At 62.1% G+C, this 56,231-nt stretch carries 56 protein-coding genes (2 of these 56 running past the window's edge); 41 read left to right on the top strand and 15 right to left on the bottom strand.

From position 1 onward, the window contains the following. A protein-coding gene (locus KI611_RS07380) for a DMT family transporter (protein ID WP_226419176.1) crosses the window boundary here: on the bottom strand, positions 1-770 show its 5' portion. The gene continues 136 nt to the left of window position 1, outside the view; 770 of the gene's 906 nt are visible here — the first part of the coding sequence; it begins with the start codon at positions 768-770; the stop codon falls past the left edge of the window. A gap of 352 nt (positions 771-1,122) precedes the next feature. Between KI611_RS07380 and KI611_RS07375 the strand changes: the two genes are divergently transcribed. Further along, complete coding sequence (locus tag KI611_RS07375; RefSeq protein ID WP_226419175.1) at positions 1,123-1,896, top strand: hypothetical protein; 774 nt, start codon at positions 1,123-1,125, stop codon at positions 1,894-1,896. A 148-nt stretch (positions 1,897-2,044) separates the two neighbouring features. After that, positions 2,045-2,716, top strand: coding sequence for a pyridoxamine 5'-phosphate oxidase family protein (locus KI611_RS07370; RefSeq protein ID WP_226419174.1), 672 nt, complete (start codon positions 2,045-2,047; stop codon positions 2,714-2,716). Positions 2,717-2,755: 39 nt separating this feature from the next. Here the strand turns inward: KI611_RS07370 and KI611_RS07365 are convergent, their stop codons facing one another. From KI611_RS07365 to KI611_RS07355, 3 genes are all read right to left on the bottom strand, one after another. Continuing rightward, the gene (locus KI611_RS07365; RefSeq protein ID WP_226419173.1) at positions 2,756-4,354 is read right to left on the bottom strand and encodes an ArnT family glycosyltransferase; all 1,599 of its coding nucleotides are present in this window, start codon (positions 4,352-4,354) and stop codon (positions 2,756-2,758) included. 38 nt (positions 4,355-4,392) lie between these two features. Continuing rightward, on the bottom strand, positions 4,393-5,214 hold the full coding sequence (locus tag KI611_RS07360; protein WP_226419172.1) for a phosphatase PAP2 family protein: 822 nt from the start codon (positions 5,212-5,214) through the stop codon (positions 4,393-4,395). Between the two features lie 215 nt (positions 5,215-5,429). Then, positions 5,430-6,716, bottom strand: coding sequence for an Hsp70 family protein (locus KI611_RS07355; RefSeq protein ID WP_226419171.1), 1,287 nt, complete (start codon positions 6,714-6,716; stop codon positions 5,430-5,432). A 267-nt stretch (positions 6,717-6,983) separates the two neighbouring features. Here KI611_RS07355 and KI611_RS07350 point away from each other — a divergent pair, with 267 nt between their 5' ends. Both KI611_RS07350 and KI611_RS07345 read left to right on the top strand, forming a co-directional pair. After that, positions 6,984-7,748, top strand: coding sequence for a hypothetical protein (locus KI611_RS07350; RefSeq protein WP_226419170.1), 765 nt, complete (start codon positions 6,984-6,986; stop codon positions 7,746-7,748). Between the two features lie 58 nt (positions 7,749-7,806). After that, complete coding sequence (locus tag KI611_RS07345) at positions 7,807-8,409, top strand: hypothetical protein (RefSeq protein WP_226419169.1); 603 nt, start codon at positions 7,807-7,809, stop codon at positions 8,407-8,409. Between the two features lie 130 nt (positions 8,410-8,539). Here KI611_RS07345 and KI611_RS07340 read toward each other — a convergent pair whose 3' ends face one another. From KI611_RS07340 to KI611_RS07330, 3 genes are all read right to left on the bottom strand, one after another. Continuing rightward, positions 8,540-8,980: a cupin domain-containing protein gene (locus KI611_RS07340; protein ID WP_226419168.1), complete on the bottom strand. Its 441-nt coding sequence runs from the start codon at positions 8,978-8,980 to the stop codon at positions 8,540-8,542. 101 nt (positions 8,981-9,081) lie between these two features. Then, on the bottom strand, positions 9,082-9,231 hold the full coding sequence (locus KI611_RS07335) for a hypothetical protein (protein WP_226419167.1): 150 nt from the start codon (positions 9,229-9,231) through the stop codon (positions 9,082-9,084). A gap of 150 nt (positions 9,232-9,381) precedes the next feature. Next, the gene (locus KI611_RS07330; RefSeq protein ID WP_226419166.1) at positions 9,382-10,266 is read right to left on the bottom strand and encodes a LysR family transcriptional regulator; all 885 of its coding nucleotides are present in this window, start codon (positions 10,264-10,266) and stop codon (positions 9,382-9,384) included. A 95-nt stretch (positions 10,267-10,361) separates the two neighbouring features. Here KI611_RS07330 and KI611_RS07325 point away from each other — a divergent pair, with 95 nt between their 5' ends. From KI611_RS07325 to KI611_RS07310, 4 genes are read left to right on the top strand one after another with little or no spacing between them, the layout of a single operon-like run. Continuing rightward, positions 10,362-11,171 carry a DODA-type extradiol aromatic ring-opening family dioxygenase gene (locus tag KI611_RS07325; RefSeq protein ID WP_226419165.1) on the top strand — a complete coding sequence of 270 codons (810 nt, stop codon included), beginning with the start codon at positions 10,362-10,364 and terminating at the stop codon, positions 11,169-11,171. Further along, positions 11,168-11,710: a cytochrome b gene (locus KI611_RS07320; RefSeq protein WP_226419164.1), complete on the top strand. Its 543-nt coding sequence runs from the start codon at positions 11,168-11,170 to the stop codon at positions 11,708-11,710. The genes KI611_RS07325 and KI611_RS07320 overlap by 4 nt, the downstream gene beginning before the upstream one ends. Position 11,711: 1 nt before the next feature. Beyond that, the gene (locus tag KI611_RS07315) at positions 11,712-12,263 is read left to right on the top strand and encodes a YceI family protein (RefSeq protein WP_226419163.1); all 552 of its coding nucleotides are present in this window, start codon (positions 11,712-11,714) and stop codon (positions 12,261-12,263) included. Positions 12,264-12,291: 28 nt separating this feature from the next. Next, a complete protein-coding gene (locus KI611_RS07310; protein ID WP_226419162.1) occupies positions 12,292-12,870 on the top strand; it encodes a YceI family protein in 579 nt (192 codons plus the stop codon). A 68-nt stretch (positions 12,871-12,938) separates the two neighbouring features. Here the strand turns inward: KI611_RS07310 and KI611_RS07305 are convergent, their stop codons facing one another. Next, the gene (locus KI611_RS07305) at positions 12,939-14,198 is read right to left on the bottom strand and encodes an HD-GYP domain-containing protein (protein ID WP_226419161.1); all 1,260 of its coding nucleotides are present in this window, start codon (positions 14,196-14,198) and stop codon (positions 12,939-12,941) included. A 197-nt stretch (positions 14,199-14,395) separates the two neighbouring features. Here KI611_RS07305 and KI611_RS07300 point away from each other — a divergent pair, with 197 nt between their 5' ends. Beyond that, positions 14,396-15,253: an HDOD domain-containing protein gene (locus KI611_RS07300; RefSeq protein ID WP_226419160.1), complete on the top strand. Its 858-nt coding sequence runs from the start codon at positions 14,396-14,398 to the stop codon at positions 15,251-15,253. A 38-nt stretch (positions 15,254-15,291) separates the two neighbouring features. Here KI611_RS07300 and KI611_RS07295 read toward each other — a convergent pair whose 3' ends face one another. Continuing rightward, complete coding sequence (locus KI611_RS07295; protein ID WP_226419159.1) at positions 15,292-16,566, bottom strand: AGE family epimerase/isomerase; 1,275 nt, start codon at positions 16,564-16,566, stop codon at positions 15,292-15,294. 197 nt (positions 16,567-16,763) lie between these two features. Between KI611_RS07295 and KI611_RS07290 the strand changes: the two genes are divergently transcribed. Next, on the top strand, positions 16,764-17,147 hold the full coding sequence (locus KI611_RS07290; protein WP_226419158.1) for a hypothetical protein: 384 nt from the start codon (positions 16,764-16,766) through the stop codon (positions 17,145-17,147). Positions 17,148-17,166: 19 nt separating this feature from the next. On the opposite strand, the gene KI611_RS22170 is transcribed toward KI611_RS07290, so the two are convergent. After that, a complete protein-coding gene (locus tag KI611_RS22170) occupies positions 17,167-17,601 on the bottom strand; it encodes a DUF4124 domain-containing protein (protein WP_226419157.1) in 435 nt (144 codons plus the stop codon). 208 nt (positions 17,602-17,809) lie between these two features. Between KI611_RS22170 and KI611_RS07280 the strand changes: the two genes are divergently transcribed. Then, complete coding sequence (locus KI611_RS07280; protein WP_226419156.1) at positions 17,810-18,574, top strand: hypothetical protein; 765 nt, start codon at positions 17,810-17,812, stop codon at positions 18,572-18,574. Between the two features lie 24 nt (positions 18,575-18,598). Here KI611_RS07280 and ccoG read toward each other — a convergent pair whose 3' ends face one another. Further along, complete coding sequence (gene ccoG / locus KI611_RS07275; RefSeq protein WP_226419155.1) at positions 18,599-19,990, bottom strand: cytochrome c oxidase accessory protein CcoG; 1,392 nt, start codon at positions 19,988-19,990, stop codon at positions 18,599-18,601. A 198-nt stretch (positions 19,991-20,188) separates the two neighbouring features. On the opposite strand from ccoG, the gene KI611_RS07270 reads away from it, so the two are divergent. Together KI611_RS07270 and KI611_RS07265 are read left to right on the top strand one after the other, a co-directional pair. Then, positions 20,189-20,794 carry a cytochrome c oxidase subunit 3 family protein gene (locus tag KI611_RS07270; protein ID WP_226419154.1) on the top strand — a complete coding sequence of 202 codons (606 nt, stop codon included), beginning with the start codon at positions 20,189-20,191 and terminating at the stop codon, positions 20,792-20,794. A gap of 3 nt (positions 20,795-20,797) precedes the next feature. Continuing rightward, on the top strand, positions 20,798-21,106 hold the full coding sequence (locus KI611_RS07265) for a hypothetical protein (RefSeq protein WP_226419153.1): 309 nt from the start codon (positions 20,798-20,800) through the stop codon (positions 21,104-21,106). Here the strand turns inward: KI611_RS07265 and KI611_RS07260 are convergent. Beyond that, positions 21,101-22,513 carry a PLP-dependent aminotransferase family protein gene (locus tag KI611_RS07260; protein WP_226419152.1) on the bottom strand — a complete coding sequence of 471 codons (1,413 nt, stop codon included), beginning with the start codon at positions 22,511-22,513 and terminating at the stop codon, positions 21,101-21,103. The genes KI611_RS07265 and KI611_RS07260 overlap by 6 nt on opposite strands. Positions 22,514-23,216: 703 nt before the next feature. On the opposite strand from KI611_RS07260, the gene KI611_RS07255 reads away from it, so the two are divergent. From KI611_RS07255 to KI611_RS07230, 6 genes are all read left to right on the top strand, one after another. Next, complete coding sequence (locus KI611_RS07255) at positions 23,217-24,107, top strand: methyl-accepting chemotaxis protein (RefSeq protein WP_264180091.1); 891 nt, start codon at positions 23,217-23,219, stop codon at positions 24,105-24,107. A gap of 12 nt (positions 24,108-24,119) precedes the next feature. Next, positions 24,120-24,488 carry a response regulator gene (locus KI611_RS07250; RefSeq protein WP_226419151.1) on the top strand — a complete coding sequence of 123 codons (369 nt, stop codon included), beginning with the start codon at positions 24,120-24,122 and terminating at the stop codon, positions 24,486-24,488. 11 nt (positions 24,489-24,499) lie between these two features. Then, the gene (locus tag KI611_RS07245) at positions 24,500-24,820 is read left to right on the top strand and encodes a lipid asymmetry maintenance protein MlaB (protein WP_226419150.1); all 321 of its coding nucleotides are present in this window, start codon (positions 24,500-24,502) and stop codon (positions 24,818-24,820) included. Between the two features lie 10 nt (positions 24,821-24,830). Further along, complete coding sequence (locus KI611_RS07240; RefSeq protein ID WP_226419149.1) at positions 24,831-27,128, top strand: chemotaxis protein CheA; 2,298 nt, start codon at positions 24,831-24,833, stop codon at positions 27,126-27,128. Between the two features lie 138 nt (positions 27,129-27,266). After that, complete coding sequence (locus tag KI611_RS07235) at positions 27,267-29,186, top strand: methyl-accepting chemotaxis protein (RefSeq protein ID WP_226419148.1); 1,920 nt, start codon at positions 27,267-27,269, stop codon at positions 29,184-29,186. Between the two features lie 19 nt (positions 29,187-29,205). Continuing rightward, positions 29,206-29,778, top strand: a complete 573-nt coding sequence (locus KI611_RS07230; RefSeq protein ID WP_226419147.1) for a chemotaxis protein CheW — start codon at positions 29,206-29,208, stop codon at positions 29,776-29,778. Between the two features lie 49 nt (positions 29,779-29,827). Here KI611_RS07230 and KI611_RS07225 read toward each other — a convergent pair whose 3' ends face one another. Continuing rightward, the gene (locus KI611_RS07225; RefSeq protein WP_226419146.1) at positions 29,828-30,046 is read right to left on the bottom strand and encodes a hypothetical protein; all 219 of its coding nucleotides are present in this window, start codon (positions 30,044-30,046) and stop codon (positions 29,828-29,830) included. A gap of 41 nt (positions 30,047-30,087) precedes the next feature. Here KI611_RS07225 and KI611_RS07220 point away from each other — a divergent pair, with 41 nt between their 5' ends. The 9 genes from KI611_RS07220 to KI611_RS07180 all read left to right on the top strand — a co-directional run bounded on the left by KI611_RS07220 (position 30,088) and on the right by KI611_RS07180 (position 39,826). Further along, a complete protein-coding gene (locus KI611_RS07220; RefSeq protein WP_226419145.1) occupies positions 30,088-31,728 on the top strand; it encodes a methyl-accepting chemotaxis protein in 1,641 nt (546 codons plus the stop codon). 19 nt (positions 31,729-31,747) lie between these two features. Next, complete coding sequence (locus tag KI611_RS07215) at positions 31,748-32,356, top strand: chemotaxis protein CheW (protein WP_226419144.1); 609 nt, start codon at positions 31,748-31,750, stop codon at positions 32,354-32,356. Beyond that, positions 32,356-32,580 (top strand): hypothetical protein, encoded by a 225-nt coding sequence (locus KI611_RS07210; protein WP_226419143.1) that lies wholly within the window; start codon positions 32,356-32,358, stop codon positions 32,578-32,580. The genes KI611_RS07215 and KI611_RS07210 overlap by 1 nt, the downstream gene beginning before the upstream one ends. Beyond that, positions 32,577-35,108 (top strand): GGDEF and EAL domain-containing protein, encoded by a 2,532-nt coding sequence (locus KI611_RS07205; RefSeq protein ID WP_226419142.1) that lies wholly within the window; start codon positions 32,577-32,579, stop codon positions 35,106-35,108. The genes KI611_RS07210 and KI611_RS07205 overlap by 4 nt, the downstream gene beginning before the upstream one ends. Before the next feature lie 29 nt (positions 35,109-35,137). Continuing rightward, a complete protein-coding gene (locus KI611_RS07200; RefSeq protein WP_226419141.1) occupies positions 35,138-35,968 on the top strand; it encodes a CheR family methyltransferase in 831 nt (276 codons plus the stop codon). Continuing rightward, positions 35,965-36,471 (top strand): chemotaxis protein CheD, encoded by a 507-nt coding sequence (locus tag KI611_RS07195; protein WP_226419140.1) that lies wholly within the window; start codon positions 35,965-35,967, stop codon positions 36,469-36,471. Before KI611_RS07200 ends, KI611_RS07195 begins: the two co-directional genes overlap by 4 nt. Next, on the top strand, positions 36,468-37,553 hold the full coding sequence (locus tag KI611_RS07190; RefSeq protein ID WP_226419139.1) for a protein-glutamate methylesterase/protein-glutamine glutaminase: 1,086 nt from the start codon (positions 36,468-36,470) through the stop codon (positions 37,551-37,553). Before KI611_RS07195 ends, KI611_RS07190 begins: the two co-directional genes overlap by 4 nt. A gap of 105 nt (positions 37,554-37,658) precedes the next feature. Continuing rightward, on the top strand, positions 37,659-39,212 hold the full coding sequence (locus KI611_RS07185) for a histidine kinase (RefSeq protein WP_226419138.1): 1,554 nt from the start codon (positions 37,659-37,661) through the stop codon (positions 39,210-39,212). Then, on the top strand, positions 39,197-39,826 hold the full coding sequence (locus tag KI611_RS07180; protein WP_226419137.1) for a response regulator transcription factor: 630 nt from the start codon (positions 39,197-39,199) through the stop codon (positions 39,824-39,826). The genes KI611_RS07185 and KI611_RS07180 overlap by 16 nt, the downstream gene beginning before the upstream one ends. A gap of 21 nt (positions 39,827-39,847) precedes the next feature. Here KI611_RS07180 and KI611_RS07175 read toward each other — a convergent pair whose 3' ends face one another. Together KI611_RS07175 and KI611_RS07170 are read right to left on the bottom strand one after the other, a co-directional pair. Further along, positions 39,848-40,165, bottom strand: a complete 318-nt coding sequence (locus KI611_RS07175) for a chaperone modulator CbpM (RefSeq protein WP_226419136.1) — start codon at positions 40,163-40,165, stop codon at positions 39,848-39,850. A gap of 6 nt (positions 40,166-40,171) precedes the next feature. Continuing rightward, on the bottom strand, positions 40,172-41,110 hold the full coding sequence (locus tag KI611_RS07170) for a DnaJ C-terminal domain-containing protein (RefSeq protein ID WP_226419135.1): 939 nt from the start codon (positions 41,108-41,110) through the stop codon (positions 40,172-40,174). Between the two features lie 123 nt (positions 41,111-41,233). Between KI611_RS07170 and KI611_RS07165 the strand changes: the two genes are divergently transcribed. From KI611_RS07165 to KI611_RS07100, 13 genes are all read left to right on the top strand, one after another. Then, a complete protein-coding gene (locus KI611_RS07165) occupies positions 41,234-42,340 on the top strand; it encodes an ADP-ribosylglycohydrolase family protein (protein WP_226419134.1) in 1,107 nt (368 codons plus the stop codon). A gap of 154 nt (positions 42,341-42,494) precedes the next feature. Next, positions 42,495-45,500, top strand: a complete 3,006-nt coding sequence (locus tag KI611_RS07160; RefSeq protein ID WP_226419133.1) for a transglycosylase domain-containing protein — start codon at positions 42,495-42,497, stop codon at positions 45,498-45,500. Positions 45,501-45,553: 53 nt separating this feature from the next. After that, positions 45,554-46,381 (top strand): mechanosensitive ion channel family protein, encoded by an 828-nt coding sequence (locus KI611_RS07155; protein ID WP_226419132.1) that lies wholly within the window; start codon positions 45,554-45,556, stop codon positions 46,379-46,381. Between the two features lie 16 nt (positions 46,382-46,397). Continuing rightward, positions 46,398-47,576 (top strand): hypothetical protein, encoded by a 1,179-nt coding sequence (locus tag KI611_RS07150; RefSeq protein ID WP_226419131.1) that lies wholly within the window; start codon positions 46,398-46,400, stop codon positions 47,574-47,576. A gap of 315 nt (positions 47,577-47,891) precedes the next feature. Beyond that, a complete protein-coding gene (locus KI611_RS07145) occupies positions 47,892-48,719 on the top strand; it encodes a methionine ABC transporter ATP-binding protein (RefSeq protein WP_226419130.1) in 828 nt (275 codons plus the stop codon). Then, positions 48,712-49,389 (top strand): methionine ABC transporter permease, encoded by a 678-nt coding sequence (locus KI611_RS07140; RefSeq protein WP_226419129.1) that lies wholly within the window; start codon positions 48,712-48,714, stop codon positions 49,387-49,389. The genes KI611_RS07145 and KI611_RS07140 overlap by 8 nt, the downstream gene beginning before the upstream one ends. 34 nt (positions 49,390-49,423) lie before the next feature. Next, positions 49,424-50,224 (top strand): MetQ/NlpA family ABC transporter substrate-binding protein, encoded by an 801-nt coding sequence (locus tag KI611_RS07135; RefSeq protein ID WP_226419128.1) that lies wholly within the window; start codon positions 49,424-49,426, stop codon positions 50,222-50,224. 213 nt (positions 50,225-50,437) lie between these two features. Next, positions 50,438-50,998 carry a cupin domain-containing protein gene (locus KI611_RS07130; RefSeq protein ID WP_226419127.1) on the top strand — a complete coding sequence of 187 codons (561 nt, stop codon included), beginning with the start codon at positions 50,438-50,440 and terminating at the stop codon, positions 50,996-50,998. Between the two features lie 53 nt (positions 50,999-51,051). After that, positions 51,052-51,861 (top strand): MetQ/NlpA family ABC transporter substrate-binding protein, encoded by an 810-nt coding sequence (locus KI611_RS07125; protein ID WP_226419126.1) that lies wholly within the window; start codon positions 51,052-51,054, stop codon positions 51,859-51,861. Between the two features lie 201 nt (positions 51,862-52,062). Beyond that, a complete protein-coding gene (locus KI611_RS22145; RefSeq protein WP_319002331.1) occupies positions 52,063-53,172 on the top strand; it encodes a methyl-accepting chemotaxis protein in 1,110 nt (369 codons plus the stop codon). Between the two features lie 56 nt (positions 53,173-53,228). Continuing rightward, complete coding sequence (locus KI611_RS07110) at positions 53,229-53,438, top strand: DUF3079 domain-containing protein (protein WP_226419125.1); 210 nt, start codon at positions 53,229-53,231, stop codon at positions 53,436-53,438. Between the two features lie 177 nt (positions 53,439-53,615). Then, positions 53,616-54,692: an efflux RND transporter periplasmic adaptor subunit gene (locus KI611_RS07105; RefSeq protein WP_226419124.1), complete on the top strand. Its 1,077-nt coding sequence runs from the start codon at positions 53,616-53,618 to the stop codon at positions 54,690-54,692. Then, on the top strand, positions 54,692-56,231 hold the beginning of the coding sequence (locus tag KI611_RS07100) for an efflux RND transporter permease subunit (protein WP_226419123.1). The gene runs 1,547 nt beyond the window's last position; 1,540 of the gene's 3,087 nt are visible here — the first part of the coding sequence; its start codon is at positions 54,692-54,694; its stop codon lies off the right edge, out of view. Before KI611_RS07105 ends, KI611_RS07100 begins: the two co-directional genes overlap by 1 nt.

The raw sequence follows: 56,231 nt of genomic DNA, 5'->3' as shown, positions 1-56,231 counted from the left end.
TGACCGAGCAGCAGCGCCAGCACCGGCGTGATCAGCGTGATCAAGGCCACTTTCGAAGCCTCGAGGTGCTGGATGACGTAATAGTAGAGCGCAAAGCCGATCACTGAGCCGAAAACGCCGAGATAGACGATGGCCCCCGCCGAGCGCAGCGGTACCAAGGCCGGCAACTGTCCGTCGGTGGCGGCCCAGAGCAGCGTAAACAACGGCAGGGAAACGAGCAGCGTACCGACCGTGGTGGCCAGCGGTGGGCTGTCGTCGCCGATCCGCTTCAGCCAGACCAGACTGCCCGAGTAAATGAAGACGGCCAGCAACAGCACGAGCAGTCCGGCCAGCGCGTATTCGCCGCCCAGGCTGTCGCCATGGATGAAAATGACCGCCAGGCCGAGCGCCCCGAGCAGCATGCCGACCAGCTTGAGTGGCGTCAGCGCCCGTTCGCCCAGGCACAGGGCGGCCAGCCCCCCGGCCATCAACGGCGACAGACCGAAGAGCACCGAAACCAACCCGGAGTGCACGTAACGCGCCGCCCAGTAGGTCAAGGCCATCGAGCCGAACAGTCCGAGGCCGCCCACCAGATAGGCCCGACGCGCCCGCGCATGCAGCGGCAGGCCGATGCGCCAGGCGGCGACCAACAGTGCGGCGACAACGACACCGATCAGCATGCGGGCCAGCACGGCGAAGGCAAAGCCGGCCCCTTGCGTACTCCACTGGATGGCCAGCGGCGTAGTGGACCAGATCAGGACGATGGCGAGATAGGCGACGGGAACAGGCATCGAACGCTCCTCTTATGGTGAGTAAAAAACAAAAAGGCCGCGGGGTTGAATCCGCGGCCTCTGGTGAATTCGGTATGAAACAGCTACCCCACTCCCGGCCCCGGATCGACGACAACGCGCCACGCACGCAGAACGCGGCGGCTAAGCGAAATCAGGGCGAAAGGACGATAGCTCATAGATTCATTGTGCGGGCATTTTGTGCAGTGCGTCAATAGCCGCAGCGAGCATCGCCGTTCATGCCGTTGGCACGTCACCTGCTTAGTCAACGGAACAATGCCCTGCCCGACCGAAAAGCGGCAAGAAAACGGACGGCATTCCCGAAAAACGGCAAAACTTACCGAAAGGAAACAGCATGGATGTCAGAAATGTCGGAGCGCCAATCACCACCTCCCAGCGTCTGGGCTACCGCGAAACGCCGGACAGCGGCTTCTACGCGGCCTATCAAGCCGCCTTCGCGGCGCAAAGCACGCCGACGCAAAACAGTAGCGGCAGCAGCGAGACCAACAGCCGGTCGCTCGCCGACATTCTCGGCAGTACGCATAGCGAACTCGCGGCCCGGCGCGGCGTCAGCACCGAAAACCAGGCCCTCTATGCCGAGGTGCTGAACAAGGCCTACAGCTCGGGAGGGATCGAAAACGCCCGCGCCTTTCTCGGCACGCTGTCGGCCAAGGAGCTTGATGCCGTGCGCCAGAACCACTGCCTGGCCGAGCGCATCGACACCGGCTCACTGAGCGATGAAGGGGCGCAAAACCTGCTGCTGCCGGAAGGCTACAGCGTCGACCTGAACCATGACGGAATCGACGAGGTGGGCGCCGCCCGGACCATGTCCTTCCCGCCCAAGGATGCGCCGGATGCCTTCAAGGAAGCCTGGTTCCAGGCGACCGCCGGGATGGGCATGGGCGAGATGATGACCTACCAGTTGAGCATGCATATCGCCATCTACGGCCTGGAGGTTGACGGCAAGACTATGGGAACGCAGTACCCTCCCGACAAAATCGACAGCTACCGCCAGGCCGTCGACAACCTGCTGGCCACACTGGAAGCCAATAAGGGGCAGCTCGCCGATGGGCAATACGAACGCGACAAGACTTTCTACAGCAAGCTGCAAAGCCTGCTCGCCGCCTGAACCGCAGCAAAATCGGCCGGCCACGGACGGCGAGCGGGGAAATAAACGTGGCCGGATTTCATCTGGTTCCCGCCAATGCACAGTTGCCGACTCTTTTGAGCGCGCCAAAGATTGGCTATGCTGGTCGCCCAGCCCACCGGAACCAACCATGTCTGCCACCGCTCCCAGCCGTCGTACCGAGATCAAGCGCAAAGCGCAGCGCGCCCATTACGAAACGCCGACCATCGCCGCCATCATCGATGCCGCTTTCCTCTGCCACATCGCCTTTACGGCGGAGGGCAGCGTCCATTGCCTGCCGACCGCCTGCTGGCGGAGCGGCGAACACCTCTACATCCACGGCGCCAACAATTCGCGGCTGATCAACGCCCTGCTCGCCAGCGAATGTTCGGTCTGCATCAGCCACCTCGACGGGCTGGTGCTCGCCCGTTCGGCCTTTCACCATTCGATGAATTACCGCTCGGTGGTGATCTACGGGCAGTTTGCCGCGGTAGATGAAGCATCGGACAAGGCAGCGGCAATGGCCGCCTTTCTCGAACACGTCAGCCCCGGCCGCAACGCCCATGTCCGGGCGGCCAGCCCGGGCGAACTGGCCGGCACGCGCATTCTCCGCCTGGCACTCAGCGAAGCGGTGGCCAAGGTCCGCAACTGGGGTGCCGAAGACAGCGCCGAGGATATGAACATCCCCGTCTGGGCCGGGGTGATTCCGCTAGCCAGTCAGGCCGGCGCATTGCAACCGGAAGCGGGCAGCGGACATTTCCCGCCACCGGAACTGCCTTTGGCGCAGGCTGCGCAGCCAGCGCCGGCCGATGACGGTCTCTGACGGGACCAGGCAAGCCGTTTCCCGGGCGCCGGCCCGGGACTACTTTCTCAGCGCACGCCACTGCCCGGCTGCCCCGGCGCCGATCAGCGCGACGCCGCCCGAGAGATAGGGCCGGGAAAAATCGGCATCGAGCTTGGCGAGATCGGCAGGATCTTTCAGATACACGATGGCCCGGCTTTCCGGATGCTCGGCAAACCAAACCGCGAGTTCGTCGCGGCTTATCTGCGACAGCGGGCGTTCCAGTCGGCCATAGAAACGGTATTGATCGTTATAGGCGCTGACATGAACAAGCTCGACGCCTTGTTTCTCGAGCTGACTCAACTCGGCCGCCAGCGGCGTCATGTCGAAGGCCGGACTGAAGGGGCGAACCACCAGCAACAGCAATACGCTGGTGACGGCCATCGCGAATAGCGCAAGAGTCGCCGGGAGTGCCTCCCGGCGCAACCGGCTGACGACAGCCAGGACGAGAGCCAGAACGACCAGCAAGCCACCGCCGATCGACCAACTCGGCCCGGCGTAGGCGGCGAACCAGTGTTTTCCCACCCATAACGGGAAGGCCAGCAGCGCGCCGCCCAGGCCGGCGACGACGACCGGCAGCAGCCACAAGCCGCCACGCCGCGCCGCGCCCTGCTCCCACCCGGCAGCCAGAAGCAGGGCGACGGCTGGCCATAGTGGAAGAACGTAATGAAACTGTTTGCCACCAGCGAGCGACAGCGCAATGAAGGCAGGAACGCTCCAGCAGGCGAGAAAGCGCGTGCCACTGTCGGCTCGCTGGCGCCCCTGCCCGATGGCGGCCCGCCAGGCCTGCCGGCTGAGCACAAGCGGGAAGACCAGGACAAGTCCGGCGGCGAAATAGAACCAGATCGGCTGACGGTGCGCCAGCTCGCCGGAGACCCGGCCGGCCACCTGGCCCCACAAGATGGCGTTGCGAAACTCTTCACCGCCAAAAATGGCGGCCGGGATGACCCACAGCAAGGCGATTGCCGCGCCCAGCCCACCGGCCGCCAGCACGCCGCGCCACCAGGCCTTGCCACTGGCCCGTTCGCCCCCCCACCACGGGCCGGCTACCGCGACCGGCAGCACGAACAGCAACACGAAAGGGCCTTTGGTCAGCACGCCCAGACCGAGTCCGATACCGCACCACAGCCAGCCTCGCCAGCCGCCGCGCCGCCAGACATCGAGCACCCCGCGCAGGGCGAGCAAGGTGAAGGCGGTCAGCAGCACGTCGAACATCACCGAGGTACTGAACAGTAGCCAGTAAATGCCGGTCAGCAACAGCCAGCCGGCGGCCGCCGGCACCTTGTGGCGATCCGGCCAGAGCCGGGCGGCGATCTGCGCCGTGAGCAGCACGCAGGCCAGCGAGGCGAGCGCCGAAATGCTGCGCGGCCACCAGTCATTGACCCCGAACACCGACCAGCCCAAGCCGATCAGCCAGAACAGCAGTGGCGGCTTGTGATGATAGGGCTGGCCGTTCATGTGCATGATCAGCCAGTCGCCGCCCTGCCATGCTTCCCAGGCAACGCTCAGATAACGGGTTTCGTCGATCGGGATGTCCGGTCGCCCGAACAGCGAGGCGAGCAGCACGACGGCCAGGGACAACCCCCAAAGTGCCGGGTTGGCACGTTTAGATGAAAGCATGCGGACTACCGGATGACTGCTTTTTATTCAAAACTTCTTCAACCAAATCTGCTCCATCGACGCACCGGCTGCCGGCTCCACTGTTGCAGCAATGGCCGGAGGTAATGCCGCCAGAAGCCGGCCAGTCCAAAACCGCACAAGGCACAGCGAAAGAGCAGCGACTCAGGATAACCCATGGCGTCGAAAGGCAAGCTGCAGACGGCCAACGCGGCAAGACAGACGAGCCCCCACTGCACTTTCGGGCGCAAGCCCCAGCTCAGGCGAGGAGCCAGAACCAGCCCGGCCCAGGCCGCCAGCGAACCGACCAGGGCGCCGGCCAGGACATCAATCGGCCAATGCGCCCCGACGGCAACGCGGGAAAAACTTGCCAGCGCGCCCAGCCCCAGTATCGGCAAGCCCCGTCGCCAGCCCAACTGGGCCACCCAGACGGCGGCAAAGGCAAAAATCGTTGCAGCATGACTGGACGGAAAGCCATGCCCCGTCCGGCGCGCGCCAATCACGGTGATCTGGGCGGCATCGAGCACTTCGGCCGGTCGTGGCATGGGAACCGCCAGCTTCAACCCGCGAACAAGCAGCGCAGCGAGCAGCGAGGCAATGACGATAGCCCAGAACACGCGCGGAAAACGCAGAGAGAACGGCAGCAGCAGAGCCAGCAGCATGCGCTCGTCGCCGAGCGTCGTCAGCGCCCCCCAAAACCAGGGCGGCAGCACACCGCTCACCGACTGGGCGGTGAAGAATCCGGCATACCAACCATCGCCCCAAACCAGGATGCCCATAGCCACCGCAAGCAGCAGGCACCAAGCCGGGAGAAAGTCCTGGAACTGCGGACTTTGATTAGCAATGGATGGACTCTCGATCATGTTCAGTCTCCCGGTCAAAACATGCCTGCGTTTAACAAATAACATAGTGCACACGCCAAATAAATTCCAGCGTAATGCATTGCATTATTTTAAAAACAGGTGATGACACGGGCGTGACAGCCGAGTGAAAACTCCATGACAAGCGGAGGGCCAGCCGGGCTGACTGCTGAACTGCTTTGTCCTATCGGGATCCCGGCCAGCGCGGGAGGCGCTGCTTAGCCGCGCGGATTTTTCACGGTGCCATAGCGGCGTGCCGCATCCACCGCCAGGCCGGCGCCGATGCTGCCGAACAGGTCGCCTTCGATGACGCGCGCCTGCGGCAGCAGCGCCGCGATGCGTCGGCGCAGCAGCGGGATGCCGCTTGAGCCGCCGGTGAAGAAGATGGTGTCGATGCCGCTCGCGGCCAGGCCGGCTTCGGGCAGCAGGCGGGCGACGGCGGCTTCGATGTTGTCGACGAGCATTCCGGTCGCCAGATCAAACTCGGTGCGCGTCAGCAGTTTCTGCTCGCCCGGCGCAAAGCGCTCGAGCTGAAGAGTGGCCGTATCCTTGTCGGAGAGCGCGATCTTGGCCTCCTCGACCTGATGCGCCAGCCAATGGCCGGCGCGCTCGCGGATCAGCGCCAGCAGACGATTCAGGCGTTCCGGCTCGATGGCATCGAGAAGCAGGCGCTGCTGTTCGGTCCAGGTCTGGCGGGCATAGGCAAAATTGATGGTGTGCCAGGTGGCGAGGTTGAAATAGATGCTCGACGGCATTTCGCGCCCGCCCTTGAGCTGGCTGCGGTAACCGAGCAGCGGCATGACCGTGGCCAGGCTGAGCTGCCGGTCGAAATCGGTACCGCCAATATGGACGCCGCCATTGGCCAGCACATCGCTCCAGCGCTCGGCGGCGCGGGCCCGTTCCGGCGAAAGGCGGACAATCGAGAAATCGGAAGTACCGCCGCCGATGTCGGCGACCAGCACGACTTCCTCGTGAGCCAGCGTGGTTTCATAGTAAAAGGCGGCGGCGATCGGTTCGTACTGGAAACTCACCTCGGACAAACCGATGGCCCGGGCGATATCGGCCAACGTCTCTTCGGCGATGCGGTCAGCCGCCGGGTCGTCATCGACAAAAAACACCGGGCGCCCGAGAACCGCCTGCTCGAAGGCGCGTCCGCCTTGCTCCTCGGCACGCGCCTTCAAGGTGGCGATGAACTGGGTGAGCAGATCGCGAAAAGCGACGATGCTGCCCTGCACATCGGTGCGCCCATCGATCAGGCTGCTGCCCAGCAGGCTCTTCAGCGAACGCATCAGCCGGCCCTCGTAACCGTCGAGATACTCCCGCAGCCCGGCCCGGCCAAAGCTGACCGAACCTTCCTCGGCGTTGAAGAAAACGACCGAGGGCAAGGTCGGCTTGCCATCCTCCAGCGCCAGCAGGGTAGGCTGACCCGGCCGCAGCCAGCCGACAGTGGAGTTGGACGTGCCGAAATCGATACCGCAGGCGCGGGCGCAGGAAGAATAGGACATTGGAGAGCAGAGCGGGAGGGGCGGCGATGCTACGCGGCGCCAGCCGAGCTGTCCAGCGGGAATTCAGGCCTATCGACTGGGGCGCCCAGTAGCAAGGCTTGGCGAATATCGCCGCCGGCCTGCGCAGCGAGCGCCGGGCGAAACAACGCACAGAAGGCGACGTGTCGCGCGCCACCATCAGTGCCGAGGAACGCGCAGCATTCGTGCGGGGCAATGCGAATAACGGGCCGCCCCAACCCATCGGCCCGATAGCTCAACCACGAAACCATGCACCCACTCGACATGAGAACGCTCAGTCCTTATGCTGCAGTGCTTATAGCGAATCACTTCACTACGTTAGCCGCACCTATGAGTATTGATGTCTACGGTTTTCTCGGCTCTGATACCCAAGACCTAGAGTTAAAGGTTATTCAGACTTATAAAAGCCTCGGATTTACTGTTGCTATTCATCCAGAGATGAATTGTCTTGAATCAAATCCTAGTGCTTCCCTCTATATTTCATTCACTGAAACACCACCTCAAATCGGTCGCGTTTGTCAGGGCGTTCCATTGCTATTGGGATTTGGATACAGCGTTGGAAAGAGGGGGGCTAGAAGCGCGGGATGGCCACCAAAGAAAGTAAAGCAGTATGCGTATGAAGTCTGTACACGTACATCGGCAGGACGCTCGATTGCCGATTATTTTGCGCAGGCGCTCACCGTAGCAATTCTTGCAAAAGAAACCAACGGGTACTTTTACATCAACGGTGACGATGTAGCGGTTCCCGGAGATTTAGGCCTAGAGCGCATTCTAGGGGAGCTAAATCGAACAACTGGCTGCGAATTCGATTCGGGGGCATATCCTTTCAAAGCCTGGCCCCCTATTGCTCCCAATGAATCATTTGCATGGCCAGAACCGATAGCCTCCGTACAACATCAGCGAACAGAAGTAGCAGGCAGTTCTCGGGGAAAGCGCTTTAAACTTTCAGTGATTGAGGGTTTAGGGTGGGCGCTGGTCCTCTACTTTTTGATTGTCACCATCGCATATTCATAAAACATGTCCAACGATTAGAGCCGATACTTGGCCTTATTTCGACGCATAAAAGGAAAGCATGCCACGCGCACTCCTAATCTTTGCCATCACCCTAAGTCTTGCGGGTTGCACATTAAATCCCCGCCGCCCCGAAGCCCTTCCGCTGCCGCCTCTGCCAATAAATATGGGAAGCTATTCGGTTTCCCCTCCTAACGAACCGGGCTGGCTCAGAGCGCCATCAGCGCCTACCAAGCTAGTGCTTGGAAGATATGGCTCCGCCACAGATGAGACCTTTGTCATTGAGGGAAATCTCTTCGACCTGCAACCCTTCAACACTATTGACGGATTTACTACACAAGCCAACGAAATAAATGCGGCACGACTTCCCCCTCATCGATTCAAGACCACCAAGTATGAAGCCGTACTGGAGAATGGTCGAAACACCGAGTGTGTACGAGCACACATTGTGAGTGACGACACCGCAGCAGTGAAACGAACAACCAATACCATGGGAACAATGACCTTGGAGATAATGACACTCACTTGCGTCCTGCCTAGCAACAAGAAAATGGCAGTAAGTGTTGCCTACTCACATCGTTATATGCCCAAGAACGCTGATCCAGAATTTGCAACAAAGGCCGCTGCAATCCTGGGAAGTGTTGCGTTTTCGTCCGCCCAATGATGCCCAACCCGGTGTGGTCGGACAACCGCTGACGCCCCCCCGGCAGTCAGCGGAACTGCGAGAAAAGCCGCGCAGGGCGCTCACTTTCACGTTGGTCATAGCAAATAACACTGCCAGGACCAGCCAGCCCTTACGGTAGCCGGAACTCCGGATGCGGAATGGTCAGTTTCTTGCCGACGGCCCCTGTGTAGAAGACCACCAGTTTCACCGGCTGGTCATTCAGGGCCCGGCCGTTATGGAAGGTGTTCACCACTTCGGCCAGCGCCTCGCCCGGTTTCAGCCGCTTGACCGAACCGTCGCGCCGGGTGACTTCGAGCTCGCCTTCCAGGATGTAGGCGAAGGAAGGGACCGGGTGCTCGTGCCAGCCTGTCTCGCCGTTGGCTGCCAATTCGATGATGAAGGCGGTGACCTCACCCTGCCCCTCCGGGTAGACGATCGGCTGGCCATCCCAAGTGCTGGTGGTTTTGAGCAGCGGCGTCACGGTGACGGCGCTGGTAGCGTCCAGCGCATGAACCGGCAGCACAAGCAGCAAGATCGTGGTGGCAAAGACGGTACGGAATGTTTTCGGCATGGGTTCGGGCTATCGAAATGAGGCAGGAGGACCGCTGCAAGCGGTCAATTTACCGCCTTCGACGCCCCCTGTCGCCTAGCTTGATAAAGCCTGGCCGAGCGTCAGGCCGGGTGCTTGCCGGCCTTGCGCAGTACCGCGAGAAACTCGGCAAAGGAGATTTCGCTGACTTTCATGTCGTCCAGCGCATTGCGCAGATCGAAATTGGACAGATCCTTTTCGCCGGACGCGGTCGCCCTGCCGTTAGCCGGCATGCGGCTGCGGGGTGGAGCGCTGGTTTTGGGATTAAGAAATGCCACGATGTACAACCTGTCGTAATAAGCTTCAACGACTTCATGATGCCCGTCCGGTCGCCGGGTGTCTGTGAATGAATTCACGGCCCGCGGCATTCCCTTTTTTCCCGTCTAGGCGGCCAGGCCGGCGGCCAGTGCGTCCATCAGCACGCGCACCCGGTGCGGCACATGACGATTGCTCGGCAGCATGGCGTAGATGCCGAGTTCGGGCACCAGAAACTCGGCCAGAACGGCCTCGATGCGGCCGGCCGCGAGAAAACCGTCGATGATGAAATCGGGCTGCAGCGTAATGCCCAATCCCTGCGCCGCCGCTTCGGTCAGCACATCGCCATTGTTGGCGTGAATGCGGCTGCGTACCGGGAAACTCGCCAGTTGGCCATCGACCATGAACTGCCAGCTTTGCCCGGTGCCGCCCACCGTGTAGCCGAGGCATTCGTGATGCGCCAGTTCCGCCGGATGCTGCGGTCGGCCGTGGCGGGCCAGATAATCCGGCGAGGCGACGGCCAGCATGCGGGCGGTACCGATGCGTCGGGCGATATCGCTGCCTTCCAGCCGGCGGGTGATGCGAATCGACAGATCGATGCCCTCCTCGATCAGATTGACCCGCCGGTCGCTGTAATCCATGTCCAGCCCGACCTCCGGGTAGCGTCGGGAAAACTCGAGGAGCAGCGGCGCCAGCCGTTTCAGGCCGAAGCTGAGCGGCAGACTGATGCGGATGTTGCCGCGCGGATTGACGCGCTCTTCCGCGACATCGGTTTCGGCCGTTTCGACCAGATTCAGGATGACCCGGCATTTTTCCAGATAGGCCGTACCGGCTGACGTCAGCGACAGGCGGCGGGTACTGCGCGCCATCAGCTTGACGCCGAGGTGCGCTTCGAGCGCGGCGATCTGCCGCGTCACCACCGAACGGGCCAGCCCCAGTTGCTGCGCCACGGCGGCAAAGCTGCCGAGTTCGGCGACCCGGACAAAAAGATGCATTGCGTCAAGTCGGTCCATTGTTGCAATTCCGGCAATAAACATTTGCCGATTGTCGGCTATTTCGCTGCAAAAAGGAGGACTACAGTACGGTCATCGCATCAGGAGTAACCGCAATGAACCCGACCCCATCCGCTCTCTTCGTCCCCCACGGCGCGCCGACCTTTGCGCTGCGCCCGGGCGCCGCCGGGGCGGCGCTGGTCAGGCTGGCCGGATCGCTGGCCCTGCCCCGCGCCATCGTCATCGTCAGCGCCCATTGGGATACCGCCGTACCGACCGTCGGTTTCGCCGAGCGCCCGGAAACCATCCACGACTTCTCCGGCTTCCCGGACGAATTGTATGCCTTGCGCTACCCCGCCACCGGCTGCCGCGAAGCGGCCAGCGAAGTGGTCGCGGCGATCCGCGCTGCCGGCCTGCCGGTCGTCGAGGATGCCCAGCGCGGCCTCGACCATGGCGCCTGGGTGCCGTTGCGCCTGATGTTCCCGGAGGCCGACGTGCCGGTCATTCCGCTCTCCATCCAGAGCCGCGGCGGGCCGCAGCAGGCTTACCGGCTGGGTCAGGCGCTGGCGCCGCTGGCCGCCCGCGGCTTTCTGCTGATTGCCTCCGGCAACGTCACGCACAACCTGCGCGATTACCAGCTGGCCTGGCGCAACGGCGGTCAGACCCCGGATTATGTGCGGCCGTTTACCGACTGGCTGGCCGATCGCCTGCAAGCTCGCGATATCGACGCACTGCTCGATTACCGCCGGCAGGCCCCGGACGCCGTCCAGGCCCACCCGAGCGATGAACATTTGCTGCCCCTCTTTGTCGCACTCGGAGCGGGTGGCGACACCGCCCGGGCCGAACGCTTCCACGCCGGGATCGATGATTACGTCATCGCCATGGATGCCTACACGTTTTCGCCGCAACAAGGAGATCGACCGTGACCAACCGCTACACCGCCACCGCCAAAGGTCTGCACTGGCTGATGGCCATCCTGCTTTTCGGCCTGATCGGGCTGGGTTTCTACATGCATGACCTGCCGCTCTCGCCGACCAAGCTGCAACTTTACTCATGGCACAAATGGGCCGGCGTGACGGCATTCCTGCTCGTCTGGCTGCGCCTGTTCTGGCGCGTCACGCACCGCCCGCCGGAACTGCCGGCGAGCATGCCGAAACTGATGCAGCTGGCCGCCCACGCCGGGCACCTGATGCTCTACCTGCTGATGCTCGCCATCCCGCTGTCCGGCTGGCTGATGAGTTCGGCCAAGGGATTCCAGACGGTCTGGTTCGGCGTCTTGCCGATTCCCGACCTGCTGGCCAAAAACAAGGAACTCGGCGACCTGCTGCAGACCGTCCATATGAGCCTCAACCTGCTGTTCGTCGCGGTCATTGCCGGGCATATCGGGGCCGCCCTGAAACATCACTTCATCGACAAGGACGACATCCTGACCCGGATGCTGCCCAAGCACTCCAAGGAGAACTGACATGAAAAGAATTGCACTCGCATTGGCCCTGGCCGCCACTTTTTCGGCCCACGCCGTCGAATACACCCAGGTCCAGCCCGAGAAGAGCGCCATCAACTTCGTCTACAAACAGATGGGCGTGGCGGTGGACGGCAAGTTCAAGCGCTTTGCCAGCCAGCTCAATTTCGACCCGGCCAAGCCGGCGGCCGCCAAGGCGACCTTCGATGTCGAGCTGGCCAGCGTCGACACCGGTGCGCCGGAAGGCGACGATGAAGTCGCCGGCAAGCCATGGTTCAACACCAAGGCTTTCCCGACCGCCCGTTTCGTCTCCGGCAGCGTCAAGCCGCTCGGCGGCAACCGCTACGAGGTGGCCGGCCAGTTGACCATCAAGGGCAAGACGCAGGATGTCGTCGTCCCGGCCACCTTCACGGCCCAGGGCAAAACCGGCGTCTTCGACGGCGCCTTCACCATCCGCCGCGCCGATTTCTCGATCGGCGAAGGCACCTGGGCCAAGTTCGACATCGTCGCCAACGACGTCCAGATCAAGTTCCGCATCACCGCTTCAGCCAAGTAACCCCCCGACCCACAACAGGAGAATCACCATGCAAAAATTCAACAAGCTCACTGCCGCCCTCATCCTCGCCGCTGCCGCTGCAGCCCCGGCGATCGCCGCGCCGGAAACCTACGTTGCCGACAGCACCCACACTTTCTCGCGTTTCTCGTACAGCCACTTCGGCTACTCGACCCAGCTCTCGCGCTTCAACAAGAACAGCGGCAAGGTCGTTTTCGACAAGGTCGCCAAGACCGGCGCGGTCGACATCGTGATCGACACCAAATCCGTCGATACCGGCTACGACACTTTCAACGAACACATCCAGGGTGAAGACTTCCTCGACACCGCCAAGTACCCGACCGCCACCTTCAAGTCGACCAAGGTCGTCTTCGAAGGCGACAAGCCGGCCAGCATCGAAGGCAACCTGACGATCAAGGGCGTCACCAAGCCGGTGACCCTGACCGTCACCTCCTTCCAGGCCATGCCGCACCCGATGCTGAAGAAGGACGCGATCGGCGCCAACGCCTTTGCCGTCATCAAACGCTCCGAGTTCAACGCCGGCAAGTACGCGCCTTACGTCGGCGACGACGTGCGCATCGACGTCGCCATCGAAGCGATCAAGGAATAAGCGGCCCTAGCCTACGAAAAACGCCGCCCCGGAATCGGGCGGCGTTTTTTTTTTGCTGGCTCGCCGGCCTACAGCGCGAAATGCTGGCGGACGCGGTCTTCCAGCAAGAGGCGAACAGTATCCTCGTCGCACTCGGCCAGACGGTCGAAAATCTCCCGCGCCATCGGCTGGAAGACGGCCATCACCGCCGGATCGAAATGGCTGCCGGTATCCTTTTCGAGAATCCGCATCGCCGCATCGAAGCCCATCGGATCCTTGTAGGGGCGCCGCGAACAGAGGGCATCGAAGACATCGGCGACGGCAAAGATACGGGCCGCCAGCGGAATTTCCTTGCCTTTGCTGCGCCGCGGATAGCCGCTGCCATCCCACTTTTCGTGATGTCCGGCGACCACCGCATTGGCGCCGTCCAGCCAGCCCATGCCGGTGACGATCTCCTCACCCTGGCTGACATGCGTGCGCATGATCGCAAACTCCTCGTCGTCGAGCTTTCCCGGCTTGAGCAAGATGCCGTCCGGAATACCGATCTTCCCGACATCGTGCAGGAAGCTGCCGGCGATCAAGGCCTGCATCGCCGAATCGCGGATGCCCATTTTTTCGGCAATATTGGCCGCCACCCAGGCCACCCGATAATTGTGCGCGCCGGTATCGGAATCGCGCTTGGCGATGGCGCGGCCGAGCGCGTCCATCATCGAAATATGCGAATCGAGAACTTCCCTCGCCTTACGCTTGTTGTCGGCCGACAGGCGAACCACCACCGGATAGATCGCCGCTCCGCACAGCAAGGCGGCCAGCCCGGCCATCAAGGCGGCGGACAGCGCGCTGCCGAGCATTTGCTGGCGTTGCCAGTCGGGAACTACGCGAACCCCCTCGAAATAACCGTCGATCGGCGACTGGCTGCCGTCCGCCATGCGCAGCGGGATAAAGACGCGCATCACCCAGCGCCCGTCGGGCAGCTTCAGACTTTCATAAGACGCGGCGCTATAGGCCGGCTTGGCGTGATGGGGAATAATGCCCTCAACCAGCGTGCCATCGGCAGTCATCGCTTCGGCCAGCTTTTCGCCCTTGCCGTCGTAGATTTCGGCAATATCGAACAGGCCGCCGGCAATCGTCCCGGCCGCCCGGGTCGCATGCGCCTCGGCATCGGGCTGGCGCATCGAGAACACGTCGAAATGCCGCACCAGGCGCTGCGACTCCTCCATCGCCAGCAGAACCGTGCTTTCCTCGGCATTTTCCCGGGCCACGAACCAGGCCACCGGACTGGCCACCGCCGCCAGCAGCAGGCTGACCGTGGCAATACGCACGGCGGTAAGTCGATTAAATGAGTTCATCCTGTCCACTAACTTGCGCTATTCGAGCAGCCATTATCGGCGCCCAAGCTTAAGCAAGCCTGACCGGCCCAAAACAATGCCCGGCTTGCCGGCTCACCGCGCAAAAGCCCGGCAAATACCCGACGTCGCCAAGCCAACAGGTGCCGCCTTCGCGTATCCTGTTCGGTGTTCCAGAGCATCGCTATCGGGAGTAGGAAATGCAGCCACATCAGTGGGATTGGGGGATCAATCAGTGGGTCGAATATCTCAAGGACAAGGACACTCCCGTCCTGCCGAGAACGCGGGCGATCCTGGCGGCCCTCCAGGCGGAAGGCGAAGAAGCGCGCGAACGCATGTCGGCGCTGGATCTGGTCAACATCGTTTACGCCGACCCCTATCTCGCCCTGAAGATCCTGCGCCGGGCGGAAGAGCGCCGCTCCCGGCAACTCGGCCACGACACCACGACCCCGCTGGCCGCCATCCTGCAGACCGGCCATGACGAGTTGCAGGCCATCGTCGCAGCCAGCCCGGCTTTCGACGATGTCCTGCCCGGTTGCAATACCTGTGAATTCCGATCGGTACTGGCCGCCGCCATCGCCCGCGCCTGGGCCAACTGCCGTTCCGACATTTCGCCGGACGAGGTGTCGATGGCCGCCCTGCTGGTCGAAATCGGCGAATTGCTGCTCTGGCATTTCGCCCCCGAGATGACCGACAAGGAAACCCAGGTCAGGGAATGGAACGAACGTTACTGGGCGCTGATGCAGCGCCCCTCGGAAATCGAATTCACCTTCCGCCAACTGACCATGGCGCTGGCCCAGGCCTGGGAGCTTCCCGGCCTGATCGTCATCCTGATCAAGGGCACCGATACGCCGCGCGCCAACATCGCCCGCCTGGCCGCCGATGCCGCCAAATTGATCACGATGGATCTCGAACTGCCGGCCCTGCTGAGCCTGCTTCAGGAAGTCCACAAAGTCGTTCCCGGAGCCAACCTCGTCGAACTGGCCGAACCCTTGCCATTGCCCGACGAAATTCGGGCCGAGCTGCTGAAAGCCATCGAATCGGGAGAGGCAGTGTAAGCGTCGGTACTCGGCCCATCAACCGCCAGGTTTCAGGATCAGCGGAGCGGCTTTGACAGTTCCAAGGCCGCGGAATGCATCGCGACCATGTGATACGGCTCCGGCTGTTCGGCACCACAGCGACCGGATTCGCAGGTCCGCTTGGCGGCAAGTTTCCAACCACCATTCATTTCGTCAATGAATTGTTCCTTGACCAGTTCCAGGGTTTGTTCATACCTGCGCCAGAGATCGCGGCGCTGGCTGCGCGAAGCGGCAACCAGCAGCGCATGCAACCCCTCGGCCTGTTGCCACCAGTATTTGTTACGGTCAATCGAGCCATCCGGGTAGAGACGATTGAATACCCCACCTTCGATGTCGTCGTAGCCGAGCTTGATCCCATAGCTCAGCAATCGATCCGCGGCGGCCCCATAAAGGGCGGGCAGCCCCCTGCTCTCCGATGTAGCGAGCAGGTGGCTCCATTCGAATTGGTGACCGAGGTCGATATAGCCGCCTTTATCCTTGGTCGGCAGCGCTTTCCAATGCTCGTCGTACCATTCGGGAATGCAGGCACCGCCGTCAGGCTGCCCTTCAAGCAGTTTGTAGAGAACGAAATTGCCGACGCTTTGCGCACCAGCCAGCGCCCGCGGGTCACCTGTCGCGTCAATGAGGGCAAGCAGAGCCTCAAACATGTGCATGACGGGATTCTGGTTGCGCAAGCTGCTCGATGGACCGAAATCACGAGGTGCGTCCGGGCGAAACCCACCAGACGAATCCCGCAAATGGCTGTTTATGTCACCCCAGGCGCTTAGCGCAGCCGCCCGAAATTTTTCGTCCTTGGTCACCCGGGCGACATGCGCCAGGGCCAACAGTGCGAAGGCATGCCCGTAAGTATTCTTGCCGGCATTGACGACCTTGCCATCGCCTTCGACTCTGGAGAAGAAGCCACCGTATTGAGGGTCGTGGAAACGATCCAGCAGAAATTCCGCGCCGCGAACAGCGACCTCGAGATAGCGCTTGTCGCCGCTATGCTCGTAACCCTTTACCATCGTAAAAATCAGACGACTGTGCGTAGTCAGATCGCCGCCCTGGGTCGGAACCGCCTGCCACCGGCGATCGAAACTGCCCAACATCAGGCCGGATGGCGTTGGCGCAACCGCAAGCCAGCGGGCCAGATGAGCTTCGAGATCCTGTTTGTGCCATTGCTCAACAATGAACCGATTGTCGTTAGTCGACACCTCGCAACCGCTCAGCAAAAACGAAGCACCTATCAGGCCACCAAAACAAAACAGGCCGGCGCAGATCAGGCGGACGAGAGGGTTTGGCTTCTTGAACATGGAATATGTGGTTGGCGATTTCGCTACCGTGATCTTGCGATTGCCAAAGTCTAGCTTATATATGCAGCTTCTACCCTTCGGCCAAACGCCGCCCAACCAAGCCAGGCGATCAATGAATCCAGCGCTGCCCGCCGGTGCAAGCCGCGGTATGATCCACTGGGTCGTGTCATCGGGAGACGCAAATCAAGGAGCCAGCAATGCCTAATTCCTCACTTGACCAGGTTAGTCATGATGAGAAGCTCGCTTTGATCAATACGTATCTGGCAATACAGAAACGCCTCGACGCCGAGTATCTGGTCAAACTGCGAGCCTCATGGCCGGCCAAGGCGAAACAGCCCGACATGAGGCTGAAGAACTCACCGGTGCACGCTGCGGAATATCGCCGTTTGATGATGGTCGTTTTGTCCGAAGCCGGGAAAATCGACTGGGACGGTCTGACCGAGAAGGAACGGCAAGCCGTGGCGCGATGTACCTGGCAGCTCGTTTCGCATCCCTTGCACCGGCGCCTGATCGCCGAGAAGGGCCTTGACTACGTCTGGGCGACAGTCAGGCAAGGCCCGAAACTCTACGGTCTCGATTAAAGCAACCGCCGAAAAAGGATCATTTGCGCGACGGCGCCGATGGCACGCCGCGCGGTACGCCGCCGGTCGATCCGCCGCGCGGTACTCCATCTGACGAATCAGAAGCAGAACCGCCGCCCGATCCGGAACCTGACCCGGGGAAGCTTAACCCGGAAGGTGAAGCCGGTGGCGGGCTGGACTCGTCCGGCAAGCTCGAGGCACCGGCTTTACTTCGCCGCGCGGCTTCGTTTTCTGCCGCCAAGCGCTCGGCATAGGCCTTCTGTTTATCCAATGCCCGGCGCGCCGCCTCGCTGTCCTGGGTAGACTCACTCGGACGTATTTTGCTGAACCGCTCCCCATCGTCACACGGCGTGTCGGAAAAAACGACCTCGCCGCCTGACCCGACACATCGGAAAGCCTCCGCGCTGACGGTCGAAACACAGAGAAGCAGCAACACCCCCACTAAATAGCGCATGACAAGCTCCTTTTTGTTTCTTTCAATCTAGACCTGCATGCGCGACTCGGCAACAAAAAAACACCGGGAGAGAGTCGCCAGGTCATCGCTGCATCGGCCGTCGTGAAGTGGATCACGCTACCTGCAGCAGGCGGCGACGCTCGACAACCTCGATGTGCCGCCAAGCTTGGTTAAAATGCACACCCCGTCAATACCTCCGACAAACTCGATGAGCACTACGCCCAACCCCATCGTCGATGCGCTTTCCGCCCTGGCCGACGCCGCCAGCCAGCAGGCCACAGCACGCCTGGCGCAAGATATTTTTGGCGAAGTGTTTCGCCAGGCCCTGACGCCGGATGCCGAGCAACTCGGCAAGGCACTGCGCGAACTTGAAACGCGCTGCATCGAATGGTGCGAGGCCGGAGACAGCGGCGACCGACAGTTGTTGCGTCTGGCCATGCTGATCAACGGCCTGGACCAATGGGGGCTGGCCTACACCCAGGCGTTCGAACTCACCGCCATCCCGGCGCTCTCGGCCCTCATCGCCTCCCTGCGCGGTCGCCTGGATCCCCAGTCGGATGCGTTGTTCGGACAATTCTTCGAAGCCATCGAGCAAGGCGAAACCAACGCGGTCGATTTCAAGGTCGATCTCCGCCGGGGCATTCACCTGGCGTTGTGGCATGCCATGCTGGCTTGCGACACGGTGGACGAGGCGCGTGGTCTGGTGAAGCATTTGGGCACCATGCTGCTGGCCGTCAACCAGCGCCTGCCGGAAATCGGCTGGCGGCTGGTGGCCGATGCCCTGGCCCATATGCAGATCGCCCTGCTCGACGACCCGGCCGCCGCGACCGTGGTAGCCAGGGAGAGTACGCAGTTGCTCTTCGAATCGCTGCAGCACGCCCTGCCCGCCGCCCACTACCAGACCATCCTGCGCCATTCGAGCCATGTCGTGATCGCCTGGCAGCAGGCTCGGCGCCCGGACGCCGTGCATTAAGACCGGCTTTCCCGAAGCGGCCGCTTACGGCAGCACGAAACTGCTTTTCTCCTGGACGCGAACGGCCGGGGTGTCCTTGCCGACGATCTCGAAATGGATCGGCTGGATGCCCGACGGCATTCCTTCGCCGGGCGCCGAAACGGTGATCGAGACCGGCCGGATGCTCCCCGGCTCGGCCGAAAACTCTTGCGCCCCGACGATCTCCAGCCCAGGCAGGCCGCTGACCGCGATTTTGTAGTGGCGCGGGGCGTCGTCGAGATTCATCAATTTCAGCGTGTAGGCATTCTCGATGCGCCCTTCCGACGTTTCGCGCAGTAGCGCGCCACGGTCGCGCAGCACATCGACCAGCAACAGTGAGCGCTGGTTGAGCGTCCATCCGCCCAGCCCGACAAAAACCAGCAGCAGACCGACATAAACGCCGACCCGCGGCCGCCCGCCCAGGCCCTGCGGTTTCGCCTGACCGGCCAGCTCCTGTTCGGAGGCAAAACGGATCAGGCCGCGTGGCGCGCCGATCTTGTCCATCACCTGATCGCAGGCGTCGATGCACAGGCCGCAGTTGATGCACTGGTATTGCAGGCCGTCGCGGATATCGATGCCGGTCGGGCAAACCTGCACGCAGATGCCGCAATCGATGCAGTCGCCGGTCTGGCCGGCCTGCCGTCCGACATTGCGCGGCTCGCCACGCTGGCGGTCGTAGCCGACATTGGCCGTCGTCGGGTCGAACATCACACCCTGGAAACGGGAGTAAGGACACATGTGCTGGCACACCGCCTCGCGCGCCAGACCAGCCTGGACGTAGGTAAACGCGGCGTAGAAAATCAGCCAGAAAGCTTCCCACGGCCCGGTCGTCAGCGTGAACACCGTCGGCAGCAAGTCACGGATGGGCGTGAAGTAACCGACGAAGGTAATCGCCGTCCACAGCGCAATCAGCCACCACAGCCCATGCTTCAGGGTTTTCAGCAGCAGCTTGCGGCCGCTCATCGGGCTCTGATCGAGTTTCAGGCGCGCCAGATGATCGCCTTCGACCTGCGCCTCGATCCAGGCGAAAATCGCCGTGTACACCGTCTGCGGACAGGCGAAGCCGCAGAACAGCCGGCCGGCCAGCGCCGTGACGAGAAACAGGGCGGTCGCCGCGATGATCAGGACGAAGGCCAGCAGCAAGGCGTCCTGCGGCCAGAGCACCAGGCCGAACAGGTAGAGTTTCTCGTGGGCGATATCGAACAGGATGGCCTGGCGGCTTGCCCCAGCCGTTTCCCAGTTCAACCAGCAAGCGCCGTAGAAAACGATCTGGGTGAACCAGACCAGCGCCCAGCGCAGGCTATTGAACCGGCCGTCGATGGCCTTGGCGTGAATTTTTCCCTTCTTGCGGTACAACTCCAGCTTTGCTTCACGAACCTTGCTGACCGGCTTGCTCATGTTTGCCTTCCTGATCGGTGACGGGCGCCAGTAAATCACCGGAGGCAAAACAGGAACAGTTCCAGATTGTTTGATTTTTTATAGGCACAGATTCAAAATCGAGCCGGCAACTGTGCGGGTTGAAAACTTTGATGTCTGTCGCTGTGATTCTTTTCCGATACTGAAACAATGGCGGCATCCAATCACGAGTCTGCAGCCATGACGGCCATCGCCATTCCCGCCCCCGAAACGCCGCAAGAATCATCCGGCCGGGGACGCATTCCCGGCAACAAGGGCATCTGGGTCGGCATCACCTGCGAGTTCATCGAATTTCTCGTGCTGTTCATCGTCTATTTCGTTGCCCGTGCCCACTTTCCGGAATCTTTCGAGCAGGGGGCCGAACGGCTGTCGCGGCTGTCCGGCACGCTGATCACGCTGCTGATGGTGACCAGCAGTTTCTTCATCGCCTGCTCGGTGACGACGATGCGCGCCGGCCAGCGCCGCCGTTCGGTGTACTGGCTGATCGCCGGACTGGTCGCCGCGCTCGGCTATCCGATCGCCAAATACCTCGAAATCCGCTGGAATCTGGCGCACGGCATCAACGGCGAGTCGGGCATTTTCTTCACCGTCTATTACTACCTGACCTTCAACCACCTGGTACACGCCATGTGGGGCATTCTCGGCATCCTCTGGGTGCTCGCCCGGCATCTGGCCGGCGGCTATTCGGCCGAGGATTACAGCGGCCTCGAATCGCTGGCCAGCTACTGGCACGCCACCGACATCATCTGGCTGATCATCTTCCCCTTCTTCTACGTACTGGCCTGAATCATGGATCACCCCAGCCAACAACCCGGCACCACGCTAACCCCGCTAACCCTCACCTGGCTTGCCCTGGTCGCGCTGACCCTGCTCAGTCTCGGCCTGGGTCAGTGGCTTCATGGCGCGGCCTGGCTGCAACTGCTGGTCGCCGGCATCGTCTGGATCAAGGGCTGGCTGGTCGCCCAGACGTTCATCGAGGCGGAACTGGCGCATCCGTTCATCCGCCGCTTGCTCAAGGGCTTCATCGCCTTCACGCCGGTGGCGCTGATGCTGACTGCCTTTTACGGCCGGCAGTTCGCCCGCTGGGCAACCTTATAGCTGATCGCCGATCAGTTGGCCGAGCGTGGCCATCGCTTCCTGCTGGCTCGGCGATTCGGGATGACCGAAATTGAGGCGCAGGTAGTGGCTGAACTCGCGCTTGGCCGAAAAGATCGGCCCCGGCGCGATGCTGATCCCCCGGCTCAGCGCCTGCTGGTGGAGCAGCAGCGTATCGACCTGCGGCGGCAGCTCCAGCCACAGGAAATAGCCGCCTTGCGGCCGGGCCAGACGGGTGCCGGCCGGAAAATGCCGCTCGACCGCCGCCACCAGCATCGCCTCCTGCTCGGCCAAGCGGCGTCGTAACTGGCGCAGATGGTTTTCGTAGGCGCCGTGTTTCAGATGCTCGGCCAGCGCGATCTGCACCGGCCCGGTGGTCGCCAGGCTGGTCGATAGTTTCAGGCGCTGGATCTGCCGGGCGTATCGCCCGGCCGCCACCCAGCCCAGCCGATAACCGGGCGCCAGGCATTTCGAGAAAGACGAGACATGCATCACCAGGCCGTCCGGGTCGGCGGCCTTGCTGCACAGCGGCGCCTGTCGTCCAAAGTAGAGCTCGGCATAGACGTCGTCTTCGATCAGCGGTACCTGGTGGCGGTAGAGCAGTTCGAGCAGGGCTTTCTTGCGCTCGTCGGTGACCAGGCTACCGGTCGGGTTGGCGAAATTCAACATCAGCAGGCAGGCCTTGACCGGATACTGGCGCAACGCGTCGGCCAGCGCCGTCAGGCTGACGCCCTCGCGTGGATGGCTGGGAATCTCGATCACCTGCAAACCCAGCCGCTCGCTGGCCTGCAGCCCGGCGTAAAAAGTCGGCGACTCGACGGCGATCAGGTCGCCCGGCTTGGTCACGGCCTGCAAGCACAGGTTGAGTCCCTCCATGGCACCGGAGGTGATGACGATTTCCTGCGGCGAGACCGAGGCGCCGTGCGCCAGATAGCGCAAGGCCAGCTGCCGACGCAGCTCCTCGTTACCGGGCGGCAGATCGGTCACCGTCGCGAGCGGATCGAATTTGCGCGCCGCGCTGGCCAGAAAGCGCCCGAGCTTGGCGAGCGGAAACAGGTAGGGGCTGGGAAAACTGGAGCCGAGCGGGACGACCGACGGATCGCGGACGCTGTCGAGAATCTGGAAGATGAAATCGCTGACCTGCAACTGCGTCGAGCCGCCGACCGGGTGCGTCATTCCGGGTTCCGGCAAGCTGCGACCGAGCCGGGCGCGCACGAAATAGCCGGAGCGCGGACGCGCCTCGATCAGCCCGCGGCTTTCCAGTTGATAGTAAGCCTGGGTGACGGTAATCGGACTGATGTCATGGATCCGGCAGGCTTGCCTGACCGATGGCAGGCGGTCACCGGCGCGCAGGGTGCCATCGACGATCAGCTTTTCCGTTTGCTCGGCAATGTCTTGGTAAAGGCTCATGGACAAATGTTAGCAGCGCCAACCGGACGGCACCTTGGCGCAGATCATTTTTCATCGATCACGGCAATGCGGCCCGATAACCGATGCGGGCCCTACCGGGCAATGAGTTGCCGTTCGTCATAAAACATTGAAATTATTTATATAGATTTTTAAAAATAAAAATCTTATAAATCGCTTCAATACAACGATTTATCAACAAACAAATGCGAAACAAAAATTCATTTCGCATATGTAGGGTTTAACTTACAAGCCGTAGAAATGCCCTACAAATAAATCAGCCAAACCGACTCGATTGCGAATCTGTCATGGCGCAAGCTATCCGAACAAATTTTCTTTTCGGATAAAAAGCTTGGATCACTATCCTGATACCCCCCTCCTCCTGAAGCCGCTATTTTCAGAGGCTTTCGGCGAATCAAGGTTTTTATTCATACTGCCTTTCGCAGTGCTTGGCGCATTGTTTTTCGGCTGCTTGGTTTTTGTCGAGGGACTGACGCTCACCGCCCTCGCCTGCGGTCTGACCCTTGCTCTCCTGAACCTCGGCTTTGGCCTGTGGTCGGCGCATACGGTGAGCCAACGCCATGCCAGCTTGATAGCGCTGCTGGCAAAAAGCGAAGCGGAACGCAGCGAAAGGAACCGGCACGGCATTGCCGGCCTCGACCAGCTGTGCCTGAGCGTCCTCCCGGTATGGTCCGGCCAGATCGAAATGGCCCAGACCCATACCGAAGAAGCGACGATCGCCCTGACTCAACGTTTTGCCGACATCTCCCAACGGCTGGAGAGTGCCGTTTCGGCAACGCGCGGATCGACCGGCGACGAGCCGGGCAGCCACTTCCTGGTGACTTTGCTCAACGAAGCAAAAACCGACCTGGACTCGATCATCAGCTCCTTGCGTTCCGCCCTTGCCGGCAAGGAATCGCTGCTCAACGAAGTCACCACGCTGTCCAGCCATACCTCGGCGCTGCAGCGCATGGCCCAGGATGTCGGCGACATCGCCAAACAGACCAATCTGCTGGCGTTGAATGCCGCGATCGAAGCCGCCCGCGCCGGCGAAGTCGGACGCGGCTTTGCCGTGGTGGCGGACGAAGTGCGGAAACTCTCGACGCTGTCCGGGGAAACCGGCAAGAAAATCAGCGAAACGGTCGACACCGTCAACAAGGCCATTGCCGACACCCTGTTGGCCTCGCGCCAATACGCCGAACAGGACGAAGCGCTGGTGCAGGACTCGAGCACGGTGATCGGCCGGGTGGTCTCGCGTTTTGGCCAGACCGCGACCGATCTCTCCGACTCCTCGGAAAACCTGCGCCAGCAAGGCGTCGTGATTGGCCAGGAAGTCGCCGAAGTATTGGTCGCCCTGCAGTTCCAGGACCGGGTGAGCCAGGTTCTGAACCATGTCACCAACGACCTGAAAAAGCTGCAGCAAAACATCGCCGACGGGGACCGCCAGCTCTCGGACAGCCATGGCCTTATCGCGGTAGACGCGGCGCAATGGCTCGCCGAACTATCCCAAACCTACACCATGCCGGAACAACACGCCGTACATAACGGCGGTGCCGCACAGAGCGACGCCGGCAGCAACGAAATCACCTTCTTCTAGAGAAAGCTCCCTATGGCCAAGACCATCATGATTGTGGACGACTCCGCCTCCTTGCGGCAGGTCGTCAGTATCGCCCTGAAGGGCGCCGGCTACGACGTGATTGACGCTTGCGACGGCAAGGATGCACTCGGCAAGCTCGACGGCCGGAAGATCCACCTGATCATCAGCGACGTAAATATGCCGAACATGGACGGCATCAGCTTCGTCAAGGCGGCCAAGCAACTGCCGGCCTACAAATTCACCCCGGTCATCATGCTCACCACCGAGGCCGGCGACGGCAAAAAAGCCGAGGGCCAGGCCGCCGGCGCCAAGGCCTGGGTCGTCAAACCCTTCCAACCGGCCCAGATGCTGGGCGCCGTTTCCAAACTCATCCTGCCTTAAGGAAATATGTCATGGCCGATATGCCGGAAGCCGTTTGCCCTGCCCTCGCCATTGCTGGCGAATTCACCATTTTCACCGCCAGTACCCTCAAGGAGCAAATCCTCCAAACCATTCGCCAGGCCGAGATGACGGAGGTGGAAATCGACCTGTCCAACGTTACCGAGATCGACTCGGCCGGCCTGCAATTGATGATCCTGGCCAAGATCGAAGCGCTCGGCCGCGGCAAGAATATCCATTTCACCCGCCACAGCGACCCGGTGCTCGACCTGATCGACCTGTGCGACCTCGCCGGCTTCTTCGGCGACCCGGTCCTGATCCGCTCCAAAAATTAAGGCATTCCCCATGAACCTTGACGACGCACTCAAGACCTTTGTCATCGAAAGTCGCGAACTTCTCGAAAACATGGAGGAGGCCCTGCTCAAGGTCGAGCAGTCGCCGGACGACGCCGACCTGATCAACGCCATCTTTCGCGCCGCCCACACCATCAAGGGCTCGGCCGGCCTGTTCGGCCTCGATCACGTGGTGGTCTTCACCCATAACGCCGAAAACGTGCTGGACATGGTGCGCGCCGCCGAGTTGCGCATCACCAGCGAGTTGGTCGCCCTGCTGCTCGAAACCTGCGATCACATGGGCGCCCTGATCGACCATGTCGAGGCCGGCAACGCCCCGCCGGAAGAAGTCGGCAGCCGCAGCGACGAACTGATCGACCGGCTGAAAAGCCACGCCAACCAAGGCGCTGCCAGTGCACCGGAGAGCACCGCAATGGCGGTGAGCGAGCCGCCGCCCTTCGTCCGCGAAGGCGATGCGGCGGGCAGCGGGGTCGAGTCGGACAACTGGCACATTTCGCTGCGTTTTGGCCGCGACGTCCTGCGCAACGGCATGGACCCGGTATCGTTCATCCGCTACCTGACCACCTTCGGGCGCATCGTCAGCATCGTCACGCTGACCGAGGCGATCCCCGGTGCCGACCAGATGGATGCCGAAGATTGCTACCTGGGTTTTGAACTCAATTACCAGACCACGGCCGACAAGGCGACCATTGAGGGCGCTTTCGAATTCGTCCAGGACGATGCCCGCGTCCGTATCCTGCCGCCGCACAGCAAGGTCGTCGAGTACCACGACCTGATCCAGAGCCTACCGGAAGAAGAGATGCGGCTCGGTGAAATTCTCGTCCGCTGCGGCACGCTGACCCCGGCCGAACTGGACCTCGCCCTGAAAGCCCAGACCGAAGCCCGCGCCGGCGGCGAACTCGAGCCGCCGATCGGCGAGGTTCTGGTTTCGCAACAGGTGGTGCGCCCGGCCGTCGTCGAAGCGGCACTGCAAAAGCAAAAACAGGTCAAGGACAACAAGGGCGGCGATGCAGCCCTGATCCGGGTCAATGCCGAAACGCTCGATGAGCACATCAACCTGATCGGCGAACTGATCATCGCCAGCGCCAGCATCAACCTCCTGGCGCTGAAAAGCGGTGTTCCCGAGCAGATCGAAGCGGCCTCGGTGATGAACCGGCTGGTCGAGAACGTTCGCGACTCTGCCCTGCAACTACGCATGGTGCAGATCGGCGCGACTTTCAACAAATTCCAGCGGGTGGTCCGCGATGTCTCCAAGGAAATCGGCAAGGACATCCAGCTCGAGATCAGCGGGGCCGAAACCGAGCTCGACAAGACCGTCGTCGAGAAGATCGGCGACCCGCTGACCCACCTGATCCGCAATTCGATGGACCATGGCATCGAGTCGGCCGAAGTGCGGCTGGCCCGCGGCAAGCCGGCGCAAGGCACGCTGCGCCTCAACGCTTATCATGACTCCGGCAGCATCGCCATCGAGGTCACCGACGACGGCGGCGGCTTATCCAAGGAACGCATCCTGGCCAAAGCCATCGAACGCGGCCTGGTCAAGCCGGATCAGGCGCTCGGCGACAACGAGATCCACAACCTGATTTTCGAACCCGGCTTCTCGACCGCCGAACGAGTCAACAACCTGTCCGGCCGCGGCGTCGGCATGGATGTCGTGCGCCGCAACATTACCGCCCTGCGCGGCAGCACCGAGATCGACAGCGTCGAAGGCGTCGGCACGACGATCCGCATCCGGCTGCCGCTCACCCTGGCGATCATCGATGGTTTCCTGGTCGGAGTCGGCGCCTCGTCCTTCGTCGTGCCCCTCGAGATGGTCGAGGAATGCGTCGAACTGACGCAAGAGGAGATCGATGCCTCACAAGGCCGGGACCACCTCAATCTGAGGGGCGAACTGCTGCCCTTCATCCGCCTCAAGGATCTTTTCGACATCCCAGAACCACCGGCTGCCATACAGGATGACGAGGAAGAAGAAGGCGAAAAACTGGCGATCGACCCGGAACTGGCTTTCCTCCTTCAGCCGGTCAAGCGAGAAAACGTCGTGGTGGTGAACTACGCCGGGCATCGCGCCGGCCTTGTCGTGGACACCCTGCAGGGCGAGTACCAGACGGTCATTCGCCCACTCGGCGCAGTTTTCAACGGCATCGAGGGAATTAGCGGCTTCACCATCCTGGGTACCGGACATGTCGCGCTAATTCTCGACGTCCCCGGACTGGTCCGTCGTGTCGCCGGCCGCGACGTTCGTCGCCATGCCCTGGCCAGCAATTACGCCCCAAGCGAGCAAACGGCATGATGACTCGTTCTGTCTTGCCATCCACCACTGAACGCATTCACGAAATTTCCACGAACAGTGGCTTAACTAAACAGGCGAAGACACCTGAATCGGCGGTCTTCCTTCGGAAAAATTTTTTCAAATTTAGGGGAAATTGATATGAAACTTACTGTCGCCCAAAAGATGTCCCTGCTGGCCGGTTCGGCCCTGCTCGGAATCGCCCTGCTCACCGGACTTGGTCAGTATCAGATGAGCAAGGTCTTCGATGCAGCCAATTACGGCAATACCAATGCCGTACCCAGCCTGGTCGTACTCGACGAGCTGCGCAAACAGGTTCTGTTGCTCCGCGTCGGTGCTAACCGCTTCCTGATCAACTCGGATCCGGCCAAGCTGACCGAAATTGAAAACTCGATCAAGGGCATCCGTACCAACATTCACAGCGCCTTCAAGAAATACGAGAGCGACGGACTGGTTTCTGACGAGAAGGACAAGAGCCTCCTCGATCAGGAGAAGAAGCTGTTTGAACAGTATGACCCTCTGCTCGAACCCATTTTTGTCGAATCACGGGCAGGCCGGACGGAGCAGGCCCTCAAACTGGCCGAGAATGCTGCACCGCTGGTCAGGAAGCTATCCGAAGGCATCGACGAGCAATTTGAACACAACGTCAAACTGGCCCTGAAAGGTGCGGAAGAAGCAAAAGCCGTAAAAACCTCGGCGTTCTATATGTCTCTGCTGATCGCAGCGCTGACCCTGGCTGCTGTCGGCATCATCAGCTATACCATCGCCCGCGCCTTCCTCAAGCAGCTCGGTGGCGAACCCGACCATGCGGCCGAAATCGCCAACAAGATCGCGATCGGCGATCTGAGCAGCAAGATTGATCTCAATGCCGGCGACAGCACCAGCCTGATGGCGTCGATGAAGCAGATGACCGCCTCGATCCAGAGCGTGCTCGGCGACACCGACGGGCTGATCCAGGCCGGGGCTGAAGGCAAGATCCATGTGCGGGTCGATACCAGCAAGCACCAAGGCGATTTCAAGAAACTCGTCGAGGGCATCAACAAGACCCTCGACGGCATCGTCATCCCGATCGACGAGGCAATTTCCGTGCTGGTCGAAATGGAAAAGGGCGACCTGACCAAGATGGTCAAGGGCGACTACAAGGGCGAGATGAAGGACTTCAAGGAAACCGTCAATAACACGGTGGAGAAGCTGGCCCAGGCCATCTCCGAAGTCAACACGACGACCGAAGCGCTATCCTCGGCGACCACCCAGGTTTCCTCCACGGCCCAGTCGCTGTCCCAGGCATCGAGCGAACAAGCCGCCTCGGTCGAGGAAACCTCGGCCTCGATCGAACAGATGGCCTCCTCCATCCAGCAGAACACCGAGAATGCCAAGGTCGCCGACGGCATGTCGGCTCAGGGCAGCACCAAGGCCGCCGAGGGTGGTCAGGCGGTGAATGAAACCGTCGGCGCGATGAAGCAGATTGCCAAGAAGATCGGCATCATCGACGACATCGCCTACCAGACCAACCTGCTGGCCCTCAATGCCGCGATTGAAGCAGCCCGCGCCGGCGAACACGGCAAGGGCTTCGCGGTGGTCGCGGCCGAAGTGCGCAAGCTCGCCGAACGCTCCGGCGTCGCCGCCCAGGAAATCGGCCAACTGGCGCTGAACAGCGTCGGCATGGCGGAAAAGGCCGGGCGCTTGCTCGACGAAATCGTTCCGGCCACCAAGAAGACGGCCGATCTGGTGCAGGAAATCACCTCCGCCTCCGAAGAGCAGACCGTCGGCGTCAATCAGGTCAATACCGCGATGAGCCAGCTCAGCCAGATTACCCAGCAGAACGCCAGCGCTTCGGAAGAACTCGCCGCCACCGCCGAGGAAATGTCCTCGCAGGCGACCAATCTCCAGGAAATCATGTCCTTCTTCAATGTCGGCAACGAACACGGCAGCTCCCGCCAGTTCGCCGGCAATCAGGCCAGCCGCCCGTCGCGGGCCAGCGCTGCCGGCAACATCAAGCCGTTCATGAAAAAGGATGGTGGCGCCGGGCATGCCGACGAAGCCAGCTTCGGTCGCTTTTAAGGATGAATGAGGTTCTCGCATGAGCAATCAGCCCAGCCAACTCGTCACCACGCCGGCCACGCCCTCCGCTCTTGCGACCGGGGCCAGCGGGGCGATCGAGCAGCAGCAATACCTGACCTTCAGTCTCGGTGAGGAAATGTTCGCCATCGGCATTCTCGCCATCCGCGAGATCATCGAATACGGCGCCCTGACCGAGGTACCGATGGTGCCGCCGTTCATTCGCGGCGTCATCAACCTGCGCGGCTCGGTCGTGCCGGTCATCGACATGGCGGTGCGCTTTGGCCGGCCGGCCAGCGAAGTCACCAAGCGCACCTGCATCGTCATTCTCGAAACGAGCGATGGCGGACTAACCGAAGGCCATGGCCAGCAGATGGGCATCGTCGTCGATGCCGTCTCGGAAGTGCTGGAAATCCCCCCCGAAGAAATCGAGCCGCCTCCCCAGTTCGGGGCGCGGATCCGCATCGATTTCATCAGCGGCATGGGCAAGGTCAATGGCAAGTTCGTTGTCCTGCTCGAGGTCAATCGCATCCTCTCGCTCGGCGAGGTGGCCGTCCTCGCCAACCTGGCCCGCCAGGAAGCCGGCGCTGCATAGCCGGGTTCCCGACGCCATAACCAATGACCACGAGGAGGAAATCAACGCCCTACCGGTCGATGAAGAACCGGCCTTCGCATAGTAGCCGGCACACCGGAAAGACGTCGCGGTCGTGAGCGGCGCCGGCCACCAGGCCGGCCTCGTTCGCCATGTCACCCGCCGCGACGGGCAAGACAACGGATTCCCCACAACCAGCTGATGACGGAGCAACCATGAAGAAGTGGATCAACACCAAGTTACCCCCCATCACCGGGTCGATCGAATACATCAAGCGCGTTGAACAAATTACTTTGACAGAGGAGACAAACAATGTTCAAGAACATGAAAATCGGTATGCGACTGGGACTCGGCTTCGGCCTGGTCCTGATTCTGATGGCGGCAATCGCGACGATCGGTATTACCCGTCTTTCAGGGTTGGCAAACGGCACCGATCAGCTAGCCAATGACCGTTACCCGAAAACAGTTCTGGCAAATGGCATTTTGCTGCATGTCAACCGGATTGCACGCTCGACTCGTAACGCCATCCTCTTTGATGAACAGGGCGAGATCAAGAAGGAATTGGCCCGCATTGATGAATCCCGTGCCATAGCAAAAAGCAATATCGACAGCCTAGAAAAGACCATCACCAGCGAAAAAGGCAAAGAACTTCTAAAAGCATTAATAGAGACGCGTGGCAAATATGGCATTCAACTTGACGCTTTTCTGAAGATGCTCAACGAGCATAAAAAAGATGAGGCCAAATTACTACTGCTCGGTGAACTCCGGGTAGCGCAACAGGCCTATTTCGATGCCCTGAACAATCTGATCGGATATCAGGGCAAGCTGATGGATGACTCCGCCAAGCAGGCCGCAATCGAATATCAGGATGCTCGCACCTTAATGCTTATCCTGGGTGCCATAGCCGCCCTGCTGGGTGTCGGCATCGCAGCCTGGGTTACCAGATCAATTACCAAGCCACTGCAGGAATCGGTCGACGCTGCAAATCGCATAGCCGAAGGTGACCTGACGGTACAGATTGATGTCGACAGCAAGGACGAAACCGGGCAACTCAAGGCCGCTATGCAATTGATGGCCAGCAAGCTCTCCCAAACCATTTCCGAAGTCAACACGACGACCGAAGCGCTATCCTCGGCGACCACCCAGGTTTCCTCCACGGCCCAGTCGCTGTCCCAGGCATCGAGCGAACAAGCCGCCTCGGTCGAGGAAACCTCGGCCTCGATCGAACAGATGGCCTCCTCCATCCAGCAGAACACCGAGAATGCCAAGGTCGCCGACGGCATGTCGGCTCAGGGCAGCACCAAGGCCGCCGAGGGTGGTCAGGCGGTGAATGAAACCGTCGGCGCGATGAAGCAGATTGCCAAGAAGATCGGCATCATCGACGACATCGCCTACCAGACCAACCTGCTGGCCCTCAATGCCGCGATTGAAGCAGCCCGCGCCGGCGAACACGGCAAGGGCTTCGCGGTGGTCGCGGCCGAAGTGCGCAAGCTCGCCGAACGCTCCGGCGTCGCCGCCCAGGAAATCGGCCAACTGGCGCTGAACAGCGTCGGCATGGCGGAAAAGGCCGGGCGCTTGCTCGACGAAATCGTTCCGGCCACCAAGAAGACGGCCGATCTGGTGCAGGAAATCACCTCCGCCTCCGAAGAGCAGACCGTCGGCGTCAATCAGGTCAATACCGCGATGAGCCAGCTCAGCCAGATTACCCAGCAGAACGCCAGCGCTTCGGAAGAACTCGCCGCCACCGCCGAGGAAATGTCCTCGCAGGCGACCAATCTCCAGGAAATCATGTCCTTCTTCAATGTCGGCAACGAACACGGCAGCTCCCGCCAGTTCGCCGGCAATCAGGCCAGCCGCCCGTCGCGGGCCAGCGCTGCCGGCAACATCAAGCCGTTCATGAAAAAGGATGGTGGCGCCGGGCATGCCGACGAAGCCAGCTTCGGTCGCTTTTAAGGATGAATGAGGTTCTCGCATGAGCAATCAGCCCAGCCAACTCGTCACCACGCCGGCCACGCCCTCCGCTCTTGCGACCGGGGCCAGCGGGGCGATCGAGCAGCAGCAATACCTGACCTTCAGTCTCGGTGAGGAAATGTTCGCCATCGGCATTCTCGCCATCCGCGAGATCATCGAATACGGCGCCCTGACCGAGGTACCGATGGTGCCGCCGTTCATTCGCGGCGTCATCAACCTGCGCGGCTCGGTCGTGCCGGTCATCGACATGGCGGTGCGCTTTGGCCGGCCGGCCAGCGAAGTCACCAAGCGCACCTGCATCGTCATTCTCGAAACGAGCGATGGCGGACTAACCGAAGGCCATGGCCAGCAGATGGGCATCGTCGTCGATGCCGTCTCGGAAGTGCTGGAAATCCCCCCCGAAGAAATCGAGCCGCCTCCCCAGTTCGGGGCGCGGATCCGCATCGATTTCATCAGCGGCATGGGCAAGGTCAATGGCAAGTTCGTTGTCCTGCTCGAGGTCAATCGCATCCTCTCGCTCGGCGAGGTGGCCGTCCTCGCCAACCTGGCCCGCCAGGAAGCCGGGCTCCCGACGCCGTCTCAATCATTGAGCGCTATCGCCATTCACTGATGACAGAACTCCACACACCGCTGAATGGCTTGGGCAATCCGACCGAAAGTCTGCCGGACGCGGTGGCTCGCCATTACCGGGAGTGTCGTCAGACTTACCTCAGCCTGGCCGGTGATCGGCTCGCTAGCCAGGCGATCTCCGGACCTTGCGCCATAACCCCGGCAGATTTCCCGGCCGACCGAGCCGATCAGGCAGTGCATCGGCTGTTCAGGAGAAACGGATGAGAACAAGGGAGGCAGACCACTGCGGCATGGCGCCAGCCGCCGCCGGGCAGGCCGACACACGGCAGCAGTTGGCCCTGCTCCGGCTCGCCCTCGACCAGGTCGGCGATGCCTTCTACCTGATCGACCGGGACGCCAGACTCCTCCATGTCAATGCCCAGGCGTGCAGCATGCTCGGTTATTCGTTCGACGATCTGTCGAGCATGACTGTTTTCGACATCGATACCGGAGTTTCCCCGGAACGCTGGCGCGAACACTGGCAAGAAATGCTGAGCCTGAAGACGCAAACCCTGACCAGTCACAACAAGCGAAAGGATGGACGGGTTGTGCCCGTCGAACTCAAGCTCAGTTGCCTTACCTGGGAAGGAGAAACCTACAACCTTGCGCTGGCGCGGGACATCAGCGAACGCCAGCACAGGGAAAAGGAGCTTTGCCGTCGGGTGCAGGAATTTCATGCCTTGGTCGAGAACTCGCCGGACACCATTGCCCGCTACGACCCCGCCGGCTATCGCATTTATGCCAACCCGGCCTTCGCCCGCCTGGCCGGTGTACCGGCCGAGGCGCTGCTCGGGAAAAAGCCTTCGGATTACGCTCAGACAGCAGAAACCCAGGTTTACGAACTGGCCTTGCACAGCGTGATCGACAGCGGCCGCCGCAGCGAGTTCGACTACACCTGGCCGGCCGGCGACGGACGGATGATTTGCAGCCACATCATCATGACCCCCGAGTTTGGGCCGGATGGCGACGTGACCAGCGTTCTCGCCATCGGCCGCGACGTTTCGGCGATCAAGGAAACCGAACATCGACTGCGCCAGGCCGAGGCGATGGCCCAGCTCGGTCACTGGCAATGGGACCACGTCGAAAAGAAGGCCGTCGTTTCCGGTGAAATGTGCCGGATTTTCGGGCAACCGGCCGACTGGCAGCCGGCGATCGAAGATCTGCTCGCCATGAGCATCGACGAGGACCGCAAACGTGTCCTCAAGGCGCTGCAGGACGCCTACGAACGAAGCGACGACGAGGTGACCATCGGCTATCGGATCAAGCATGGCGGACGGGTACATCACCTGCAGACCCATCTCCATATCGAATACGGCCCCGACCTGACACCGAGACGCTTGAACGGGACCACCCAGGACATCAGCGAGCTGAAAAGCTACGAGTCGCGCCTGCACGAGATGGCCTTTCACGACACCCTGACCGGCCTGCCCAACCGGGCGCTCTTGAACGACCGACTGAATCATGCGCTGGACAAGGCCGGGCGGCGCAACCAGGTGCTTGGCCTGCTGGTTATCGACATCGACCGGTTTAAGGAAGTCAACGACACGCACGGCCATAACCAGGGTGATCTGCTGCTGCATGAATCGGCCGAACGTTTGCGCCGCCAGATGCGCGACTACGACACCGTGGCCCGCCTCGGCGGCGACGAATTTGCCATCGTCCTGCCGGAGATTCGGGATGCCGCTGACCTCGGCAGCATTTCGCGCAAGATCCTCGATGCGCTGGCCCATCCCTTTCATTTGGCCAACCAGGAGGTATTCATCTCCGCCAGCATCGGCATTGCCGTATTCCCGGCCGACGGCACGACCGCAACCGAACTGCTGCAGTACGCCGACTCCGCCCTCTACGATGCCAAGGCCCGCGGCCGGGCCGGTTTCCGTTTCTATTCCGCCGAGCTGACCGCCAAGGCGCGCGAACGGGCGATGCTGGAAACCGCGCTGCGGCGGGCGGAAGCGGAGAACGAACTGGAGGTTTTCTACCAGCCGAAGATCGACTTGCGCAACAGCCGGCTGGTCGGTGGCGAGGCGCTGCTGCGCTGGCGGCATCCCAGCCTCGGCCTGGTGCAGCCAGACAAGTTCATCGGCATTGCCGAAGATACCGGCCTGATTGTCGGCATCGGTGCCTGGGTCTTGAAGCAGGCCTGCTTCGCGGCCCGCTGCTGGAACAAAGCGGGCGAGTGCGAACTGAAAATCGCCGTCAATCTCTCGTCGCGCCAGTTCCGCGACAACGATCTGGTGGCCACCGTCGAGCAAGCGCTGGCGGCGAGCGGCTGCCAGCCTGGCTGGCTCGAATTCGAGATCACCGAGAGCCTGCTGCTTGATAACGACGAGAGCATTGGCCGAACCCTGAATGCGTTCCGGGCGATGGGGATCAGCATCGCCATCGACGATTTCGGCACCGGCTACTCCTCGCTCGCCTACCTGAAGCGCTTCCCGATCAATGTGCTAAAGATTGACCGCTCGTTCATCAAGGATGTGATGCTCGACAACGACAGTACCGAACTGGTCAAGGGAATCATCACCATGGCGCTCAGCCTGCGTCTCGAACTGGTGGCGGAAGGTATCGAAACACAAATCCAGGAGGAGTTTCTCCAGGCGCACGGCTGCCATCTCGGCCAGGGCTATCGCTACGGCAAACCGATGCCGGCCGATGAATTCGCCGCGATGCCCCTGATGCAGGAACGCTACTCCCTCCCCTTTTCCTGCGATGGCATCCGGAGTAGCCCCTGGGTGGACTCGGTCGCGGCACCGTAGGCTTGCCTTATGAGTAATTGGATAACGCAGTGACAGACTCCCCTTCGCTCGGCAACATCGCCATCACCAAAACGGAATTTGCCCAGTTCCAGAAACTGATCTTCCAGATTGCCGGCATCAGCATGTCCGACGCCAAGCAGGTACTGTTGGTCGGCCGCTTGTCAAAACGCCTCAAGGAGCTCGATTTCCGCACTTTCGGCGAGTATTTCCGCCATGTCACCAACGAAGCGGAGGCCCAGGAACGCCAGACGATGGTCGATTTACTGACGACCAATGAAACCTATTTTTTCCGCGAACCGAAACATTTCGACTTTCTTCGCGAGCGTGCGGCCAGCCATCGCAAGGGCGGTACCTTCCGCGTCTGGAGCGCCGCCTCGTCGAGTGGCGAGGAGGCTTACTCGATGGCGATGATCTTGGCGGAAACCCTGGGCGACACCCCCTGGGAAATACTGGGTACCGACATCAGCACCAAGGTGCTGGCCAAGGCACAATACGGTCAGTATCCGCTCGAACGAACCGACGGCATTCCGATCAATTTGCTGAAAAAATACTGCCTCAAAGGCCTCGGCAAGCATACGGGGACCCTGCTCATTGCCAAGGAGTTGCGCCAGCGGGTGCAGTTCCTGCATTGCAATCTGATGGCGCCGCGCCACGGACTTGGCCAATTCGACGTGATCTTTCTGCGCAACGTGATGATTTATTTCGAGAGCGAGACCAAGCGCAAGGTGATCGCCAATCTTCTGCCCTACCTGAAGCGCGACGGTCACTTCGTCGTCGGTCATTCCGAATCGCTGAATGGACTCACCAACAACCTGGTCCTCGCCAGTCCAACCATCTATCGCCACGCCGGAGCGCGATGAAGCTGCCCGCCGTCCAACCCGACGTATTTCTGCATCCCGGCGAGTTCTTCTTTGGCTCGGCCCCCAGACGGATCGGCACGCTGCTCGGTTCCTGCGTCTCGGTGACGCTCTGGTGCCCGCGTCATCATATTGGCGGCATGTGCCACATTCTGCTGCCCAGTCGCCGGCGCCCCCCCGGCAGCCCGCTCGACGGGCGCTATGCCGACGAAATACTCGAGCTGTTTGCCAACGAACTGCGCGCCCGCAATATTTCGCCCAACACCTGTCAGGCCAAGCTCTTCGGCGGCGGCAACATGTTTGCCGGCAGCCGGGCCGGCACTCTCGAGATCGGCCACCGCAACATCGAGGCGGCACGGCGGGCTCTCGCCCAGCATGGGCTGTGGGTGGTTGCCGAACACGTCGGCGGAACCCGCCACCGCCGGCTGTCTCTCGATCTCGCCACCGGCCACGTCTGGCTGGCCGCGCCCGGCAATCAACCGAGTAATGGAAAACTCCCCGTATGAGCAACAAAATCAAGGTAATGATCGTCGACGACTCGGCCCTGGTCCGGCAGGTGGTGACGCAAGCGATATCCAAGGATCCGACGATCGAGGTCATCGCCACGGCGCAGGACCCGGTCTACGCGCTGGAAAAAATGAAAGCCAGGTGGCCGGACGTCCTGGTCCTCGATATCGAAATGCCGCGCATGGACGGCCTGACCTTCCTGAAGAAGATCATGGCCGAACACCCGACCCCGGTCATCATCTGCTCCTCCCTGGCCGAGCGCGGCGCCCAGGTCAGCATGGAAGCGCTGGCGGCCGGCGCGGTGTGCATCATCACCAAGCCAAAAATGGACCTCAAGTCCTTCCTCCAGGACTCGACCAACGACATCCTGAGCGCCATCAAGGCTGCCGCACGCGCCAACATCGGGGCGTTGCGCCGGCAGACGATGCACCCGAGCACGCCCGGGATTCCGCCAAGAATTCCGGTCGAGGCGGTGCTGCCGAGCAGCCATCGCGGGGCGACGATGTACAGCACCACCGACAAGCTGGTGGCCATCGGCACCTCGACCGGCGGCACCCAGGCGCTGGAAGCCGTATTGACCCGGCTGCCCGCCGTCTGTACCGGCATCGTCATCGTCCAGCACATGCCGGAAAAATTCACCGCGATGTTTGCCAGCCGCCTCAACGGGCTTTGCCAGTTGGAAGTGCGCGAAGCCCGGGATGGTGACCGGGTGCGCTCCGGACTGGCGCTGATTGCGCCCGGTGGCCGGCACATGATGGTGAAGCGCAGCGGCGCCCAGTATTACGTCGAGGTCAAGGACGGCCCGCTGGTCAACCGTCACAAGCCGTCGGTCGATGTGCTTTTCCGCTCGGTCGCCCAGGTCGCCGGCAAGAACGCCTTGGGCATCATCATGACCGGCATGGGCGACGATGGTGCCCGCGGCTTGAAGGAAATGCGCGAGAGCGGCGCCAGCACCATCGCCGAGGATGAATCGACCTGTGTCGTTTTTGGCATGCCGAAGGAGGCGATCAAGCTGGACGCAGCCGACAGAATCATCCCGCTTGATCAAATTCCGCACGAAATCATTGCTTACAGCAATTAATTTTTTAAACCCGAAGATGACCGCCCTGCCTGGCTTTTAACATAAAATCGAGCACAATTAACTAACAAATTCATCATAAATCATAAATTCACCACGAGGCCAAAATTGCATCTACCTGAAGTCAGTTCAATCGACAGCGCGATACTGTTCGTAAACGAGGCTTTACCTGAGCACCGCCAACTGACGAAGCTTCTCCAGCAACGCGGTTGCATGGCCCATGCGGCAACCGGCATCCATGAAGCGATGAGCCACATCGAAAATACCGAACCCGATCTGATCGTTTTCGATATCGATACGCTGGGCGTCAACGCCTACGACATATGCATCCGAATCAAGGCAACCCCAAAAACGCGAGACATTCCGATCATTTTCCTCGGTTCGAGCGGCGGCACTGCGGAGCGCAATAAAGTCTTCGCCAGCGGGGGGAGCGACTACATCAGCAAGCCCGTCATCGACCACGAACTGCATACCCGCATCGCGACGCATCTGGCGCTCCGCAATCTGCGCCGCAAGCTTGAACAACCGGAAAACAAGCGGATAAGCCCGACGCCGGAGGGACAACCCCGGTCGGTCAAGAAATGCATCGAACTCCAGCGCGACATAGAAGCACTTCGCGAACGCAATGCCCTGCTGCAATGCATGGTTGACTCGAGCACCATCGGTATCGTCTTTTGGCACCTGAATGGCCGGCTGATCGAGGCCAATGGCGCACTCCTCCAGATGCTCGAACTGAAGCAGGAAGATGTGCTGTCCGGGCGGGTTAATCTTCTCCAGTTGTGCGTTCCCGAAGAACGCCTGGCGATGGCCCACGATCTTGCCGCCGTGGTTTCCGGCAAGCGTTTCCCGCCTTCCGAACGACAGGCCCTGCGGTCGGACGGCAACATCATTCCGATCCTGATCGGCTGCGCCTGCCTCGATTTGGACGAGGCGCTGGGGGTGTCATTTGTGTTTGATCTTTCGAAACAAAAGAACATGGAACGCAAACTCCTCGAATCACGGAAGCAATTGCGCGATCTGGCGGCCCATAGCGAGCGGGCGATGGAAATGGAGCGCAAGCGGATCGCCCGGGAAGTCCATGACGAGCTGGGCTCGCAATTGATGGCCCTGAAAATGAATCTCGACTTGCTCCGCCGCGAATTGGATGGCCCGAAGGAGAACGTTCAGCAGCGCCTCGACTCGATGGAACACATCCTGAGCAAAGCCGTCCGGGTAATGCGTCAGATCGCCACCGAATTACGACCCGCGGTACTCAACATGGGCTTTCTGGCCTCTCTCGAGTGGTTGGCCGACAGCTTTCGCAAATACAGCAACATCCCCTGCTGCATCAAGGCCTGCGGCGAAGTGCCGCTGGATGATGTACGGGCCACCGCCTTGTTCCGCATCGTCCAGGAATCGCTGATCAATATTGCCCGCCATGCCCAGGCGAGCCGGGTAGACATCGAACTGAGCCTGAACGACAAAAAGATTGAGCTGCGCATCGCCGACAACGGCCAGGGCTTCGAACCGAAAAAAGTCGGCAGCCAGTCGTTCGGACTGCTCGGCATGGTCGAACGCCTGGAAGTATTTGGCGGCAAGCTGGTCATCGACAGCGCCAGGGGCCGGGGGACCAACCTGCGCATCACCCTTCCCTTAGGAGAACCCACATGCTCCGCATCCTGATCGCCGACGATCACAGCATCGTCCGCAGTGGTCTGAAGCAGATCATCGCCAGCGAAATCGATCTCGATGTCGCTGGCGAAGCCAGCCAGGGCAGCGAAATACTGTCCCGGCTGCGGCTGGGTGGAATCGACGTATTGCTGACCGATTTGTCGATGCCCGGACTCAGCAACCTCGATCTGATTTCCCGGGTGCATAGCGAAGTGCCCAACGTCCCGATCCTGGTCCTGAGCATGCACAATGAAGTGCAGTTGGTTTCGCGCGTCCTGCGCTCGGGAGCCGCCGGCTATGTCACCAAGGATTGCGCCCCGAGCACGCTGCTCGCCGCCATTCGCAAGGTGGGCAATGGCGGCCGCTTCATCGACCCGTGCCTGACCGACGCCATGATCTTTGACCCGCGCGATGACAGCTCGCCGCATGCCAGACTGACCAACCGGGAATTTGCGGTGCTGAAGTTCTGCTCCGAGGGGCTTTCCCTGACCGAAATCGGCGAGATGCTGCACTTGAGCGCCAAGACGGTCAGCACGTACAAGACGCGCCTGATGCAAAAACTCGGTATCGAAAACAATGCCGATCTGGTGCGTTATGCCTTGAGGCACGGCCTGATCATGGAATAGAACTCGCTCGAGGGAGACCACTCAGCTGCTTCCCGAACGCTGCAGGCGGGCCCGCAGTGTGGCGATTTCGTCGAGCAGGTCGAGCGCCAGGGCGACTCCGGGCGGATTGATCTCGAGATCCTGGGACAACCGCCAGGCCAGCCGCGCCCGGCGCAGCGAGTCGCCGCTGAAACGCCATTCCGGCGGCGATTCGCCAACCGGTTCGAGGACACCTTCGATGACCCAGGCCCGCACATGTTCCTCGGCGACATTGCAGGCCTGACAAAGCTCGACCAGCGTCAGCCGAACGTCCTCTTCGACGATCACGCCCTGAATCAAAGTGATATTCGCTTGCGGCATGACGGATCACCCTTTCTGCTTGGTTCGCGGGTTGAACGCAAAAGCCCTGGCCATTGCCCGATAGGCCTCCCGGGCACTCTCCGTCTCGGCCGGCGGCAAGACAAGTTTCAGCACGACATAGAGATCGCCCGGCGGCGTCCCCGGAATGCCCCGGCCTTTCAGGCGCAGTTGACGACCGGCCGCCGAGTTGGGCGGAATCGTCAGTTGCACCGGGCCTTCCGGCGTCGGCGCGGCGATCGAGGCGCCGAGGGCGGCCTCCCAAGGGGCGAGCGGCAGATCCAGATAGACATCGCGGCCATCGACCCGAAACTGCGGATGGGGGTTGAAGGCAATTTCCAGATACAGATCGCCGGCCGCCCCGCCGCCCGTGCCGGGACCGCCCTGCCCGGCCAGGCGCAGATGCTGCCCGGCCCGGATGCCCTTGGGTATGCTGACGTCGAGCTTGCGCTCCTGGAGCGTGACATTGCCCTGCGCATCGAGCACCGGCATGCGCAGCGAAATGGTGCGCTGGGCGCCGGAGTAGGCATCGGCCAGATCGATCATGACCTTGGCGTGATGGTCCTGGCCCTGGGCATGCATGTGGGCCCGCTGACCGGCCCCGGTCCGCCGGCCGAACAAGGCTTCGAAGAAATCGCTGGGCTCGCTGTCCGGCCCCGCCGCAAAATCCCGGCCGCTGAATTCAAATCCGGCATCCCAGCCCGGCGGCGGCTGGAAGTCCTGCCCGGTCTTCCACTCGCTGCCCATCTGGTCGTAGGCGGCGCGTTTTTCGGGGTCCTTGAGCACGGCGTAGGCCTCGCCGAGTTCCTTGAAACGAATCTCGGCATCGGCAACCTTGCTGACATCCGGATGGTACTTGCGGGCCAGCTTGCGGTAGGCGCGTTTGACATCGTCCTGCGTTGCGCTACGCGGCACACCGAGAATTTCGTAATAGTCCTTGAATTTCATGGTGCGAAACTCGTTGCGGTCGACAAAATCAGAATCTACACCCGCAGCGCAACAACTGGCTATTCAAGCTGCGGCCGATACGCTACGGTAGCAACCAACCTAGTCCAATCACGGAGCGCCACGATGCCCGCCCATTCACTGCAAGACCGCGCGACAGGCGCATTGATCGGCGCCTTCATCGGCGATGCGTTGGCTCTCGGCCCGCATTGGTATTACGACCTGGATCAACTGCATGCCGATTATGGTCAATGGATTTCCGATTACACCACGCCCAAAGCCGGGCGTTATCACGCCGGCATGAAGGCCGGCCAGGCATCGCAGTCCGGCGTGCTGCTGCGCCTGACCCTGGAATCCCTGGTCGCTTGCGACGGCTACGATGAAGCCGACTTCTGCCGGCGCCTCGATACGACCTTCTTCCCGCTGCTTGACGGCACGCCGATGCAGGGCCCCGGCGGCTACACCAGCCAGTCGATCCGCGAAGCCTGGCGCAAGCGCGTCGGACAGGGCTTGCCCTGGGGGCAGGTGGCGGGCAATGCCGACACCACCGAAGCCGCCGAACGGACCCTGGCCATCGCCGTCTGCCATGCCTTGCAGCCGGCCGAGCTGGCCTCGGCCGTCACCGGCAATACGCTGCTCACCCAGAACGACGGCACCGTCGTCGCGATGACTGTCGCCTTCGGCGCGGTCCTCGGCATGCTGGTCGAAGGCCAGCCGCTCGACACCACGCTGTCGGACAAGCTGATGGCCCGCGTCAAATCGGGAGCCTTGCCCTTCCATGCGGTAACCAGCGGCAACTTGCAGGCGCCGCGCCCGGGCGAGACGGAAGCGCAGAGCGCCGGCCGTTTCCCGTCACCGGATGCCTTGCTCAGCCAATCATCGATCGCCCGGGCGGCGGTCGATCCCGACATTCGCATCGAACCGGCCTGGAAGGTGTCGCTGGTATACGGCATGCCCTGTGCGGTCTATCACCAGTTCCCCGCTGCCTACTATCTGGCGGCCCGCTTTGCCGACGACTTCGAATCGGCCGTACTGCATGCGGTAAACGGGGGCGGTCAGAATCTGGCGCGGGCCATGCTCACCGGGGCGCTGGCTGGTGCCCAGACGGGACTCTCGGGGATTCCGCAACGCTTCCTGGACGGTCTGGAAAACGCTGCGGAACTGCTCGATTTGGCAACCCAACTGGCCAAACGGATCGATCAGCGACAGAATCGGACGGCACATGCCAAATAAGTCACCGGGACAGGATTGATGGCCGGCAGGCAATTTACACAGCGTGCGACTTAGCTGACACTATGCGTCGACAGAGATCGAAATTTTTCCTAATTAAAATACAGAATTCATGGCCCCCGCAGAGAACCACCAAGATCCAAACAAGCCGCAGTCGTTGTTCGCATCGCTAAAGCATTTTTTTCGCCGCTGGCGCAGGCCGCTGGCCGGTCTGCTCCTGTTGCTGCTGCTGGTCGGCGGTTTGCTGATCGCCAATGAGGTCAAGACCTCGCACTTCCAGGCGAGTTACCTCGCCAACTACGCCGCCGGACTCGATTACCGGCTGGTCGACGGGGCCAGCGATGCCATCCGCTTTCCGGCACATGGTCCGTTCGATCAGCGGATGGGCTACACCGAACTGCCGCAGACCATCGAGCGGCTCGGCAGCCGCGGCTTCGTACTCAAGCAGCAAGCCCGTTTTTCCGCCAAGCTGATGGATTACACCGAACGCGGCAACTTCCCGCCCTTTCACGAGAAATCGCGGGCCGGGCTGGATCTGGTCGACTGCCGCGGCGAGACGCTGCACCGCTTCCGCTATCCCTATCACGGCTACCCCGACTTCGCGGCGGTGCCGCCGAAAATGGCCGAGGCGCTGATGTTCATCGAAAACCGCGACCTGCTCGACGAATCACGGCCGAAAATGAATCCGGCCGTCGACTGGGTCCGCTTCACGCGGGCCGTGCTGGGTCGGGTCGGCCATCTGGTCAGCGAGGACTTCGATGCCCCGGGCGGCAGCACGCTGGCCACCCAGATCGAGAAATATCGCCATTCGCCCGACGGCGTGACTTACGACTCGCACGAAAAGCTGCGCCAGATGCTGTCGGCCAGCGTCCGCGCCTATCTGGATGGCGAGGAGACGCTGCCGGTACGCCGCCGGGTCCTGCTCGACTACCTGAATACCGTACCGCTCTCGGCGGCGCCTGGCTACGGCGAAGTCAATGGCATCGCCGACGGGCTGTGGGTGTGGTTCGCCGCCGATTTCGACCAAGTCAATGCGCTGCTCGCCGCGCCGGAAGGCAGTGGCGCCACCCTGGCCGCGCAAGGAACGGCACTGCACCAGTCGGTGGCGCTGATGATCGCCCACCGACGACCGTCGTACTACCTGTCGCGGGCCGGCCGCGATAACCTCGAACGCCTCTCCCAGAGCTATGTCCGTCTGCTGGCCGACAACGGTCTGGTCAGCCCGGCCCTGCGCGACGCCGCCCTCGCCGAGCCGCTGAAGTTCCGCGACATGAAGGCAAACCCGGCCCGCCTGCCAACCGACATCGGCAAAGGGACGACGGCGATCCGCAACCGGCTGGCCGGCATGCTCGACGCATCGCTCTACGAGCTCGACCGCTTTGACGCCCATGTCTCGACGACGCTGAACGGCGCGCTGCAACAGCAGGTCAGCGAATTCCTGGAAAAACTGGGCGATCCCGACTTTGCCCGACGCCAGGGGCTGCTCGGCGAGCGCATGCTCAATCCGGCCAAGCTCGGTTTGGTCCGCTACAGCTTCAACCTGGTCGAACGCACGGCGGACGGCAACCGCGTCCGCGTGCAGACCGACACAACCGACCAGCCGCTCGACATCAACGAGGGAAGCAAGCTCGAACTCGGCTCCACCGCCAAGCTGCGGGTGCTGACCACCTACCTCGAAATCGTCGCCGAACTGCATCAGCGCCTGACCGAGCTGCCCGCAGCCGACCTGCGCCGGATGCGTAGCGAACAACACGACCGTCTGACGCTGTGGGCGATCGAACACCTGAGCACGGCGACCGATCGCAGCCTGCCGGCAATGCTGCAGGCGGCACTGGAGCGTCACTATTCGGCCAGCCCCGGCGAGAGCTTCTTCACCGGCGGCGGCGCCCATGAATTCAACAATTTCCGCCACGAGGACGACGGGCGCATGCCGACCGTGCGCGAGGCGCTGCAAGGCTCGATCAACCTGGTTTTCGTCCGCCTGATGCGCGACGTGGTGCGCTACGCGATGTACCAGGTGCCGGGCAGCTCGGCGCAGTTGCTGAAGAACGACAACGATCCGCGACGCCTGGAATATCTCGCCCGTTTCGCCGATCGCGAAGGACAGGTTTTCCTGCGCCGCTTCTGGCACAAGTATCAGGGCAAGCAGCCGGAGGAAATCCGTGATGTCTTCCTCGACGGCTTGCGCCCGGGCGCCGACCGTCTCGCCGCGGTGTTCCGCTACCTGTCGCCGCAGGCGTCGCCCGAGGCGCTCAAGCAGTTCCTCAGCCAGCGTCTGAACGGCGAGGCGCTGTCCGCCGAGCGGATTGACAAGCTGTATGCGCGCAACGCCCCCGAGATCTACGATCTGCCGGACCGCGGCTATGTCGCCCGCGTTCATCCGCTGGAACTCTGGCTGGTCGGCTTTCTTTCAGCCAATCCGCAAGCGAGCTGGAGCGAGACCGTGCAGGCCAGCGCCAACGAGCGGCAGGCGGTCTATGGCTGGTTGTTCCGTACCCGCTTCAAGGGCGCCCAGGACTCGCGCATCTACACCATGCTGGAAGTCGAAGCCTTCCTCGACATTCATCGGCGCTGGGCCCGCCTCGGCTACCCCTTCGGCCATCTGGTGCCGTCGCTGGCCACCGCACTCGGCAGTTCGGGCGACCGTCCGGCGGCACTGGCCGACCTGATGGGCATCATTGTCAATGATGGCGTGCAGCTGCCGACGCAACGCATCGACAAGCTGGCGTTCGCCGTCGATACGCCTTACGAAACGCGCTTTGCGCGGGAAACCGGCGAAGGCAAACGGGTGATGGCGCCGGAAGTCGCCGCTGCGCTGCGCAACGCGCTGTCCGAGGTGGTCGAAGGCGGCACCGCCCGCCGTCTGTCCGGCGCCTTCAAGCTGGCCGACGGCTCGCCGCTGGCCCTCGGCGGCAAAACCGGCACCGGCGACAACCGTATCGTGATCAGCGGCAACAACACGCGCGGCGTGGCGATGAACCGCACCGCCACCTTCGTCTTTTATATCGGCCCGAATCATTTCGGCACCCTGACCGCCTATGTCATCGGCCCCGAAGCCGGCAGCTACAATTTCACCTCGGCGCTGCCGGTCCAGATCCTCAAGTCGATGGGGCCGGTGTTGCTGCCGCATCTCGAACCGAACGCCACAGGCTGTACTTCGTGATCGGGCGGCACGACGATTGAAGCCGGTAGTTAATCAAAACAAGGGGGTGTGCCATGGATAAGTCACTGCAATCGCTCGACCAGATCAAGTCTTCCGCGCTGGATATGGCCATTCGCTTCGGACCCAAGCTGGTCGTGGCGATCATCATCCTGGTGGCCGGCTACATGGTCGGCCGCTGGGTCGGGAACCTGCTCGAACGCCTGCTGGTCCGCCTGAATCTTGAAGCGCCGGTCCGCTCGCTGCTGGTCCGCATCGCCCAGCTGGTGATCCTCGGGCTCTTCGCCATCATGGCCCTGCAAAATCTCGGCGTCGAGCTCCTGCCGCTGATTGCCGGCCTCGGCGTCGCCGGTGCCGGCGTCGCGCTGGCCATGCAGGGCATACTCGGCAACATCGTGGCAGGCCTGACCATCATCTTCACCCGGCCTTTCCATGTCGGCGATTACATTTCGATCGCCAAGGAAGAAGGCGAGGTGCTCGACATCAGCCTGTTCAGCACGACGCTCGGGCATACCGACCTGTCGAAAGTGGTGATCCCGAACCGCAAGATCGTCGGCGAGATTCTCCACAACTATGGCCGGATACGGCGCCTGAACATTGCGCTGGGCGTTTCCTACCAAACCGATGTGAACGTCGCCTTGCGCCTGATAAGCGAAATTCTGCAAGCCAATCCGCGCGTCCTGAAAGACCCTGTGCCGCAGCTCGGAGTGACCCGTCTTGCCGAGTCCGGAGTGACGATCGGCGTCACCCCGTGGGTCAGCGTACCGGACTACGATGCGGTGATCAGCGAGGTCAACCAGACGATACTCGAGACCTTCGCCGCACGGAACATCGTCATCGCCCTGCCGCAATGTGAAATCAGAATGCTCGGCAACAGCGCCTGACTCAACGAAATTAGCGATGCCGCGACCCCGACCTTGCTACCGTCACCGGCTCACCGGAACCTGCCGGACGGCACTGTTGATCGGCCTGATGGTTGCCATTTCAGGTTGCGGCATCAAATACGCCCAAGACGACGGTCGCCGGCTCGATGACAAGCTGGTCTCGGCAATCCGGGCGACCGGGAACGGCCTGGCCGTCCTGCGCCCGGCCATCGAGAAAAGCAGCCGCTCCCGCCCCGCCGAGTGCGAGCGGCAATGGGAGCTGCCCTTCGTGACCGTCAGCAGCGAAGCTTTGACACCGGATGAAAAAGTCGCCTGGGTGCGGTTCTTTGGCGTCGATGAGCGGCCAACCGTGGTTGGCGCCGCACCGGGGTCGAGCCTGAGCTGGGGCGAAAAAATAGCCAGGATCAATCGCTACTCGAGTTCGGATGGCAACGAGATGCAAAGCTATCTGCTCGAACTGCGCGATCTTGGCGCCCCGTTTACCGTGACCAATGCCCGCGGCAAGCGGGTCTCCGTCGAGCCGTTTGAAGTCTGCCGCGGCCGGGTCCGGATCGCCCCGCGCGATGCGCCCGACACCCAGAATTACCACTGGCTGGAAAGCACCCACCCCCTCCCCGTCTTCAGCACCGATCCGTCAGCCGACGAAGCGCTGTGGATCGTGCTGTGGACCCAGGGCCTCTCGGAAACCGCCGGAGCGCGGATGAAGGCCTATCACTACGCCTATCTCCCGCTGCGCGCCCTGATCAAGGCGGCCTTGCTGCTGAACAGCGTCAGCGCCATAGCCAAGGCGGCCGAAATCTCCGGGGCCGCGCTGGCCAACCAGGCGGGATCGGCGATTGGCGGCTCGGTCTTGTCGGGTGCGGCGCAAACGCGCTCCAGTTCGATCCTTTTCGATTCATCAAAAAACCGCGAAGCACTGGAAGGCGTGTCGTGGGTTGCCGGCACCCAGTTCGAAGAGGCCGACGCCTGGGCCCTCGAACGGATCCTCGAACTCGGCGCCGATCCGGCGGCCGCCATCGGTTTGCACCACAAGCTGACGGCGATCGGCCACGGCCAAAACGCCTTTGTTTTCGACGAGCCGCGCCTGCACGCCTTGCAGAAGCTGAGCGATGACAAAAAACTGAACATCCGGTGGACCAGCCTGCTCGACCCGCAGATGAAAAAGCCGGCCGACGAAAACCCGCTTGATCGATGAAGACAAAGCCAAGCAGCCCACGCCGATGGGCCGACCGGCCAAACATTGCGGCATATAAAAAGAAATAAACGGTATTTCACAAGCCGCCGCGCCATCGGCTAAATTGCCCGGATGCAGTCTTTCCGATGCCGGACAACGCAATACCCATCATTACAATCAGGTTGCAATGCCGCGGTCCGGCTTTTAAAGTCCCACCCTTGCCTCTTTCCCGACGGCGCCAGGCGGCATCAAGCCACCCCGCCGGGCAAGGTCGGGGGCACTTTCGAAGTAGCCGAGTACGGCGCCCCAAATTATCAGAACAGCGTTTTCCCCCTAATGACAACTCAAAAAACCGACACCCCGGCCATTGCGCTGCGCGGTGTCAGCAAAAGCTTCCGCACCCCGGATGGCCAGCAGGTCGGCGTCCAGCCGACCGACCTCGATGTCGCGCCCGGCGAGATCCACGGCATCATCGGTTTTTCCGGCGCCGGCAAATCGACCTTGCTCCGTCTGGCCAACCTGCTTGAACGCCCGGACGGCGGCCAGGTCATCGTCCATGGCGAAGACCTGATGACGATGCGCCCGGCCGCACTGCGCGCCGCTCGCCAGCGCATCGGCATGATCTTCCAGCACTTCAACCTGCTGCATAACCGCACCGTCGCCGACAACGTCGCCTTCCCGCTGCGCATCGGCGGCGCCGCCGAAGCGCGGATCGCCGAACGGGTCAAGACCTGCCTCGAATTCGTCGGTCTGTCGGACAAAGCCGACGCCTACCCGGCCCAGCTGTCCGGCGGCCAGAAGCAGCGCGTCGCCATCGCCCGCGCCCTGGCCCCCGAACCGCATGTCTTGCTGGCCGACGAACCGACGTCGGCCCTCGACCCGCGCACGACGCAGTCGCTGCTCGAAGTGCTGGCCGACGTCAATCGCCGGCTCGGCGTCACCATCCTGCTGGTCAGCCACGAGATGGGCGTCATCCGCCGCCTGTGCCACCGCGTTTCGGTGATGGAAGGCGGCCGCATCGTCGAGCGCCTGACCATCGACAACGGCCGGATCCCGCCCGAATCGCAACTCGCCCAGTGGCTGCGCGACTTCGGCGAAGGCGAGGCCAGCCCGGACGAACCCGCAACCACCGGCAGCCATCTGGCAGAGGTGCCCAATGTTTGACACCATCCTCGACACCTTCATCGAACTGATGCCGGAAATCGGCAAGGCGGCCGGCGAAACCGGCCTGATGATGCTGATCTGCCTGACTGCCGCCATCACCATCGGCGGCGCCCTCGGCATCCTGGTCTTCCTGACCAGCAGCGGCCAAGTGCTCGGCCGCTATCGCCGCTTCAACCTGGTGGCCAACGGCTTCATCAACGTTTTCCGTTCCTTCCCCTTCATCATCCTGCTGGTCGCCGTCTCGCCGTTCACCCGCCACATCGTCGGCACCTCGATCGGCCCACTGGCCGCCAGCGTGCCGCTGTCGCTCGCCGCCATCTTCTATTTCGCCCGGATCATCGAGCAGACGCTGCGCGACGTGCCGCGCGGCGTCATCGAGGCGGCCGAGGCGATGGGCGCCTCGCCGCTGCAAATCGTCAGCCAGGTGCTGCTGGTCGAGGCCCGTTCCGGCCTGATCCTCGCCGTCACCATCACCGCCGTCAGCTTCCTCTCCTACTCGGCGGTGGCCGGGGTGGTCGGCGGCGGCGGCATCGGCGACCTGGCGATCCGCTACGGCTACTACCGCTTCCAGACCGACGTGATGCTGATCACCATCGTGCTGTTGGTCGTCCTCGTCCAGGGCATCCAGTTCCTCGGCCAGTGGCTGGCCCGCCGCGTCGACAAACGCTAAACCTTTCCCCCCAAACCACGGAGTTCCCACAAAAATGAAACTGATCCGTTCCCTGTTCATCGCCAGCCTGGCCCTCGGCCTGGTTGCCGGCGCCGCCGCCCAGGAAAAGAAGACGCTGACCATCGGCGCCACCGCCGGCCCCAATTTCGACCAGGTCAAGCTGGGCATCAAGCCGATCCTCGAAAAGAAGGGCTACACCGTCAAGCTGGTCGAGTTCAACGACTACGTCCAGCCCAACCTGGCGCTGGCCCAGGGCTCGCTCGACGCCAACGTGTTCCAGCACGTCATCTACCTGAAGAAGTTCTCGGCCGACAAGGGCCTCAACCTGACCGACGTGGTCAAGGTGCCGGTCGCCCCGATGGGTCTCTACGCCAAGAAGCTGAAGAACCTCAACGAGCTGAAGGGCGGCGAACGCGTCACGCTGCCCAACGACCCGGCCAACCTCGCACGCGCCCTGCACTTCCTGGAACAGAACGGCCTGATCAAGGTCAAGACCGGCATCGACGCGCTGAAGGCGACCGAGAAGGACGTCGCCGAGAATCCGCGCAAGCTGCAACTGACCCCGATCGAAGCCGCCCAGTTGCCGCGCACGCTGGATGACGCCGCCCTGGTCGTCGTGCCCGGCAACTTCGCCATCGCCTCCGGCCTCAAGCTGAGCGAAGCCCTGGCCCTGGAAAAGACCCCGGACCACTACCTGAACGTCGTTGCCGTCAAGACCGAAGACCAGAACAAGGCCTGGACGCAGGATCTGGTCGCCGCCTTCAAGTCGCCCGAATACAAGGCAGTGCTCGACAAGCACTTCCAGGGTTATTCCCGCCCGGCCTACCTACAGTAAGCAAGACCACACAGCCATCTGCCAAGGCCGCCTCCGGGCGGCCTTTTTCTTTGCCCGCCATTCGGTCGGTATCCATATTCCTTTCATCGTATATCGACCCAAACAAACAGTATTTCCGCTTGCCCCGACTCGTCCCTACAGTGCTCCCAGACCTGCCTTCCGGTGGGGATGACGACCGCGATAGCGAAACATCGCACCTGATGGAGTTCCGGCATGGCACGTTTGATCACCCCCGATGGCAGACAGGAAGCCGACCCGGCAAGGGTCGCTGCCCTCGCCCAAGACCTGGGCTTGGCACTGCACTACCCGCCCCTGCCTTCCGACCCCGCCACCACCGCGCTGCTGGCCCGGCCCGAACTCGACCCGGCGGAACAGGAGCAACTGCTACGGCAGCTGGACAGCCATCTCGGCCAGGCCGTACAAGGCGGCCCCGGCGCCAGCCGCGACCTGGTCGTGCTGCATGAAGCCGTTCCCGACCTGCCCCATCTGCGCCAGCAATTTTCCCGCGTGCATACCCATGCCGACGACGAGATCCGCTACATCCTGGCCGGCACCGGCTACTTCGGCATCGTCCGCGCCGATGGCGGCCAGGTGCTGCTTGAAACCGGACCCGGAGACTATCTGGCCGTCCCGGCCGGCGCCGAACACTGGTTTGCACTGGGCGCCAATCCCCAACTGAAGGCCTTGCGCATCTTTTCCCGCGAGAGCCACTGGGTAGCCGATTACACCGGGCGGCAGGCCGACCCGGCCTTGCTCGCGCTGCTGCAGTCCTGAACAGACTTCATTTCACCTTTCCACTTGCCCCCATCCCCCACGGAGAAACATCCATGAAAATTCTGCACACCCTGCTTGCCGCCACCCTTTCTCTGGGCCTGGCCGCCACCGCACCGGGCGCCTTTGCCCAGGAAAAGAAGAACCTGACCCTGGGCGCCACGGCCGGCCCCAACTACGACCAACTCAAGCTGGGCATCAAGCCCATCCTGGAAAAGAAGGGTTACAGCGTCAAACTGGTCGAATTCAACGATTACGTCCAGCCCAACCTGGCGCTCGCCCAGGGTTCACTGGACGCCAACCTGTTCCAGCACATCATCTATTTGAAGAAATTCGCCGCCGACAAGGGCCTCAATCTGGTGGATGTGATCAAGGCACCGATCGCGCCGCTCGGTCTGTACTCGAAGAAGCACAAGAGCCTGGCCGAACTGAAGGATGGCGACCGCATCACGCTGCCCAACGATCCCTCCAACCTGGCCCGCGCCCTGGTCTTCCTGGAACAGAACGGTCTGCTCAAGGTGAAACCGGGTACCGACCCGCTCAAGGCGACCGAGAAGGATGTTTCGGAAAACCCGCGCAAGCTGCAACTGACCCCGATCGAAGCCGCCCAGTTGCCGCGCACGCTGGATGATGCCGCCTTCGTGGTGATCAACGGCAATTTCGCCATCGCCTCCGGCCTCAAGCTGACGGAAGCCATCGCCCTGGAAAAGACACCCGAGCATTACCTGAACGTCGTCGCCGTCAAGACCGAAGACCAGAACAAGGCCTGGACGCAGGACATCGTCGCCGCTTTCAAGTCGCCCGAATACAAGGCCGTGCTCGACAAGCACTTCCAGGGCTATTCCCGCCCGGCTTACCTGCGGTAAGCGGCTGCCCCGACAAGCGGCAGAGAACAAAGGCCCGGAGAGCAATCTCCGAGCCTTTTTTTGCCATCGGCGAACCATGCGGCGCGCCGCGACAAGTAGAAGAAAGGCTGGCCGACGGCAAATTTGATCCGTGTCATGAGCGCATCGAAAATACCAGAGTAAATTACTCAACAATTAGACAGATCAGCGAAGGGCTGCACCATGTTCGGATTGAAGAGTAAAAAGATGCTGGCTGCGGCGCTCGCCGAAAATGCGGCCCTGAAGGCGCATGCGGCAGCGCAGCAGGAAAAACTGGCGGTCACCCGGCAACAGCTGGCCGAGTCGGCAGAACAGCAACAACAGTTGCGCCGGCACCAGGCATTGCTCGATGGCGTACTCGGCAACATTCCCCGCTTCGGCGACTCCCTCTCCGGCATTCGCCAATCCTTCTCGGGGTTGTCGGCCCAGTTGAACGAAGATTCAGCCACGGCCCAGACCGCGGCGACCGAATCCGATGCGAATCGCGCCGCCTTCGAGCAGATCGCCGGCAACCTGCACGCCATGGTCGAACGCATCAGCTCGGCCGGCCAGAGCGTCGAAGGTTTGTCGCAACGGGCCGGGGAAATCGGCGGCATCGTCCAGTTAATCAAGGAAATTGCCGAGCAGACCAACCTGCTGGCGCTCAATGCCGCCATCGAGGCAGCCCGGGCCGGCGAGGCGGGGCGTGGCTTTGCCGTCGTCGCCGACGAAGTCAGGAAACTGGCCGAACGCACCGCCAAGGCGACAACCGAAATCAGCGGACTGGTCAGCGGTATCCAGCAGGAAACCAACCAGGCCAAGGCGATCATGGATCTCGGCGCGGGTAGCGCCGCCAGCCAAGGCGCCGAGAGCGAAGCGGCGATGCACAGCATGCAGCGCCTGCTCGGCCTGTCGCAGCACATGCAGGACAGCATTGCCTCGTCCTCCCGGCTGGCCAATGCCGAACTCGCCAACATCGAGGAACTGACGCTCAAGCTCGAAGTGTACAAAGTGCTGCTTGGCCTTTCCAACCTCACACCGAACGAACTGCCAGACGAAACCCAATGCCGGCTGGGCCGCTGGTACTACGAAGGGGAAGGCCGGGCCGAATTCTCGCGCCTGCCGGGCTACCGGGAAATGGAAGCGCCGCACAAGGCGGTGCACGACCATGCCAAAAAGGCGGTCGAGCGCTACCTCGTCGGTGACTTTGCCGGCGCCCTGGATGCGCTGAGCCGAATGGAAGATGCCAACCTGACGGTGATGGCCGGCATGGAACGCATCCTCGCTCATGGACCGGGCCGGCCGACCCGCTGATCGGGTCACCACCAACCGCCGCACTTTCGCCTTGAATTCTTCGAACTGGACAGAAGATGGCCAAAAAATTTCCGCTCCACCCGAAACATCCCGAGCGTGTTTGCTGGGGTTGCGACAAGTATTGCCCCGCCGATTCGCTGCAATGCGGCAACGGTTCGGGGCGTACCCAACACCCCGCCGAAATGCTCGGCGACGACTGGTACAAGTGGGGAGACTGGGGTCTCGACACCGAGGCCGGAGCGGAAGAACCCAATGGCGGAGCATGATGCCGCGCGGGAACAGCCCCCTTCTCTTTTGGCTGGATCGGCCTGCCAGCCGTAAAAACACCGCCCGGCTATTTGTCGCCGGCTGAATGCGGCTCCAGCAGCTGAAAGCTTTCCCCTCTTAAGGAAGGATTAAGATCGCCAGCCTAGACTCGGTCGTAACCATCCGAAAGCCGAGCCATGCACTTTCTTACCCGACTGACCGTTACTGCCGCCCTCCTGGCCGGCAACCTCGCCTGCGCTGCCGAACCCATGCTGCTGCAGCCCGCCCAGATCAAGGCCCTGGGCATTGAAACCGCCGTTGTCGGCGAAGGCGGCCCGGGCAAAACCGGCACCCTGCCCGGCCGCGTGCTGGTCCCCAACGAACAGATGCGCGTCGTCGCCGCACCGGTCGGCGGCATGGTTGAAATGCTCGCCGTGGCGCCCGGCTCGACGGTCAAGCGCGGCCAGGTCGTCGCCCATCTGGCCAGCCCGCAGGCCCTCGAACTGCAACGCGATGCGCTGCAGTCGGGCAGTCAGGCCGCCCTGCTGCAACAAAGCCTGAAGCGCGACGAACAACTGTTCGCCGAAGGCCTGATCGCCGAATCCCGCCTCCAGGCGACCCGCGCCACCGCCGCCCAGGCGGCGGCGCAGGCCAGCCAGCAGCGCCAGAGCCTGGGGCTGGCCGGCGTCGCCCCGGGCAAGCTGGGCGGCCCGCTAGCCTTGACTGCAGCGATCGACGGGGTGGTCCTCGAACAGGGGGTGCAACTCGGCCAACGCGTCGAGACTTCGGCGCTGATCTACCGGATCGCCAAGCTTTCGCCGCTCTGGCTGGAAATCCAGGCGCCACTCGCCCTGGCCGCTGGTCTGAAGGAAGGCGGCAGCGTCAAGATCGCCAACAGCGAGGTCAGCGGCAAACTGATCGCCATTGGCCGGGCGGTCGACCCGGCCAGCCAGACCGTGCTGCTCCGCGCCGCGGTCAGCCAGGGCGCCGCAACCCTCTATCCCGGCCAGGTCGTCGAAGTCGAAATCGCCGCGTCGCCCGGCCAGGGCCAGCGGCTGCCCGCTTCGGCGCTGGCCCGCAATGCCGGCAAAACCCTGGTCTTCGTCCAGACGGCGACCAGCGACAAGGGGCTGAGTTTCACGGCGCGGCCGCTCCGGGTAATCAGCCAGGGTGGCGACTCGGTGCTGGTCGATGGCCTGCAGGCCGGCGAACGGGTCGCCGTCAAAGGCGTCTCCGGCCTGAAAGCCCTGCTCACCGGCGTGGGTAGCGAATAATGCTCGACGCCCTGATCCGTTTTTCGCTGACCCAGCGCCTGCTCATGCTGGTGCTCACCGTCATGTTGATCGGCGCCGGCGTGCAGGCTTTTCTCGGCCTGCCGATCGACGCTTTTCCCGATGTCTCGACGACCCAGGTCAAGATCATCCTGAAAGCCCCGGGGATGACCCCGGAAGAAGTCGAGACACGCCTCGCCGTGCCGGTCGAGCAGGAACTGCTCGGCATTCCGCATCAACGCCTGCTGCGCTCGACCTCCAAGTACGCGCTGACCGACATCACCATCGATTTCGAGGACGGCACCGACATCTACTGGGCCCGTCAGCAGGTCGGCGAACGCCTGGCGGCGGCGATGGGCAACCTGCCGCCCGGCGCCACCGGCGGCATGGCGCCGATCACCACGCCGCTCGGCGAAATGTTCATGTTCACCATCGAGGGCGATCTGCCGCTGGCCGAGAAACGCGCCCTGCTCGACTGGGTGATCCGGCCGCAACTGCGCACCGTGCCGGGCGTCGCCGACGTCAATAGCCTGGGCGGCGAAGTCCGCACCTTCGAAGTCGTACCGCAACCGCAAAGCCTTGCCGCCCGCGGCCTGGCACTCGCCGACCTGCAGGCGGTACTGGAAAGCAACAACCGCAACGACGGCGCCGGCCGCCTGAACGACGGCGAGGAATCGCTGCTGGTCCGGGCCGAAGGGGCAATCCGCACGGTCGATGATCTCAAGAACATCGTTTTGCAGGCAAAAGACGGCAACGTGACGCGGGTCGGCGATGTCGCCGAGGTCCGTTTCGGCGCCCTCACCCGCTATGGCGCGGTGACCAAGAGTGGCCAGGGCGAAGCCGTCCAGGGCCTGGTTCTTGGCCTGCGCGGCGCCAATGCCCAGAGCGTGGTGGCCGGGGTCAAGGCGCGGCTGGCCGAAATCGCCCCGACCCTGCCGGACGGCGTCAGCATCGAGCCTTTCTACGACCGCAGCAATCTGGTCGGGCGCGCCGTCGGCACCGTCTCGAAAGCCCTGCTCGAAGCCATCGTCCTCGTCGTGCTGCTGCTCCTCGCCTTCCTCGGCAACCTGCGCGCCGCCCTGGTTGTTGCCCTGATGCTGCCGCTGTCGGCGCTCGCCACCTTCATCATGATGCGGATGTACGGCCTGTCGGCCAATCTGATGAGCCTCGGCGGCCTGGCCATCGCCATCGGCATGCTGGTCGATGCCGCCGTGGTCGTCGTCGAGAATGTCGAAAGCCAGCTGGCCGATGCCCAAGAGAACCTGCCGACGCTGCACCTGATCTACCGGGCGGCGCGCGAAGTCGCCTCGCCGGTCACTTCCGGCATCGTCATCATCATCATCGTCTTCCTGCCGCTGCTCACCTTGCAGGGCCTCGAGGGCAAGATGTTCGGGCCGGTCGCCCTGACCATCGTCTTCGCGCTGGCTTCCTCGCTGTTGCTGTCGCTGACCGTGGTGCCGGTACTCGCCTCCTACCTGATCAAGCGCGGCGTCCATCACGAGCCGTGGCTGGTGAAAAAGCTGTCGGCGCTCTACGACCGCA

The sequence above is a fragment of the Dechloromonas denitrificans genome (genome assembly GCF_020510685.1).
Lineage (GTDB): Bacteria > Pseudomonadota > Gammaproteobacteria > Burkholderiales > Rhodocyclaceae > Azonexus > Azonexus denitrificans_A.
Note: the sequence above shows the minus strand (reverse complement) of the source record. Positions and strands in the feature narration are given on the sequence as shown.

Excerpts from the sequence above, each read along its gene's own strand:
- KI611_RS07375 (WP_226419175.1), top strand. The coding sequence starts at position 1,123 with ATGGATGTCAGAAATGTCGGAGCGCCAATCACCACCTCCCAGCGTCTG.
- KI611_RS07370 (WP_226419174.1), top strand. The coding sequence starts at position 2,045 with ATGTCTGCCACCGCTCCCAGCCGTCGTACCGAGATCAAGCGCAAAGCG.
- KI611_RS07365 (WP_226419173.1), bottom strand. The coding sequence starts at position 4,354 with ATGCTTTCATCTAAACGTGCCAACCCGGCACTTTGGGGGTTGTCCCTG.
- KI611_RS07360 (WP_226419172.1), bottom strand. The coding sequence starts at position 5,214 with ATGATCGAGAGTCCATCCATTGCTAATCAAAGTCCGCAGTTCCAGGAC.
- KI611_RS07355 (WP_226419171.1), bottom strand. The coding sequence starts at position 6,716 with ATGTCCTATTCTTCCTGCGCCCGCGCCTGCGGTATCGATTTCGGCACG.
- KI611_RS07350 (WP_226419170.1), top strand. The coding sequence starts at position 6,984 with ATGCACCCACTCGACATGAGAACGCTCAGTCCTTATGCTGCAGTGCTT.
- KI611_RS07345 (WP_226419169.1), top strand. The coding sequence starts at position 7,807 with ATGCCACGCGCACTCCTAATCTTTGCCATCACCCTAAGTCTTGCGGGT.
- KI611_RS07340 (WP_226419168.1), bottom strand. The coding sequence starts at position 8,980 with ATGCCGAAAACATTCCGTACCGTCTTTGCCACCACGATCTTGCTGCTT.
- KI611_RS07335 (WP_226419167.1), bottom strand. The coding sequence starts at position 9,231 with ATGCCGGCTAACGGCAGGGCGACCGCGTCCGGCGAAAAGGATCTGTCC.
- KI611_RS07330 (WP_226419166.1), bottom strand. The coding sequence starts at position 10,266 with ATGGACCGACTTGACGCAATGCATCTTTTTGTCCGGGTCGCCGAACTC.
- KI611_RS07325 (WP_226419165.1), top strand. The coding sequence starts at position 10,362 with ATGAACCCGACCCCATCCGCTCTCTTCGTCCCCCACGGCGCGCCGACC.
- KI611_RS07315 (WP_226419163.1), top strand. The coding sequence starts at position 11,712 with ATGAAAAGAATTGCACTCGCATTGGCCCTGGCCGCCACTTTTTCGGCC.
- KI611_RS07310 (WP_226419162.1), top strand. The coding sequence starts at position 12,292 with ATGCAAAAATTCAACAAGCTCACTGCCGCCCTCATCCTCGCCGCTGCC.
- KI611_RS07305 (WP_226419161.1), bottom strand. The coding sequence starts at position 14,198 with ATGAACTCATTTAATCGACTTACCGCCGTGCGTATTGCCACGGTCAGC.
- KI611_RS07300 (WP_226419160.1), top strand. The coding sequence starts at position 14,396 with ATGCAGCCACATCAGTGGGATTGGGGGATCAATCAGTGGGTCGAATAT.
- KI611_RS07295 (WP_226419159.1), bottom strand. The coding sequence starts at position 16,566 with ATGTTCAAGAAGCCAAACCCTCTCGTCCGCCTGATCTGCGCCGGCCTG.
- KI611_RS07290 (WP_226419158.1), top strand. The coding sequence starts at position 16,764 with ATGCCTAATTCCTCACTTGACCAGGTTAGTCATGATGAGAAGCTCGCT.
- KI611_RS22170 (WP_226419157.1), bottom strand. The coding sequence starts at position 17,601 with ATGCGCTATTTAGTGGGGGTGTTGCTGCTTCTCTGTGTTTCGACCGTC.
- KI611_RS07280 (WP_226419156.1), top strand. The coding sequence starts at position 17,810 with ATGAGCACTACGCCCAACCCCATCGTCGATGCGCTTTCCGCCCTGGCC.
- ccoG (WP_226419155.1), bottom strand. The coding sequence starts at position 19,990 with ATGAGCAAGCCGGTCAGCAAGGTTCGTGAAGCAAAGCTGGAGTTGTAC.
- KI611_RS07270 (WP_226419154.1), top strand. The coding sequence starts at position 20,189 with ATGACGGCCATCGCCATTCCCGCCCCCGAAACGCCGCAAGAATCATCC.
- KI611_RS07265 (WP_226419153.1), top strand. The coding sequence starts at position 20,798 with ATGGATCACCCCAGCCAACAACCCGGCACCACGCTAACCCCGCTAACC.
- KI611_RS07260 (WP_226419152.1), bottom strand. The coding sequence starts at position 22,513 with ATGAGCCTTTACCAAGACATTGCCGAGCAAACGGAAAAGCTGATCGTC.
- KI611_RS07255 (WP_264180091.1), top strand. The coding sequence starts at position 23,217 with ATGGCCCAGACCCATACCGAAGAAGCGACGATCGCCCTGACTCAACGT.
- KI611_RS07250 (WP_226419151.1), top strand. The coding sequence starts at position 24,120 with ATGGCCAAGACCATCATGATTGTGGACGACTCCGCCTCCTTGCGGCAG.
- KI611_RS07245 (WP_226419150.1), top strand. The coding sequence starts at position 24,500 with ATGGCCGATATGCCGGAAGCCGTTTGCCCTGCCCTCGCCATTGCTGGC.
- KI611_RS07240 (WP_226419149.1), top strand. The coding sequence starts at position 24,831 with ATGAACCTTGACGACGCACTCAAGACCTTTGTCATCGAAAGTCGCGAA.
- KI611_RS07235 (WP_226419148.1), top strand. The coding sequence starts at position 27,267 with ATGAAACTTACTGTCGCCCAAAAGATGTCCCTGCTGGCCGGTTCGGCC.
- KI611_RS07230 (WP_226419147.1), top strand. The coding sequence starts at position 29,206 with ATGAGCAATCAGCCCAGCCAACTCGTCACCACGCCGGCCACGCCCTCC.
- KI611_RS07225 (WP_226419146.1), bottom strand. The coding sequence starts at position 30,046 with ATGTATTCGATCGACCCGGTGATGGGGGGTAACTTGGTGTTGATCCAC.
- KI611_RS07220 (WP_226419145.1), top strand. The coding sequence starts at position 30,088 with ATGTTCAAGAACATGAAAATCGGTATGCGACTGGGACTCGGCTTCGGC.
- KI611_RS07215 (WP_226419144.1), top strand. The coding sequence starts at position 31,748 with ATGAGCAATCAGCCCAGCCAACTCGTCACCACGCCGGCCACGCCCTCC.
- KI611_RS07210 (WP_226419143.1), top strand. The coding sequence starts at position 32,356 with ATGACAGAACTCCACACACCGCTGAATGGCTTGGGCAATCCGACCGAA.
- KI611_RS07205 (WP_226419142.1), top strand. The coding sequence starts at position 32,577 with ATGAGAACAAGGGAGGCAGACCACTGCGGCATGGCGCCAGCCGCCGCC.
- KI611_RS07195 (WP_226419140.1), top strand. The coding sequence starts at position 35,965 with ATGAAGCTGCCCGCCGTCCAACCCGACGTATTTCTGCATCCCGGCGAG.
- KI611_RS07190 (WP_226419139.1), top strand. The coding sequence starts at position 36,468 with ATGAGCAACAAAATCAAGGTAATGATCGTCGACGACTCGGCCCTGGTC.
- KI611_RS07180 (WP_226419137.1), top strand. The coding sequence starts at position 39,197 with ATGCTCCGCATCCTGATCGCCGACGATCACAGCATCGTCCGCAGTGGT.
- KI611_RS07175 (WP_226419136.1), bottom strand. The coding sequence starts at position 40,165 with ATGCCGCAAGCGAATATCACTTTGATTCAGGGCGTGATCGTCGAAGAG.
- KI611_RS07170 (WP_226419135.1), bottom strand. The coding sequence starts at position 41,110 with ATGAAATTCAAGGACTATTACGAAATTCTCGGTGTGCCGCGTAGCGCA.
- KI611_RS07165 (WP_226419134.1), top strand. The coding sequence starts at position 41,234 with ATGCCCGCCCATTCACTGCAAGACCGCGCGACAGGCGCATTGATCGGC.
- KI611_RS07155 (WP_226419132.1), top strand. The coding sequence starts at position 45,554 with ATGGATAAGTCACTGCAATCGCTCGACCAGATCAAGTCTTCCGCGCTG.
- KI611_RS07150 (WP_226419131.1), top strand. The coding sequence starts at position 46,398 with ATGCCGCGACCCCGACCTTGCTACCGTCACCGGCTCACCGGAACCTGC.
- KI611_RS07145 (WP_226419130.1), top strand. The coding sequence starts at position 47,892 with ATGACAACTCAAAAAACCGACACCCCGGCCATTGCGCTGCGCGGTGTC.
- KI611_RS07140 (WP_226419129.1), top strand. The coding sequence starts at position 48,712 with ATGTTTGACACCATCCTCGACACCTTCATCGAACTGATGCCGGAAATC.
- KI611_RS07135 (WP_226419128.1), top strand. The coding sequence starts at position 49,424 with ATGAAACTGATCCGTTCCCTGTTCATCGCCAGCCTGGCCCTCGGCCTG.
- KI611_RS07130 (WP_226419127.1), top strand. The coding sequence starts at position 50,438 with ATGGCACGTTTGATCACCCCCGATGGCAGACAGGAAGCCGACCCGGCA.
- KI611_RS07125 (WP_226419126.1), top strand. The coding sequence starts at position 51,052 with ATGAAAATTCTGCACACCCTGCTTGCCGCCACCCTTTCTCTGGGCCTG.
- KI611_RS22145 (WP_319002331.1), top strand. The coding sequence starts at position 52,063 with ATGTTCGGATTGAAGAGTAAAAAGATGCTGGCTGCGGCGCTCGCCGAA.
- KI611_RS07110 (WP_226419125.1), top strand. The coding sequence starts at position 53,229 with ATGGCCAAAAAATTTCCGCTCCACCCGAAACATCCCGAGCGTGTTTGC.
- KI611_RS07105 (WP_226419124.1), top strand. The coding sequence starts at position 53,616 with ATGCACTTTCTTACCCGACTGACCGTTACTGCCGCCCTCCTGGCCGGC.